The 57671-nt window shown below is 70.9% G+C and carries 22 protein-coding genes and 3 pseudogenes (1 of these 25 running past the window's edge); 19 read left to right on the top strand and 6 right to left on the bottom strand.

What is annotated here, in order from left to right; all coding sequences use genetic code 11:
- The 3 genes and pseudogenes from ACWCSU_RS10375 to ACWCSU_RS10365 all read left to right on the top strand — a co-directional run.
- On the top strand, positions 1–1850 hold the 3' portion of the coding sequence (locus tag ACWCSU_RS10375; protein WP_449934800.1) for a helix-turn-helix transcriptional regulator. The gene continues 850 nt to the left of window position 1, outside the view; the window shows 1850 of its 2700 coding nt (coding positions 851–2700); its start codon lies off the left edge, out of view; the stop codon is at positions 1848–1850.
- A gap of 66 nt (positions 1851–1916) precedes the next feature.
- Positions 1917–2357: pseudogene (locus ACWCSU_RS10370) on the top strand (ISAzo13 family transposase); the annotation flags it as partial.
- A gap of 10 nt (positions 2358–2367) precedes the next feature.
- Positions 2368–3259: pseudogene (locus tag ACWCSU_RS10365) on the top strand (IS3 family transposase); the annotation flags it as partial.
- A 32-nt stretch (positions 3260–3291) separates the two neighbouring features.
- On the opposite strand, the gene ACWCSU_RS10360 reads toward ACWCSU_RS10365, so the two are convergent.
- Positions 3292–3516: a hypothetical protein gene (locus tag ACWCSU_RS10360; RefSeq protein ID WP_449934799.1), complete on the bottom strand. Its 225-nt coding sequence runs from the start codon at positions 3514–3516 to the stop codon at positions 3292–3294.
- 134 nt (positions 3517–3650) lie between these two features.
- On the opposite strand from ACWCSU_RS10360, the gene ACWCSU_RS10355 reads away from it, so the two are divergent.
- The 4 genes and pseudogenes from ACWCSU_RS10355 to ACWCSU_RS10340 form a co-directional block, all read left to right on the top strand.
- Positions 3651–4052 (top strand): DoxX family protein, encoded by a 402-nt coding sequence (locus ACWCSU_RS10355; protein ID WP_449934798.1) that lies wholly within the window; start codon positions 3651–3653, stop codon positions 4050–4052.
- 116 nt (positions 4053–4168) lie between these two features.
- On the top strand, positions 4169–4474 hold the full coding sequence (locus tag ACWCSU_RS10350) for a hypothetical protein (RefSeq protein ID WP_449934797.1): 306 nt from the start codon (positions 4169–4171) through the stop codon (positions 4472–4474).
- 54 nt (positions 4475–4528) lie between these two features.
- A complete protein-coding gene (locus tag ACWCSU_RS10345; RefSeq protein ID WP_449934796.1) occupies positions 4529–5077 on the top strand; it encodes an NADPH-dependent F420 reductase in 549 nt (182 codons plus the stop codon).
- Positions 4977–5297: pseudogene (locus ACWCSU_RS10340) on the top strand (sigma factor-like helix-turn-helix DNA-binding protein); the annotation flags it as partial. The gene ACWCSU_RS10345 and the pseudogene ACWCSU_RS10340, both read left to right, overlap by 101 nt.
- Before the next feature lie 147 nt (positions 5298–5444).
- Here ACWCSU_RS10340 and ACWCSU_RS10335 read toward each other — a convergent pair.
- Positions 5445–6377, bottom strand: a complete 933-nt coding sequence (locus ACWCSU_RS10335; protein ID WP_449935097.1) for a prolyl oligopeptidase family serine peptidase — start codon at positions 6375–6377, stop codon at positions 5445–5447.
- 5 nt (positions 6378–6382) lie between these two features.
- Positions 6383–7582 carry a Bcr/CflA family efflux MFS transporter gene (locus ACWCSU_RS10330; RefSeq protein ID WP_449934795.1) on the bottom strand — a complete coding sequence of 400 codons (1200 nt, stop codon included), beginning with the start codon at positions 7580–7582 and terminating at the stop codon, positions 6383–6385.
- Between the two features lie 54 nt (positions 7583–7636).
- On the opposite strand from ACWCSU_RS10330, the gene ACWCSU_RS10325 reads away from it, so the two are divergent.
- The 11 genes from ACWCSU_RS10325 to ACWCSU_RS10275 all read left to right on the top strand — a co-directional run bounded on the left by ACWCSU_RS10325 (position 7637) and on the right by ACWCSU_RS10275 (position 49381).
- Positions 7637–8122: a MarR family winged helix-turn-helix transcriptional regulator gene (locus ACWCSU_RS10325; protein WP_449934794.1), complete on the top strand. Its 486-nt coding sequence runs from the start codon at positions 7637–7639 to the stop codon at positions 8120–8122.
- Between the two features lie 146 nt (positions 8123–8268).
- Complete coding sequence (locus ACWCSU_RS10320; RefSeq protein WP_449934793.1) at positions 8269–8532, top strand: hypothetical protein; 264 nt, start codon at positions 8269–8271, stop codon at positions 8530–8532.
- 128 nt (positions 8533–8660) lie between these two features.
- Complete coding sequence (locus ACWCSU_RS10315) at positions 8661–11315, top strand: BREX system ATP-binding domain-containing protein (protein ID WP_449934792.1); 2655 nt, start codon at positions 8661–8663, stop codon at positions 11313–11315.
- 176 nt (positions 11316–11491) lie between these two features.
- Positions 11492–12076 carry a DUF742 domain-containing protein gene (locus tag ACWCSU_RS10310; protein WP_449934791.1) on the top strand — a complete coding sequence of 195 codons (585 nt, stop codon included), beginning with the start codon at positions 11492–11494 and terminating at the stop codon, positions 12074–12076.
- A 234-nt stretch (positions 12077–12310) separates the two neighbouring features.
- Positions 12311–14956, top strand: a complete 2646-nt coding sequence (locus tag ACWCSU_RS10305; protein ID WP_449934790.1) for an AAA family ATPase — start codon at positions 12311–12313, stop codon at positions 14954–14956.
- 4 nt (positions 14957–14960) lie between these two features.
- A complete protein-coding gene (locus ACWCSU_RS10300; protein WP_449934789.1) occupies positions 14961–17741 on the top strand; it encodes a helix-turn-helix transcriptional regulator in 2781 nt (926 codons plus the stop codon).
- Positions 17742–18001: 260 nt separating this feature from the next.
- Complete coding sequence (locus tag ACWCSU_RS10295) at positions 18002–18694, top strand: LuxR C-terminal-related transcriptional regulator (protein WP_449934788.1); 693 nt, start codon at positions 18002–18004, stop codon at positions 18692–18694.
- A 35-nt stretch (positions 18695–18729) separates the two neighbouring features.
- Positions 18730–18939 carry a DUF5988 family protein gene (locus ACWCSU_RS10290; RefSeq protein ID WP_449934787.1) on the top strand — a complete coding sequence of 70 codons (210 nt, stop codon included), beginning with the start codon at positions 18730–18732 and terminating at the stop codon, positions 18937–18939.
- Positions 18940–19062: 123 nt separating this feature from the next.
- Positions 19063–20172, top strand: a complete 1110-nt coding sequence (locus ACWCSU_RS10285) for a GDP-mannose 4,6-dehydratase (RefSeq protein WP_449934786.1) — start codon at positions 19063–19065, stop codon at positions 20170–20172.
- An 86-nt stretch (positions 20173–20258) separates the two neighbouring features.
- Positions 20259–47966, top strand: a complete 27708-nt coding sequence (locus tag ACWCSU_RS10280) for a type I polyketide synthase (protein ID WP_449934785.1) — start codon at positions 20259–20261, stop codon at positions 47964–47966.
- A 38-nt stretch (positions 47967–48004) separates the two neighbouring features.
- On the top strand, positions 48005–49381 hold the full coding sequence (locus tag ACWCSU_RS10275) for a hypothetical protein (protein ID WP_449934784.1): 1377 nt from the start codon (positions 48005–48007) through the stop codon (positions 49379–49381).
- 34 nt (positions 49382–49415) lie between these two features.
- Here the strand turns inward: ACWCSU_RS10275 and ACWCSU_RS10270 are convergent, their stop codons facing one another.
- Genes ACWCSU_RS10270 through ACWCSU_RS10260 form a run of 3 tightly spaced genes read right to left on the bottom strand, consistent with a single transcriptional unit; the run spans position 49416 to position 52160 of the window.
- Positions 49416–49610, bottom strand: a complete 195-nt coding sequence (locus tag ACWCSU_RS10270) for a ferredoxin (RefSeq protein WP_449934783.1) — start codon at positions 49608–49610, stop codon at positions 49416–49418.
- Positions 49611–49618: 8 nt separating this feature from the next.
- Positions 49619–50779: a cytochrome P450 gene (locus tag ACWCSU_RS10265; protein WP_449934782.1), complete on the bottom strand. Its 1161-nt coding sequence runs from the start codon at positions 50777–50779 to the stop codon at positions 49619–49621.
- Between the two features lie 25 nt (positions 50780–50804).
- Entirely contained in the window at positions 50805–52160 is a 1356-nt protein-coding gene (locus ACWCSU_RS10260) for a glycosyltransferase (RefSeq protein WP_449934781.1), read from the bottom strand.
- A 169-nt stretch (positions 52161–52329) separates the two neighbouring features.
- On the opposite strand from ACWCSU_RS10260, the gene ACWCSU_RS10255 reads away from it, so the two are divergent.
- Positions 52330–57671: SDR family NAD(P)-dependent oxidoreductase (locus ACWCSU_RS10255; protein WP_449934780.1), on the top strand; the 5342-nt coding region annotated here is incomplete at its 3' end.

Genomic DNA, 57671 nt, shown 5'->3' with positions numbered 1-57671 from the left:
TGGCCGAAGCCCTGCGGGAGGCGCGCGAAGCCGGACTGATCGACCTGGATCGGGCGACGATGCGCCTGACTTTCCGCCATCCACTCATCCGCTCCGCCGTCCTGGACCTGTCCACGGCCGCAGAACAACGCAAAGTCCACGAGATGCTCGCCGCGCGGCCCGACGGAGACGAGGACCGCCGCATCCTTCATCTCGCGGAAGCGGCGATCGAGCCGGACGAGCATGTCGCCTACCTGCTGGAACGGCTGGCCCACCGGACACGAGAACGCGGCGACCTCGCCGGTGCCGTTGCCGCGCTCACCCGGGCCGCGACTCTCAGCCCGGACCGCCGCGACCGCAGCCGCAGAGCGGCCGAAGCCGCCTATCTCGGCACCGACGCCACGGGAAACCTCCGCGACGCGCCCCGCCTTCTGGAACACCTACCGGCCACCGGCACCGACGCGGCCTCGTTGATGACCGCGATCGCGACGGCGCAGCACCTCTTCTTCAGCGGCACAGGTGACGTCGACGGGGCACACCGGCCGCTGGCCAAGGCCGTCGACGCCGGGCTGATCCAGCCAGAAATACCGCGCGAGATCCTTCATGAGGGCCTGTACACGCTGACATGGATCAGCGGCTTCGGCGCCCGCCCGGACCTCTGGACGCCACTCCGGCTCGCCGTCACACAGCTGGCCCCGCCAGTACCGGATTCACTGTCACTACTCATCAGCTGCTTCGCCGATCCCGCGCCTCACGACCTCAGCCGACTCGATGACGCGATCACCCGGCTTGCCGCGGCTGGCCCCGTCGAAGTGATCCGGATCGGCATGGCCGCCCAGTACGTCGGCCGACTGGAGGAATGCAGGGCGGCATTGCTGCGCCTGCTGGAGGAGCGCCATGCGGACGACCATGTCACGTTGTCCATCCACGCCATGAACCTCCTCAGCCGGCACTGTTACGAATCCGGCGCGTGGGATCAGGCCGCCCACCTCAGCGAGGACGGGTTGCGGCTCAGCCGCCGACATGGTTACCACCTTCTGGCTCAGCTGTTCCTCCACCGCCAAGGCATGCTCGCCGCCGTGCACGGTGACACCGACCAGGCAGGAGAACTCGCTGACGAGATCACCCGCTTCGCCGCGCCCCGCCGTCTCCAGCTCCTCCGCGTCCTGGCAGCCGAGGTCAGAACGCGGGCCGCTCTCGTCAGAGGCGAGTACGAAGCAGCGTTCCTGCACGCGACCTCGATCGCCCCCGCAGGCGCCCTCCCGCGTCTCCAGGGTCCCGCTCTGTGCCTGGTCCCCGACCTCGTCGAAGCCGCTGTCCGCTCCGGCCACCCCACCGAGGCAAAAGCCCATGTCGCGGCGCTGCATCAGGCACACACCGCTGAGCTCTCCCCAAGGCTGGCCCTGGTAACCCACGGTGCGACGGCCATGATCTCCGCCGACGACCATTTCGAACAGGCTCTGACCCTCCCCGAAGCCGCAGCCTGGCCGTTCGACCTGGCGCGTATCAGACTCTTCTACGGCGAGCGCCTCCGACGCGCCAAAGCCACACAATCGGCCCGTGATCACCTCACCGCCGCCCTCGCGACGTTCACCCGGCTCAACGCCGCTCCATGGGCCGAACGAGCCCGCAGCGAACTCCGGGCCACAGGATTTCCCACCGCCTCGACCGGCGACACCCGCCTCTCACCCCAGCAACACGAGATCGCCACGCTCGCCGCCGCTGGCATGACCAACAAACAGATCGCCCAGCGCCTGAACCTGTCCCCGCGCACCGTCTCCACCCACCTTTACCAGGTCTTCCCGAAGCTCGGCATCACCTCCCGCGCCTCCCTACGCGACGCTCTCCAGCACCCCGAGAATCCGCGCTAACCGGCCTCACCGGTATCTGATCGCCTGGCGTGCCGGCCGATGCAGCGGACGGATCACCTCCGCTGCCAGCCGATCCCGGCCGAGGCCACTCACCTGCTCACCCACCCCGCCCTGACCGGCATCTCCCGCGAACAATTCGACCGGCTCGTGATCGAACTCGAGCCCTGGCGCCGGGTCCTGGCCGAGGCCGAACGCGAGAAGAGAAAGGGCATCAACCGGCGCGGATACAACCCCGGCTTCGGATTCCTGGACCACCGGCACCGCGTCCTGGCCGCTCCTGAACCGCCGCAACACCGTCACGCTCACGCTGGCTGCCCAGCTGCTCGGCCGGGACCGCAACACTCTCAGCTACCACGCTCACCGCACCATGCCCCTGCTGGGCTTCGCCACCCCCGACATCACCACGGCCCTCGATCAGCTCCGCAGGACCCATCCACCCCGCACGATCGACGCCCTCCAGAACGCGATCGCCGCTACGAAACCAACATCAATCCGAGCAGTAGTTAGTTGACGCGCCCTGAACCGCTTTCAGTTCGTTGAGGATCACAAAGCGCTCTACGGCGTGAAGCGGTTGTGCCGGGTGCTGCAGGTATCGCGCTCGGGCTTCTACCGATGGTTGCAGGGTACTGCGGCGCGGCTGGCCCGCCGCCAGGCCGATGAGCAGCTGGCCGAGCGGATGCGCCGGATCCATGCCGAGCACGACGGAACCTACGGATCACCCCGGATGACGGCTGAGCTGCGCGCCGCCGGAATGAAGGTCAACCACAAGCGGGTGGAACGGGTGATGCGCGAGCACGGCATCGCCGGGCTTGCGGCTGCGCAAGAAGATCCGCGCCACCATCGGCGAGCCGGACGCGGCCCCGGTTCCGGACTTGATCCAGCGCGACTTCACCGCCGAGCAGCCGAGCACCCGCTACGTCGGCGACATCACGTATCTACCCGTCGGCGGCGGCCGTTTCCTGTACTTGGCCACGGCCGTGGATCTGTACTCGCGTCGGCTGGCAGGCTGGTCGATCGCCGACCACATGCGCACCGAGCTCGTCATCGACGCGCTACAGGCAGCCGCGCATACCCGAGGCGGCCGTCTGGACGGCACGGTGTTTCACAGCGACAACGGGGCGCAGTACTGCTCGCGGGAGTTCGCGCGGGCCTGTCGCCGGCTCGGTGTCACGCGCTCGCGCGGCGCGGTCGGCACCAGCGCCGACAACGCGCTGGCCGAGTCCTTCAATGCCACCCTCAAACGCGAGACGTTGCAGGGTGCGCGCCACTGGCCCGACGCCTGGACCGCCCGCCTGGCCGTGTTCCGGTGGATCACCAGCTACAACACGGTCCGACGGCACTCCCGCCTCGGCCAACTCAGCCCGATCGCCTACGAGATGATGGCAGATAGTCTGAGGCCTGCCGCCTGAGATCGGTGTTCGCGTTCGTGGGGGAAGCCCCTCTACCAGTTCCCCCCTCGACCGGGATGGAGATCCAGTGATGTGATGCAGGTGGTGGGATAGACGGCGTCCAGGTCGGTGGCGGCCAGGGCGGCCAGGAGGTTCGCCGGGCCGGCGCGGATGTCTCCGAGCCGGCCCGGCGCGCCAGGCTGCTCGACGCGTTCATGCCCAAGATCGAAGAACTCGTCGAGCACTCGCACGGGAAGCCCGGCGCCGACCAGATGCACAGGCGCTCGGTCGCGCTCGGGTCCACCGGCACAGATCGGACCAGCGGTGCCCGTTGCGGGCCGGGCAGGGGGAATTCGGCGAAAAAGCTTGGGCCCGCATGTCGAAAACGTGGCGGCATGCTCGACGTGTGGTCATGAAGATACTGGTGTGGATCGTCTCGGGAATGGCCGCATTCATTTTCGTGTCAACGGGGCTGCCGAAGGTGAGCGCCTCCGCGGCCGAGCTGATCGCGATGTACAAAGGCATTCCTGTGGTGCTGCTGAAGATCGCCGGAGTGGCCGAGGTCCTCGGCGGGCTGGGGCTCATCGTCCCAGCGGCGACAAGGATCCTGCCGGTCCTGACTCCGGTCGCGGCCGGTGGCCTGGTTCTGACCATGGTCGGGGCGATCATCACCAACATCGCCATCGGCGAATACACCCCGATCCTCATCTCACTGCCGTATCTGATGGCGGCGGCAGGAATTCTGTGGGCTCGCTCGACCCGGTACGCGATCGCGCCACGAAAGGAGACCGCTGTACGGCCCTCCGTCTCATAGCTACAACTTCTCCGGGCACGGGGCCGCGTTGTTCGCCTTCTTCGCCGGAATGGCCGAGTGCGAGCGGCAGTACGTGCGGGAGACGTCGCTGGCGGGTCAGGGCACTGTTCGCGAGCGTGGCCGTGCCCGACATCGCCCGCAAGCTGGTCATCCCGGCGGGTAAGAACAAGGGCCAGCACTTCTCGGTGGCCAGCGTTCACTGGGTATTCGCCGACGACGAGACCACCGCGCCCTGGGAGACGTCTGCTCTGAGCGTCACCGCAGGTCGGGGCGGAGGCATACACGGGCGATCGGCTTCGATCTGCCACAGTAAATGGGTGTATATCGATCATAATCACCGGGCCGCTGTCGTAGTCGCTACGACTATGTCGGCGGGGATGGACAAGCTGCACCCGCTGATCACGGAGCAGATCGGTGTGTAAGGATCTGAACGTCGGCCTTAGGGGTCACGGTCAGGTAGCCAGACAGGAGCGCACATGAAGGTCGTCGCGGTGGGCCGGGGGCGCATCGGTGGCGGGCTGGCCGAGATCTGGTCCAAGGCCGGGCATGAAGTCATCACGTTGGGCCGTGGCGGCGGTGACGGATCGGCTGCCGACGTGGTCCTGGTCGCCGTGCCCGGACCGGCGATCGCGGCGGCGTTGGAGAACGTGACGGGCATCGCCGGCAAGGTGACCATCGATGCGACCAATGCCCACGGAGAACGCTCCGCCCAGTTCGCGTCGCAGGCGCACGAGATCAAGTCCATCATCGGCGGGCCGACCGCCAAGAGCTTCAACACCAATTGGGCGGTGATCTACGACCAGATCGGACAGCAGCGGGTCCGCCCAAGCAATCTGTTCGCGGCCGACCCGGACGCTCGGCAGGTCACCGAGCAACTGATCGTCGACGCCGGCTTCGACCCCGTCTACGTCGGGGATTTGGAGCATGCCCGCATGCTGGAAGACCACCTTCCGCTCGTCCAAGCTGTCGCCTCCGCAGGGCTCGGCCCCTTCTTCTACCGCATGGCTGATCCCGGACAACTCTGATCGTTATCCGGTGTGTCTCCTGCACCGCAACTCCAACGACGACGGCACCCCTTTGCATCACCTCTTCTCCTGGCTCGCGATCGCCGACTTCGCCGCTCCCGCTTCACTCGCCCGACTGACCGCGCAGCAACGCGAGATCGTGATCCTCGCCGTCCGCGGGCTGACCTACGCGGAGATCGTCGACCGCCTGTTCCTGCCGCCGCGCACGGTCACCTCACATCTCCACCGCTCCTATCCGGTGATCGCGTCCCGCCAGGCCGCGACCTGCTCGTCCACGGCCTCCAGCGACGCGAGCCCGTCGAAGCGGCGGTGTAGACCGCCTCGCCGACGCCCTGAGCGCCGCCGCGATCCAGCCGGACCCGCCGTCCTAGGCACGGCCGCCCAGCCGGGAGCGGAGGAAGTCGACGATGATCGTCATGACCTGGGTGCCGGTCCAGACGTTGGCGGTCGCCGACAGCGCGCCGTGGCCGGCGCCCTCCAGCACATAGCGCGTGCTGTCCGCGCCGGCGCGGCGCAGGGCCTGGTGCAGGCGGGCGGTCTGAGCGGGCGCCACGATGCGGTCGTCGTCGCCGTGCAACAGCAGGAACGGCGGAGCCGATTCGCTGACGTGGCTGACCGGGTCGGCGGCGGCCACCTCGGCGGGCTGATTGGCGAAGTCCCCGCCCGGTCCGAGCAGGTAGGCGGGCAAGGCGGTGCCCGGCCCGGTGAAGGCCGCCACCGTGGTCGCGTCGAAGCCCTCGGCCACGGTGGCCAGGTTCGAGGCGCCGAACGCGTCGACCACCGCGCCGACCCTGGCGTCGATCACCCCGGTCATGGCGGCCAGGTAGCCACCCGCTGACTCGCCCCACACCCCGATTCGGCTTGCGTCGATCCAGTACCGGCCGGCGTGCAGGAGCAGGAAGTCAAGCGCCGCGGCGACGTCGGCCACCCCGTCGCGGTAGGTCGCCCCGTCGCGGACAGTGCGATACTCCACGGCCGCGACCACGAATCCCGCCTCCGCGACATACCGGCGCTGGCGTCCGGCCATCTGCCGCCGGGCGGTGACGAAGCCGCCGCCGGGCACGTACAGCACCAGCGGGTGCGGACCCGGTGCTCGCGGCACGAGGATGTCCATGCGCAGCGCGCGACCTGGCTCGGCGTAAACGATGCCCCGATATGCGCGGGTTGCCCGCCCCGGCCTGATCTGGCCCGCCGGGCTCGCGGCGACCCTGACGCTGGCGGGGTCGGCGTCCGGGGCGGCGATGCCGGACAGGCGGATCGGGCGGCCGCTCAGCGCGGCCAGCAGCGTGATCAGGCGCATGGTGTTCACGCGAAACTCCCTTCGGAGACCGGTCGCCACGGGCGCGCGGCCAGCAGAGCCGGTACGGCGAGCGCCAGGGCGGCCAGCATGACCGGCGCCATGGCGGGCAGGGTGGTGCCGCTCAGCGGGGCGGCGAGGGCGCCGAACAGGTAGGCGGCGGCGCCGGACAGGGCGGACGCGGCGCCGGCGCGGGCCCGGCCGATCGTCTGGGTGATGGTGGTGACCGCGGGAAAGACGCCGCCGACGCCGAACAGCACGACGGCCAGGCACGCCCAGGTGCCCGCCAGGGTGGGCGCCACGACGGTCTGGATCGCCAGCGCGAGCGCCCCGAGCGCGCTGACGGCGAGGTATCCCGACAGCAGCAAGGGCGGCGCGACTCGCCGGGCGAACATCCCGAAAGAGGCACTGGCGACGAGCATGGCGGCCGCGTTGACGGCGAACACCATCCCAAACTGAATGGCGCTCATCCCGAACTCGTCTTGGAAGACGTAACTGGACGCCCCGATGTAGACGAACATCGCCCCGGCCGCCAATCCCAGGGTCAGCGTGTATCCGATGAAGTCACGACGCCCCAGCAGTGCGCCCATCGCGGCGAAAGCCGTACGGAGCCCGCCGGGGGAGCGCCGCTCGGGAGGCAAGGACTCCGGCACGCCCAGCCAGGTCGCCACCAGCAGCGCCAGCCCGAAGGCTGCCAGCGCCCAGAAGACCGCGCGCCAGCCTGAAGTGGTCACGATCACCCCGCCCAGCTGCGGCCCGAGGATCGGGGTCACCCCGAGGATCATGGCCAGCACGGAGAAGTAGACCGGCAGCCGAGGCCCGGCGAAGCGGTCGGTCAGCACGGCGCGAGCCAGCACCAGCCCGGCGGCCCCCGCGCAGCCCTGCAGGAACCGGCTGGTGACCAGCAGCGGCGCGGTCGGCATCAGCGCGCACCCGGCCGACAGCAGGGCGAAGGCCGCGGTGCCGCTTACCAGCAACCGGCGCCGTCCCAGCCGGTCGCTGAGTGGCCCGATCACGAGCTGGCCGGTGACCAGCCCGACGAGGAAGGCGCTCATCGACAGCTGCACCGACGCCTCGCTCGCGGCCAGTTCCCGGCCGAGGCTCGGGAAGCCGGGCACGTACATGTCGATCGCCAGCGGAGCCACCGCGGTGAGCAGGCCCAGCACAGTCAGTAGCAACGGACGGCGGGACGTCGTGGTGACGGTCATAATGACAAAGGTAAACTAGTAGTCAACCAGTTAACAATTACTTCTGAGGATGGCATGAGCCGCACCACCGATCGCGTCCGTGAGTTGTGGGCCGCGGCCCGCCCCGACCTCGACACCTCGCCCATGGAGGTGATCGGCCCGCTGAAGCGGGTCATCGCGCTGCTGGGCGAGGAGCTGGATCCGCTCTACGTCGACGCCACGCTCACCAGTGCTGAGCTCGACGTGTGCCTACGGTTGCGCCACGATCCCAGCCCGACGATCGCCCGCCAGCTTGCCGACCGGATGCGGCACTCGCGCGCGGCGATCAGCAAGACGCTGACCCGGCTGGAGAACCGCGGCCTGGTCGTGCGCGAACCCAGCTCGGCCGACCGCCGTGCCGCGCTGGTCCGGCTGACGCCAGAGGGGGAGGCGGCCGTGGACGCGATCTTCCCGCAGCAACTGGCCAGGGAGGCCGAGCTGCTGGCGGGGCTGGGTGAGGATCGTGAGCGGGTGATCGAGGCGCTCAATGTGCTGGCCGATGTCTTGGGCGGCCGCAGGTGAGCACCGCCCGTGAGCCTCCGGGCGATGAGCCCGGGCAGGGGCTCGATGGCCTCGTCGCCGTCGCCTCCCGGGCTCTCCGCGAGGCGGTGGTAGGTGGCTCGGTACGCCCGGACATGGCGGCGGATGTCGTCGGTCGTGGAGATCGCGTGCTCGTGGCCCAGCTGCTCGACGGCGTGGGAGCGCAGCGCTGTCTGGACACCCTCGGCCAGGGAGGCGAGCAGGGTGTCCTTGTCCTCGAAACACCGGTAGAACGCGCCCACCGCCTTGCCCGCTTCCGCGGTGATATCGGTGATCTTGATTTCGGCGTGGCTCTCGCGCGTCGGGAGCCGTCGCGCGGCAACCTTGAGCTCGACCGCGCGGCGCCGGAACTCGGGCGGGTGAGGTGCGGGCATGAAGGACATCCTTCCTGATGATCAAGGGTGACCTCAGGCCAAGTGTCCAGAGAACTGAGGGAAGCTCAACTCCTGGCTTGTCAGGTTGTGAAGCATGCCTGCGTGCCTGACTGACGCGAGGGTAACCCTGGATCAGGAGGGTGAACATGTCTGGACGAATCACCCATGGTGTGGCCGGGTTGGTGGGCAGGACGGCCGAGATCCATGCGCTTGTGTCCGAGTTGGATGAGGCTGCTCAAGGGCAGGCGCGCATGATCCTGATCCGCGGATCTGCGGGGTCCGGCAAGACCACCATGCTGGACGTCCTCGAAGGGCGTGCCCGGGCCGCCGGAGCGGTGGTTCTCCGTGGCGCCTGCTTGGCCGCCGATGCCCGACGATCATGGCATGCGGCGGAGGGCTTGTTGGGTGGGAGCCGAGCCGAACGCCCTGCCGTTCCACGGTCGCAGCGGCTGCTCCGGCGCGTCATCGAGGCGGCTGCCCCGGGGCCGGTGGTGATCATGCTCGACGACGCGCAATGGTGTGACGACGAGTCGCTGACGTGGCTGGAATTCCTCCTGAATCGCAGGCATCGGCTGCCATTGCTGGTCGTGCTCGCGCAGCACCGCGGTGCCGGCGGGCGTGGGTGCTCGACCATCGATCTCGCGCCGTTGCGCGATGAGGCGGCTGGGGAGCTGGCCCGGCGATGGCTGGGCGTCGAGCCTGACGCGCCGTTCGCGGGGGTCTGCAATCGCGTGTGCCGTGGGAATCCGTCGCTTCTGGTGCGGCTGTTCGAGCAGTTGAGTATGGGGAGTGACCGGGGCGAGGAGAGGGTCAGAGAACTCGGTGCCGAGCTCTTCGCCAGGCGTGTCTTGGTGGTCCTCGATCGGCAGCCCGCGTACATCCGCAAGGTCGTGGAGGCCGTCGCCGTCCTTGGAGGGGCCGACGCGGAACTGGTGGGCATGCTGGGCGCGGTCCCGGAGCCGCTGGTCACCGCCGCGACCGGCATCCTGCGTGACGAGGAGGTCATCGAAGCCGGCCTGGTGGACCTGGACGACGATCAGGTCCGTTCCAGGGTGCTGAGCACGATGCCCGCAGGCGAGCTGGAGCGCTCGCGGAGGCTGGCCGCCCGGTTGCTCAACGATGCCGGCCGGCCGGTCGAGGAGATCTGCGCGCAACTGGTGCGGCTGTCCGGGCTTCCGGAACCTTGGATGCTGGACGTGCTCCGTTCGGCGGCGCACGCCGCCGAACGGGACGGGTCGGTGGCGACGGCGGTGCGACATCTGCGTCGGCTGGTCGCGGCTGATCCCGCCGGCCTTGATGTGCGGGCCGACCTGGCGCGGCTGGTCGGGCTTGACGATCCGGTGGGGGCGTACGAGATGCTCCACGCCTGGATCGAAGGGGACGATGACCAGCGGGGGAGGGCCCGGCTCGCAGTCCAGTTGGCCGGGATCGCGCCGTCCGCCGGCAAGGAGGTGGAGGCGATCTCGACCCTGGGTGGCATCCTGACGGACCTCGGTGATGACCATGAGCTTCGCACCTCGGTCCGGTCGGCGCTGTCGCTGCTCGGGGAGCGGCACCGGTCCACCAGGATGCTCTCCAAGCACGTGACGACGATGGAGCTGCCGGAGTCGCTCGCCGTACGCTCGATGGTTGCCGCATTGTCCGGAACCTCAGCGCGAGCGTGTGTGGCGCTGGCCCGTCGGGCATTGAGCGGGGCGGATGTCACCTGGGCCGCAGGTCCCGCCGCGTATGTGCTCTCGCTGGCCGACGAGGTCGGGGAAGCGGTTCAGGCAGTGGACCGGATGATCATGTACGCCACGGAGCATGGAGACGACCGGGGCAGGACGATGGCTTTATCGACGCGCTCCCTGATCCTGGGCGAGGCGGGGGACCTCGGCCAGGCTCTGACGGACGCGACCCGCGCCGTCGGGCTCGCCGATGAGCGCTCATGGCCGAGGGGCGGTATGGCGGCGCGTACGGCGCTGGTTGTCGCGCTGGCCCAACGAGGCGATATCGGGCGGGCCGATTCCAACCTGGCCGAATTGTCTGCGTTCGATATGGAGAAGTCGCTCCTCGATTACTCGCGTGTGCTGATGACGAGGTCGCAGCTGGCGGCGTGGCGAGGTGACCCAGAAGACGCGCTGGCCGCACTGACCGCCTGCGGTGCCCTGCTGGCCGAAACGGGAGCCAGGAATCCGAGATTCGTCCCCTGGTGGCTGGACGCGGCGTGCCTGCTCGCTGATCTTGATCGCAGGAACGAGGCGTCGGAGTTCGTCGAGCAGGGGGAGCAACTCGCCGCGGTCTGGGGCACGACGTCCGCGCGGGGACTCGCTCTGCTGGCGAGGGGGGCGATCACCGAAGGGAGCGCCGGAGTGGAGGTGCTCGCGGAGTCGGTGAAGACGCTGGCGGGCACCTCCGCCCGCTGGTATCTCGTCCGAGCCGAAATCCTGCTCGGCGAGGCGCTGCTGCGTGCAGACGACCGCGAAGGCGCCCGTGAGCATTTCCGCCAGGCTGTGCGTGTGTCGGTGCGGTGCGGGTTCCGCGAGCCGGCCGCGAAGGCGCGGGATCGGCTCGTCGCCGCGGGCGGCCGAATGTTCCCGAGCGCGGACCTCCTGACCGCGGCGGAGCGGCGCGTCGCGGAACTCGCGGCGTCCGGCGCCACCAATCGGGAGCTCGCCCAGGCGCTGAGCATCGCGGTGCGCACGGTGGAGATCCACCTGACCAGCATCTTCCGTAAGCTGGATGTTAGCGGGCGTGCGGATCTGGAGTGGGTGCTGGACGCGCTTCGTGAAACGGGCCCAGATCAGGCCGGGACCGGGTGACATCGCCGTTCATCGCAGAACACTGCGCAAACACCTAGGTGATGATGGGGACAATCGACGGACTTTCGTAGCGGCCACGACCGCGCGACGAAGCCGGGGGGTAGATGGAGGTGGCCAGGTCGCCCTTCCGCCGTCGCGTGAGCTCGATCTTCTGAGAGTCAGGTGAGGTTCCCGCGATGTCCGCGCACAGGAGGCAACGACAGCGATACGGTGACGGACCGCGGTTCCACCCCCTTGCCTTCGGCGGCTGGGGCGACTACAAGACCTGGGCCGAGCACCAGTTCCTGCCCAAGCCCATGGAAGACGCGCCCGCGGAGGATGGTGCCGTCGCGATCGAAGAAGCTCCGCCTGAAGACGCGCGGGAGCAGCTCGACGATGGCGATCAGCGGGACATCGGGACTTCCGCGCCGGGGTCGCTCGCCATGGAGCAGCCGGTCGGGCAGCGGCCGTACATCCTGGCCCTCGACGAGGATCCGCTACGCATCGACTCGCTGATCTCGGTGACGCCCGAGGGCATCCAGACGGTCCGGAGTCCCACCCTGTCCGATGAGTACCGGCTGGTCTTCGACATGTGCCGGCAGCCCACGCCCGTGATCGAGATCGCGGCCCGGCTCCGGATGCCGATCGGGGCGGCGCTCGCGCTCGTCAGCAAGGCCATGGGCTGGAACCTGGTCAAGGTGCTGCCACCTGCCACGGCGGAGGTGCAACCGTCGCTTGAGGTGATCATCCGTGTGCACGAGGGGCTGCGCCGGCTCGACTGACACTTCTGCGTGCTGTTCTGCATGGCCCAGTGCCCGTGGCTGGCCTTGGATCGAGGTGAGGCCAGTGTTGCGCCTGTCTGATCTTCGTTGGACGATCGCAGGCAAACAAAGGCGACCAAATGCAAATCAACGCCCGATTGCTTGCAAATCCCAACAGAAGATGACTAAAGTTCTCTCACCAGGCGATTGGGGTGCTTGAACTCAGGCGCATGCATCGTCGATTCGAGGTGCCGGATGCCCAGCGGAAGTGGACTGAGACTCGAAGAGGTAGCCGTATCGGAGTTCCTGGCCGAGCGCGAGGAGCAGACGGACTGGCTGCGCAGGCGGGTGGCCGAGCTCCAGCACGGACGGTCCGGCATGGTGACCGTGGCCGGAGAGCCGGGCACCGGAAGGAGCGCCCTGCTCAGGACAGTCGTGGCGCACGCCAGGGAAGCGGGACTGCCGGCCGTGCTCGCACGGTGCTCGTTCGCCGAGGTCGATCTCCGCTATGGCGTGGTCACGCAGATCCTCTCAGGGTTGGGCGACGCTGGGGGCCCGGCGCCTAACCGCAGGTTATGGGCGGCGGATCCGACGAGCTTGATCCCGGTGCTGTGCGGGGAGATCGCGGCGCTGGCCAGGAAGCGGCCGCTGCTGATCGCCCTGGACGACGCCCAATGGGCGGACGAGGAGTCGAAGGAGTGGCTGGCGGCCATGACGCCGCGGCTGCGCCATGTTCCGATCCTTCTGGTTCAGGTCGGCGGCCAGGAAAGCGCCAGTGTTGTCCGGGTGGCGCCGCTGACCGAGCGGGGGGTCCGGCAGGTGATCGTCTCTCGGTATCCCGGGCCGGTCGACGGGGCGTTCGTGACCGCCGCCGCAGAAGTCACGGGAGGCAATCCGGCCGCTCTTTCGGCTGTACTCGACCAGTTCGAGCTGCCGCCGGCCGCGCCGTGCATCCCGGATCTGCGGGAGCGGGCCGTACAGGTGAGTCGTGACCGGCTTGCAGGCTCCCTCGCCCACCTGCCGGCCGACGCTCTCGCATTGCTCCAGGCGATGGCGATCGGGGCGGGTGGCCTCGGACTCGGCCTGCTCACGGCTTTGGCGCCGCCGCAGACGAGCTCACCGGAGCAGGCGCTGTCCGTGCTCGTACGAGCGGGTCTGGCGACCGACGGCGAGTATCCGAGCCCGGTAAGCCCGCTCGCCGCCGAACTGGCGCTGGCTGGGATGAGTGTGGGGGAGCGGCAGGCACTGGTGACGCGCGCGGTCGACCTCGGGCACCGCGCCGTGCTTCCCGAGGACCGGCTCGCCCGTTTGCTCCTCAATGCTCCGCCGGTCGGTTCTGGATGGGTGGTGAAGTTGCCGGGCATCGACGCCGGGTGGGTGGTGAATCTGCTGCGCCGAGTGGCCAGGAGGCGTCAGGCCGCCGGTGACCACGAGAGTGCCGCGGCCCTGCTCGGCCGGGGCCTGCGGGAGCCTGTCGGCGGCGAGCAGCGGCAGCGCCTGCTCATCGAGCTCGCGACGGCCGAGGTGGGGCACAGCCCGGCGGCAAGCGACCGGCGCCTCCAGGAGGTGCTGGTGAACAGCGGTCCGGAGGTTCCGGTCCCGGTGCTCGTCCAGGCAGCCGATCTGCTCATTGCCAGGGGCGACGCGCCTGCCACCTTGCGCGCCGTCGCTACGGCGTGCGCGCGACAGGAGCGCGCCAGAGCGGACGTCGCGGCACTGGCGTCCATCGGCTGGCTGGCCGGTGACGAGTGCACGACCGAGGCTGTGCTGCCCATGCGGTCGTTCCCGAACCCGTCCGACCGGTCGGTGGATCCGGTGGTGGCAGGAATCGCTGCCTGGAGGCTGGCCGCCCGCGGGCGGCTCATGCCCCGGTCACGGGACCTGGCCAGAGCGGCCCTGGAGCTCAAGGGTGCGGACCAGCCGTTCAGCCCGAGGATTCTCGCCGCCAGGGCGCTGCGCATGGCCGACGAGGTGGCCGAGGCGGTGATAGGGCTGGACGAGGTTCTGGCGGACGCCCGGCGCTGTGGCGCGCGAGCACCGGCCGCGATGGCGCTGCTCCAGCGCAGCCGATGCGAGATGCAGCGGGGCAACCTCGATCTGGCGGTGCGTGATTTCGAGGCGGCCAGGTTGGAACTGCCTTTCAGCTCGTGGCATCCCCATACGGCGCCGTTCTTTCTCGCGCTGGAGGCATACCTGCATCTTGCAGGTGAGGCCGTTGAGGAGGCCGTGCGAGTGCTGGCGCAACACCTGCCGTCGGGGGCGGAGCACGGCGCAGCCTGGGCGATGCTGCTGTTCGCGCGGGCCAAGGTGCACCTGGAACTGGCCGATCCAGCGGCCGCGCTGCGCGAGATCGACGAGTGCGGGCGTGTCCTGCTGGCCAAGGGCTGGTCGAATCCCGCGCTGCTGCCCTGGCGATCGGTGGCCGCCGCGGCGCATGCCGCCCTCGGGAACGGCGAAGTCGCCAGACGGCTGACGAAGGACGCCGTCGAGCGGGCGCGCGTGTGGGGAGCCCCGAGCGCGTTGGGAGTGGCGCACCTGGGTGCGGCCCACGTGCTGCGCGGCGCCGAGGCGATCGTCGAACTCGAAAGCGCCGTGCGGATCCTGCGGGACTCGGTGTCGCGCGGCTCCTACACGAGAGCGCGGAACCTGCTGGAGGCGACCAAGCCTCCCCAAGGAACCGTGACCCCGGTCGAAGCCGCCCTGAGCGCTCAGGAGGAACGCATCGCCGCGTTGGCTGCCACAGGTCGCTCCAACGCCGCCATCGCGAAGGTCATGTCGGTGAGCGTCAGAACCGTGGAACTGCGGCTGACCGGGATCTACCGCAAACTCGGCATCACCCGCCGTCACGAACTCGCCTCCCGCCGGAACCCGATCCCGGCGGCGCAGAACGTGGGTGCTTGATTCCATGCTGCTGGAACGTGGAAAGGAACTGGCACAGGCGGAGCAGGCGCTCCGCGGGGCCGAGACAGGTGACGGATCCACCATGGTCGTCGTGGGCCCGCCCGGCGTCGGCAAGTCGGCTCTGCTGCGCTCCATCGCCGATGCCGCCGCCTCGAACGCGCGGGTCCTGTGGGCCGGGGGCACGCCGGTCGAACAGGGCTTCACCTTCGGCCTCGCCCAGCAACTGTTCGAACCGCTCGTGGCGGAAGTGCCCGATGCCCGCTGGAAGGCCTGCTTCGGCGGCGCGGCCGGCATGGTGCGGGAGATGTTCTTCGACGGGTCGTGGTCCACAGGCTCATACCGGTCGCTCGCGCTGGAGTCGATCCTGCCGGGCCTGAACTCGCTCGTCGTCAATCTCAGCAGGGACGAGACGCTGCTGATCGTGGTCGACGACCTTCAGTGGGCGGACGCGGCGTCCCTGCGCTGGCTGGCGTACCTGGCCAAGCGTCTGGGCCGCGCGCGCGTCGTGGTCGTCGGAGCCTTCACACAGGAATGCGCGGCCCCCGATCACCTGCTGCTCAGGGAGATCACCGCGTCGGCGGCCCGCACCCTGTACCCGATGCCGCTGTCCGTCGACGGCGTACGCCGGTTCGTCGGCGAGGATCTCGGGCAGCCGTGCGACCTCGGCTTCGCTGTGGCCTGTCACGAGGTGAGCGGCGGTAACCCCGCCCTGCTCGCCGCGATGCTCCGTGGATTGCGTACGGCGGGTGTCCAGCCGTTCGCGTCCGAGATCGGTGACCTTCGCACGATGAGCCAGCCCTATTTGCTCGACCGGCGCATGTTCTGCCTCGGCCTGCAACCTCCGACGGTCAGGGACTTGGCGCAGGCGATGGTCGTGTTCGGAGACCTGGCTGAGACGGAGCTGGTCAGCGAGCTCGCGGGTCTGGACAGCATCGACTACAAATCCGCGATGCAGACGCTCGATCGCCTCGGTCTGCTCGCGCCCGGCCAGCACCCGCGCTTCGTTCACTCGAGCGTACGGCATGGCATCGAATCGGCGATGAGCGTCAGCACCAGGTCCGTGATGCATCGCCGGGCGGCGACGTTGCTGCACGCCGCCGGGCACCCGGCCGAGCACGTCGCGGACCAGCTCCTGCTAGTCACCTCCGGCTACGAGCCGTGGGAGATCGACGCCCTGCGCGCGGCGGCCGGCACCGCGCTCGAACACGGTTCCGCGAGGAAGGCGGTTCGCTACCTTCGGCACACGCTGCTACACAGCCCACCCGACAGCGAGGTCCGCGGCAGAGGCCTGGTCGATCTGGCCGCCGCAGAGCGGGAACTGGACCTTGCGTCCTCGGTCACGCACATCGCGCAGGCCGTACCGATGCTCACCTCGGCTGCGGAGCGCGCGGTCGCGGCCCTGTGGATCCCGCCCGCGCTCAGCGCGGCCAACCCGTCGCTGGGCGCGCTCGTCCAGGAGACCGCAGGCTGGTTCCACGATCGTGGACCGGCCTACGACCAGGGGGACCTCGGCCTGCGATTGGAAGCCCGCATCCGCTATCTCCGCGTCCAGGATGCCGCGGGGCTGGGGGCGGCTTTCGACCGGCTGGCAGGGTTCGGCTCGGATGCGCCGATGTCCACGGGGGCGGGGCGGGAACTGCTGGCCGTACTGGTGTACGCGGCGTCCATCAGCGGAGGCATCACGGCCGCTGAGTCCTCCGCCCTGGCCGCCCGGATCCTGGAGCGAGAGCCGAGGAACACCGGATACGCCTACACCGCCCTTCCGCTGCTGATCCCGGCTCTGGTGCTCGCCGACGCGGCGGCGCCCGCGGCCGGCTGGCTGGACGGGGTGCGGGACCGGGCCCGGCACCAGTCGCTCGACGGGGTCACCGCGCTGGTCGACGCGCAACGCAGCGTGATCCTGCGAGCGTCAGGCCAACCGGCCCAGGCGAAGAGCGCCGCGCTGGGCGTGGTCGACACCGCCGACCCGGCCTGGCCGGAGGCGACGACGCTGGCGATCTGGACGCTAGCCCTGGTCGCACTCGAAACGCGGGATGTCGAGCTGGGCAAGCGGGTGATCAAGCTGTGCCCGGAGAGCTGCGATCTCCGCGTCGTCGTCGCGCACCGCATGGTGCGAGGGATGCTGGACGTGGCGCGCGGCGATCTGGGCGCCGCCCTGGACAGATTCCTCGACAGCGGCAAGCAGCTGTCGCGCTGCGCATGGACGAACCCGGCTTTGTACCCCTGGCGAGTGTGGGCGGCCGCGGTCAGTCACCGGCTCGGGCGCGCGCAGGCCGTCGAGCTGGTCGATGAGGAGTTCGCCTGCGCGCGGGCCTGGGGCGCCCCCGCGGTGTACGGCCGTGCGCTGCGGCTGCGTGGCGCGCTTACCCCGGGTGAGGCGGGTGTCGATCTCCTCCGGCAGGCCGTCGACACGCTTCGCCGTTCCGAGGACCGGATCGAGCTGGCCAGGGCGCTCATGGCGCTCGGCGCGAGACTGAGTTCCGCAGAGGCGGAGGAGTGCGATTCCGAGAGCCGCGGAATCACTGAGGAATGCGGCGTTTCATGGGCCGGCGGTTCGGAATTGCATGGACCTGCGCTGCGCCTCGTCGTGCCGGAACGCGATGGACTGTCCAAGTCCGAGGAAACGGTCGTGGCCTTCGTGCTGAAGGGCTGGAAGAACCAGCAGATCGCCGATTCTCTCGGAGTGACGAGACGTGCCGTGGAAAAGAGCCTGACGAGCGCGTATCGCAAGCTCGGAGTGAGCGGCAGGGCAGCGCTGGTCGAGGTGCTGAGCGCGGGCCGATAAATTCGGCACGCCCAGGAGTGTGATTAATTATTTTCGCATGTCAGGCGCTCCGCGTTGCCCTGAGTTCGGTACCGAACATGGCGGGTGAACCGCACCGCAAGCTCCGAACCTGCCGCCCCCGCATACCACAGTCTTTCGCCGGTCGTCCCCGGTTTCGTTGACGGGTTTCAGGGGGGTTAATACGATGCTAACAGGTGCTTTCGATCGTTGCTTCGAAGTAAACAGAGCATCGACTGTCGCCGGAGGAGAGTGGTCGTCAGATGAGCATTGATGTCGGAGCCGCCCTCATCGATGGGGAACTGGAATTTCTCCCCGGAGAGCGAGATGTCCACGACGGTATCGAGCACTACCGGTCTTTTCTCGACCGGTCGGGGATATGCGTGGCGAGTCTCGATCACGGGACCAGGGTGATCGAGGCGAATCTCGAATTCACCCGGCAGTTCGGGCGGTCGCTGGCGGACATCCGCGGGCGGGCGTTCTGTGAGCTGCTGCATCCGAGCGTCCGCGACAAGCTGAGCCAGCAGTTCGCCCATCTGATGGATCATCACCGCGCCAGGTTCGAGGGCCGCGTGATCGCCGTGCGGCCGGACGAAACCGTGCTCGGCGGCGAGCTCACCGGCCTCGCGCTGCACGGGGAAGCCGGCTATGTCGAGAGCGTCATGGTGCTGGTGCGGCCGGACAGCGAGCACAGGGACGACCTGCTGATCGGCAGGAAGAAGCTGCTGAGCACCATGGAGGCGCGCGTCATCGAAGGGGTCGCGTCGGGCGTGTCGACCGTGCAACTCGCCTCGATGCTCTATCTGAGCCGCGGCGGGGTCGAATACCACGTGTCGACGTTGCTGCGAAAGATGAAGGCCAGCAACCGCCCTGCCCTGATCTCCAAAGCGTATTCCATGGGTATTTTCCGGATCGGCTCCTGGCCGCCCCGGGTGCTGCCCGAGTTCGTGAAATAGGTCCTGGGAACTGCCATTGTGATGGAGGTGTCATCGTGACCAGTGCTCGAATCGTGCTCGACGGTGGACCGCAGTGCTCGTTCAAATACGGCCACTCCCCGTTGTCCGGCGACGGGCAGGAGAAAGTGAAGATCATCCTAGGCTCCGGCTACGAGCATTTCGTGCACACCGGTGAATATGTGATGATCGACGGCGAGAATCTCCCGGTGTTCCAATGGTTCGAGCGGACGAAGATGGCCGAATAGGCGAATTTCGCTGGTCTGGGCGCAGCTCTTTCTTGTCACCCGTGATCCGTTCACGGCCGAGCCGTGAACGGATCACGGGTGGCTGCCGTGGTTCGGCTTCGACGAATTTCGATCCCATCACCTGTGACGATCACGGCGACGGCAGCGAAACGGATTCTGCGCGTCCGCGAGTTTTCCGTCCGCGGTGCTGAAAGGAAACACATGTCCAGGCGCGCGCTGATCACCGGTATCACCGGTCAAGACGGCTCCTATATGGCTGAGCATCTGCTGTCCCTCGGTTATCAGGTCTGGGGGCTGATCAGAGGGCAGGCCAACCCACGCAAATCCCGGATCAGCCGCCTTGTCAGCGACCTGTGCTTCGTCAACGGCGACCTGCTCGACCAGGGCAGCCTGGTCGCGGCGGTGGACAAGGTGCAGCCCGACGAGGTCTACAACCTCGCGGCCATCTCGTTCGTCCCCATGTCATGGGAGCAGGCCGAACTCACGACCGACGTCAACGGCATGGGTGTGCTCCGCACGCTGGAGGCGATCCGCCTGGTATGCGGGCTCGACAAGTCCCGCAACGGCGGCAGCGGCCAGATCCGCTTCTACCAGGCATCGTCCTCCGAGATGTTCGGCAAGGTCGTCGAGAGCCCGCAACACGAGATGACGAACTTCCACCCGCGCAGCCCTTATGGGGTGGCGAAGACCTACGGGCATTTCATCACCCGGAACTATCGCGAGTCGTTCGGCATGTACGGCGTCTCCGGGATTCTGTTCAACCACGAATCGCCCCGCAGGGGCGCGGAATTCGTGACGCGGAAGATCTCGCTCGCCGTCGCCCAGATCAAACTCGGGTTGCGGGACAAGCTGTACCTCGGAAACCTCGACGCGGTCCGCGACTGGGGATTTGCCGGCGACTATGTCCGCGCCATGCATCTCATGCTGCAGCAGGACGAGCCCACGGACTATGTCGTGGGCACCGGCCGAACGCACTCGGTGCACGATGCCGTCCGCATGGCTTTCGAATACGTCGGGCTGAACTGGCAGGACCACGTGATCATCGACCCGGGGCTCGTGCGCCCCGCCGAGGTGGAGACCTTGTGCGCCGACGCCACCCGGGCCAAGGAAGAGCTCGGCTGGGCGCCGAGCGTGACGTTCGAGCAGCTCATGCACATGATGGTCGAATCCGATCTCCACAACGTCTCGCGCGAGCTTGAGCTGGGAGACCTCATCCTCACGTCGAGATGGTGACGGGTACTAGGGATTTTCAGGCCGCCGGACGCTGAGACTGGCTGCGCTGCCAACGGGTTGAAGGCGTCGAAAAGGGTTGAGCTGACATGGACAACGAGGCGAAACTCCGCGAGTACCTGAAGCGGGCGACGGCGGATTTGCGGCGTACCCGGCAACGCGTCCACGACCTCGAAGAACAGAACCAGCAGCCGCTGGCGATCGTCGGCATGAGCTGCCGCTACCCCGGAGGTGTGTCGTCCCCGGAGGACCTGTGGCGTCTGCTCACCACGGGCGGCGACCCCATCTCCGGGCCTCCCGCCGACCGCGGCTGGGATCTGGCCAGGCTCAGGGACCTGTACGGCGGCGCCGTACCGCAGTCGTTGACCGGTGGCTTTCTTCCTGAAGCGGCGGAGTTCGACGCCGGTTTCTTCGGCATCTCGCCGCGCGAGGCACTGGGTATGGACCCGCAGCAGCGACTGCTGCTCGAAGCGTCGTGGGAGGCGGTCGAGCGGGCGGGAATCGATCCGATCGCACTGCGCGGCAGCCTGACCGGGGTGTTCGTCGGGGCGATGTCGTCCGATTACCGCGAGAGCCTGCCGCGTGACATCGACGCCTTCGGGATCACGGGCACGGCCAACAGCGTGCTCTCCGGCCGGGTCTCCTACACGCTTGGCCTGGTAGGCCCGGCGGTGACGGTGGACACGGCCTGCTCGTCGTCCCTGGTGGCGATGCACTGGGCCGTCCAGTCGCTGCGGACGGGGGAGTGCACGCTGGCGCTCGTCGGCGGGGTCACCGTCATGACGAACCCCAGCACGTTCATCGAGTTCAACCGCCAGGGCGGCCTTTCCCCGGACGGGCGGTGCAAGTCGTTCGCCGAGGGCGCCGACGGGACGGGCTGGTCGGAAGGCGTGGGTGTCCTCGCGATTGAGCGGCTGGAGGACGCCCAGCGCAACGGGCACGAGGTGCTGGCGGTCGTGCGGGGGACGGCGGTCAACCAGGACGGGGCGTCCAACGGCCTCACCGCGCCGAACGGGCCTTCGCAGCAACGGGTCATCCGCGACGCCCTGGCCAACGCGCGGCTGTCGGCGGCGGACATCGACGTGGTGGAGGCGCACGGGACCGGTACGACCTTGGGCGACCCGATCGAGGCCGAGGCGCTGATCTCCACGTTCGGCCAGGACCGGGAGCGCCCGTTGCTGCTGGGGTCGATCAAGTCGAACATCGGTCACACCCAGGCCGCCGCGGGTGTCGCGGGTGTGATCAAGATGGTCATGGCCATGCGGCACCGGACGCTGCCCAGGACCTTGCACGTGGACGAACCGTCGTCGCGGGTGGACTGGGACTCGGGTGTGCTGGAACTGCTGACCGAGCAGCGGGCCTGGCCGGAGACCGGCCGTCCGTGCCGGGCGGGTGTGTCCTCGTTCGGGGTCAGCGGCACGAACGCTCATGTGGTGATGGAGGAGGCGCCGCCCGTCGAAGGGCGGGGAGAGACACCGGCGGATCCCGGCGCGGTCCCTGTGCTGGTGTACGGACGGACAGGGGAATCACTGCACGCCCAGGCGGCGCGGCTGCTCGCGTACGTGGATGCCGAGCCTGGGACGGCTGTGGCCGACCTGGCGTTCTCACTGGCGACGACGCGGCCGGCCTTCGAGCATCGGGCCGCTGTGGTGACCGCCGACCGTGACGAGTTGCGTGCCGGGCTGGCGGCGCTGGCGGGCGGCGGCTCCGGCGCAGGGGTGATCAAGGGCCATGGCAGGCAGGCCAGGCTCGCGATGTTGTTCACCGGCCAGGGAAGCCAGCGCGCGGGCATGGGACGGGACCTGGACGAGCGATATCCGGTGTTCGCGCAGGCGATGGACGAGGTGATCGCGAAGCTGGATCCGTTGCTCGACGGGTCGTTGTGGGAGGTCCTGTTCGCCGGGCAGGTTGGGCTGCTCGATCAGACGGGGTGGGCGCAGCCGGCGTTGTTCGCGGTGGAGACCGCCCTGTTCCGGCTGGTCGAGTCCTGGGGCGTCAAGGCCGACGCGCTGGCCGGTCACTCGGTCGGTGAGATCACCGCGGCGCATGTGGCCGGGGTGTTGTCGCTGGAGGACGCGTGCAGGCTGGTTGCGGCGCGGGCGCGGTTGATGCAGGCGCTTCCCGCCGGTGGCGCGATGGTGGCGGTGCAGGCGTCGGAGGCGGAGGTATCCGGGTTCGCGGGGGTGTCGATCGCCGCGGTGAACGGTCCGTCGTCGACGGTGATCTCGGGTCCCGAGCGGGCCGTCTTGGAGGCGGCCGCCGCACTGCAGGAGCGAGGGGTCCGGACGAAGCGGCTGCGGGTGTCGCACGCGTTCCATTCGTCGTTGATGGATCCCATGCTGGAGGACTTCCGCGCGGTCGCCGAGACGCTGACCTACCACTCGCCGCAGATCCCGATCGTCTCCACATCGACCGGTGACGTCTGCTCGCCGGGCTACTGGGTCGACCAGGTCCGCAACGCCGTGCGGTTCGAGGACGCGGTCCGCGCACTGGACGGCCGAGGTGTGCGCGCCTATCTGGAGCTGGGCCCCGATGGGGTTCTCACGGCGATGGCCAGGGAAACCCTCGGCGATCACGAAGCGGTGCTGGTGCCTGTGCTGCGTAGTGACCGCGATGAGCAGCGCACCGCGCTTTCGGCGCTGGCCGAACTGCATGTGCACGGCGTGCCGGTGGACTGGAAGACGGTGATTCCCGGTGCCCGCCGGGTGGATCTGCCCACCTACGCCTTCCGGCATCAGCGGTATTGGCCACATCCCGCATCGGCGGGGGACGCCCGGGGCCTGGGCCTGACCGCCGCGCGGCATCCGCTGCTGGGCGCCACGGTGCGGATGGCGGACTCCGATGAGGCGCTGCTCACCGGTCGGCTGTCGCTTGCCTCCCATCCGTGGCTGGCTGATCACGTGGTGGGCGGGTCGGTGGTGTTTCCCGGCACCGGCTTCCTTGAGCTGGCCATCCGGGCAGGTGACCAGGTCGGTTGTGACCTGGTAGAGGAGCTGACCCTGGTCGCGCCATTGGTGCTGGGCGAGCGGGACGCGGTGCAGGTGCAGGTGCGGGTGGGGCCCGCCGATGGGCAGGGGCGCCGTGGGCTGAGCATTCACGCCCGGCCGGACGACGGCGACGACCACGAGGGCTGGGTACGGCACGCGGTCGGCCTGCTGGCACGTGGCGCTCCCCCCGGAATCGAGGCACCGGCAATGTGGCCACCCCACGGAGCGACGGAGATCGACGTCGAGGGGGTGTACGAGCAGTTGGCCGAGGGCGGGCTGCACTACGGACCGGCGTTCCAGGGATTGCGGGCGGCCTGGCGGGGGGCTGACGGTGAGGTGTTCGCCGAAGTCGCCCCGAACGCGCAGGGCATGAGCTCGTTCGGGATGCATCCGGCGTTGCTGGACTCGGCCTTGCACGCGCTGGTGTTCGCCGGGGTCGAGGGCCGCGGGCGGTTGCCGTTCTCGTGGGGTGGCGTGCGCCTGCACGCCTCAGGCGCGTCGGAGCTGCGGGTACGGCTGGTCAGGACAGGCGACGACGCGGTTTCCTTGACCGCGGTGGATGCCGCGGGGGAACCGGTGTTGTCGGCGCGGTCGCTGATGCTGCGGCCGTTCTCGTCTGCCGGCCCTCCCCGCAGTCGCGACGTGTTGTTCGCCGTGGACTGGACCGTGCTGCAGCCCTCCTCCCCGGTGGAGGCGGCTCCGGATGTCGAGCTGGCGGAGATAGTCTCGGACCCGGCGGCCGGGGTGGTGGAGTCGGCGCACGAGCTGAGCGCGCGGGTCCTGAACCTGGTGCAGGAACGGCTGGTCGGCGCATCCGGCGGCGACGGCCGCCTGGTGGTGATCACCCGGGGCGCGGTGGTGGCGCGTGAGGGTGACCCGCTGACCGATCTCGCGGCCGCGGCGGTGTGGGGTCTGGTCCGCAGCGCCCAGTCGGAGAACCCCGGCCGGTTCGTGCTGGTGGACCTGGACGAGGACTCACCAGAGGCGCTGGCCGCCGTGCTCGCCTCCGGGGAACCGCAGGCGGTGATCCGTCAGGGCGAGATCCTGGTGCCCCGCCTGGTACGAGTCGGTGATGGCCCGGACAGCGAGCCCGGGGAGGGCCGGGCGTGGGACCCCGAAGGGACCGTGCTGATCACGGGCGGCACCGGCGGCCTGGGAGCGTTGCTGGTCAGGCACATGGTGACCGAGCGAGGCGTACGGCATCTGCTGCTGGCCGGTCGCCGGGGCATGGACGCGCCAGGCGCGGCGGAGCTGCGAGCCGACCTGGCCGCAGAGGGGGTCGAGGTCACGATCGCCGCCTGCGACGTGGCCGAACCCCACGAGCTGGCGGAACTGCTCGCTCTCGTCGACCCCGAACACCCGCTCACCGCGATCATCCATGCCGCCGGAGTGCTGGACGACGGGACCATGCCGTCGTTGTCCGCCGAGCGATTGGCCACGGTGCTGCGGCCGAAGGTGGATGCGGCCTGGCACCTCCATGAGCTGACCCGCGATCTGGACCTGGCCGCCTTCGTACTGTTCTCGTCGGTGGCGGGCACGGTGGGTGCCGCAGGTCAGGGCAACTACGCGGCTGCCAACGCGTTCCTCGACATGCTGGCCGAGCACCGGAGGGCGGAAGGCTTGCCCGCGGTGTCGCTCGCGTGGGGCCCGTGGGCGCAGGACATCGGGATGGCCGGAGCGCTGGACGACGCCCAAGCCCGGCGGATGAGCCGCGCCGGGATGTCGGCGTTCACCGCGGACGAGGGCCTCAATCTGTTCGGCGTCGCCGTACAGGCAGGGCGGCCGATCGTGGTGCCGGTCAGACTCGACCTCGCCGCGGTGCGTGCGCGCGGCGAGGTGCCGCACCTGCTCCGAGGACTGGTCAGGACGGCGCGCCGGTCGGCGGCCGCCGGTCCTGCGGCCGGCGAGGCGCTGGCTGGACGGCTGGCCGGAATGGAGCGCGCCGACGGACTCCGGGCGGTGCTCGACATCGTGCGGACCCAGGTGGCGCTGGTGCTGGGACACGCCTCGCCGGATCTCGTCGACGCCCGCCGGGAGTTTCGCGGGCTGGGGTTCGACAGCCTCACGGCGCTCGAACTGCGCGACGGGCTGAGCCGGGCGACGGGATTGCGCCTGCCCGCGACGCAGGTGTTCGACTACCCCACACCGCTCGTGCTGGCGGAGTTCCTCCTCGACGAGGTGCTGGGTGCCCAGCACGACGTGGCCGTTCCCGCTGTGGTCACCCCGGTCGCCGACGACCCGGTCGTGATCGTCGGGATGAGCTGCCGCTATCCGGGTGGCGTCGCCTCACCGGAGGATCTCTGGCGGGTGGTGGCCGAGGGCCGTGACGTGATCAGCGGCTTCCCCGTCAACCGCGGCTGGGACCTGGGCTCGATCTACCATCCGGACGCCGACCACGCGGGAAGCTCGTACACCAGGCAAGGCGGGTTCCTGCACGACGCGGCGGAGTTCGACGCGGACTTCTTCGGAATCAGCCCGAGGGAGGCCATGGCGACGGACCCGCAGCAGCGGCTGCTTCTGGAGGCGTCCTGGGAGGCGGTCGAGCGGGCCGGGATCGACCCGGTGTCCCTTCGAGGTAGCACGACGGGTGTGTTCGCCGGGGTGATGTACGCCGACTACGGCGGGATGCTCGGCGCGAGCGAGTTCGAGGGCTACCGGGGCACGGGGACCGCCGCGAGTGTCGTCTCGGGACGGGTCTCCTACACCCTGGGCCTGCGGGGACCGGCAGTGACGATCGACACGGCCTGCTCGTCCTCGCTGGTGGCCGTGCATCTGGCGACACAAGCGCTGCTCGGAGGTGAGTGCGAGCTCGCGCTGGCCGGTGGCGTGACCGTGATGGCGACGCCTGGGGCGTTCGTCGAGTTCTCCCGCCAGCGCGGCCTGTCGCCGGACGGGCGGTGCAAGTCGTTCGCCGACACGGCCGACGGGGTGAGCTGGGCCGAAGGCGTCGGAGTGCTGGTGCTGGAGCGCCTGTCCGACGCCAGGCGCAATGGGCACGAGGTGCTCGCCGTCGTCCGCGGATCGGCGATCAACCAGGACGGCGCGTCGAACGGGCTGACCGCGCCGAACGGCCCCGCCCAGCGGCGGGTGATCCGCCAGGCTCTGGCCGGAGCGCGCCTGTCCCCGGCCGAGGTGGACGTGGTCGAGGGACACGGCACCGGGACCACCCTGGGCGATCCGATCGAGGCGCAGGCATTGCTGGCGACCTACGGCAGGGAGCGGCCGGAGGACCGGCCCCTGCTGCTCGGGTCGATCAAGTCGAACATCGGGCACACGCAAGCTGCGGCGGGCGTGGCGGGCGTGATCAAAATGATCATGGCCATGCGGTACGGACTCGTGCCCAAGACCCTGCATGTGGACGCGCCGTCCTCGCACGTGGACTGGGCGGCCGGAGCGGTGGAACTGCTGACCGAGGCGCGCGCGTGGCCGGAGACGGGCCGCCCGCGCCGGGCCGCCGTGTCGTCGTTCGGCTTCAGCGGCACCAACGCCCACCTCGTCATCGAGCAGAAATACGGGGCCGAGACTCTCTCCGCGGTCCCGCCCGTGCCGTCGCCGGTGCCACTGACGGTTTCCGGGCGGACGGAGCCTGCTGTGCGAGAGCAGGCCGCGCGGCTGGCGTCCCATCTGGAAGAGCGTCCCGACCTGGACCTGGCCGACGTGGCGTTCTCGCTGGTGACCACGCGTTCCGCCTTCGAGCACCGCGCCGCCGTACTGGCCGAGGACCGTGACGTGGCGCTGGCCGGGCTGCGAGCGCTGGCCACGGGGCGGCCGGGAGCGGTACGCGGACGGGCCGTCGACGATCGGAAGGCGGCGTTCCTGTTCACCGGGCAGGGCGCGCAGCGGGTGGGGACGGGGCTGGAGCTCTACGCGCGGTTCCCGGTGTTCGCCCAGGCCCTCGACGAGGTGCTGTCCCACCTGGACTTCTCGCTGCGTGAGGCGCTCTTTTCCGACGCCCGGCTCCTCGACCGTACGGAGTACACGCAGCCCGCGCTGTTCGCCCTCGAAGTCGCGCTCTACCGGCTGGTCGAGTCGTACGGGGTCCGCCCCGACGCGCTGGCCGGGCATTCGATCGGGGAGCTCGTCGCGGCGCACGTCGCCGGGGTGCTGACGCTGGAGGACGCCTGCGCTCTGGTCACCGCGCGGGGCCGGTTGATGCAGGCGCTTCCGGCGGGCGGGGCGATGGTGGCGATCCAGGCCGGCGCGGAGGAGGTCCTCGCGTCGCTGGCCGGACGGGAGGCCGAGGTGTCCGTCGCGGCGGTCAACGGGCCGGCATCGGTGGTGATCGCCGGCGTCGAGGCCGCCGTCCTGGACGCCGCGGCCGAATGGGCGGCGCGGGAGCGCAGGACCAAGCGGCTGCGGGTGTCGCACGCGTTCCACTCTCCGCTGATGGAGCCGATGCTCGCGGAGTTCCAGGCGGTCGCCGAGTCGGTGGCCTACCACCCGCCGGGGATTCCCGTCATCTCCAACGTGACCGGCACGTTCGCCACGGACGAGCTGCGCACGCCGGGCTATTGGGTACGGCACGTGCGGCAGGCTGTTCGGTTCCACGACGGGCTGCTGGCGCTGCACCGGGCCGGCATGCGCGCGTTCCTGGAGATCGGGCCCGACGGCGTGCTGACGGCCATGGCCGCCGGCGCGCTCGACTCGGATGCGCTGCTGGTTCCCCTGCTGCGCGGTGACCGGGGTGAGAGCGTGGCCTTCATGAGCGCGCTGGCCGAGCTGCAGGTGAATGGCGTCGGGGTCGAATGGCAGGCGGTGCTACAGGGGCGGCGCCGGGTGGAGCTGCCGACGTACCCGTTCCAGCATGAGTCGTACTGGCCCGAAGTCACCACGAGGGACACCGGGGATCCGGCGGACACACGGTTGTGGGAGGCGGTCGAACGCGGCGACGCCGGGGACGTGGCCGCGATCCTCGGCCTGAACCACGAGCACACATCCTCGCTGGACACCGTGCTTCCCGCCCTGACGTCGTGGCGGCGGAGCCGGGGTGAGGCCGCGACGCTCGACTCCTGGCGCTATCGCGTGGAGTGGAAGCCGCGCCGCACACCGCTGCTCGACGTGCTGGCGGGGACCTGGCTGGTCGTGACCGCGGACGGGATCACGGGCGACGACGTGGCCGGCGCGCTGGAGGGGCACGGGGCGCGGGTGACGCGGTTCCCCGTGGACGGGCAGGCCGACCGGGAGTCGCTCGCCGGACGGCTGCGTGAGCTGGGCGAGATCGCCGGGGTGGTGTCGGAGGGCGGTCTCGCGCACACGCTCGCGCTCCTGCAGGCGCTGGGGGACGCGGAGATGGACGCGCCGCTGTGGTGCCTTACCCGTGGCGCGGTGTCCGCCATGGCAGGGGACCGGGTGACGAGCCCGCTCCAGGCGCAGATCTGGGGCCTGGGCAGGGTGGCCGCCCTGGAACATCCGAAGCGGTGGGGCGGGCTGATCGACCTGCCCGACGTGGTGACCGGGCAGGCCGCGCTCGGCCTGGCGGGAGTGCTGGCAGGGCTGGACGGCGAGGATCAGGTGGCGGTCCGTACGACGGGGGTGTACTGCCGCAGGCTGCGACGGCACCCGATCACCTCCGGCCGGGCGGGGTCCGGCACACCGATGGGTTCCGGTGGGACGGTGCTGGTCACCGGTGGGACCGGCGCGCTCGGAGCGGCGACAGCGCGGTGGCTGGCGAGCGCCGGCGCCGCACACCTGATGCTGACCAGCCGCCGGGGTCTGGACGCCCCCGGGGCAACGGAGCTGCGTGACGAGCTGGCCGCGCTGGGCGCCGAGGTGAGCGTCATCGCCTGCGATGTGACGGACCGGGCGGCGCTGGCAGCCGTGCTGGAGGAGATACCGGCCGACCGGCCGCTCACCGGAGTCGTCCACGCGGCCGGCGTGAGCCAGGCCGTCGCGCCGCTCGATCAGACGGACGCCGCCGAGCTCGCCGCCGTGATGACCGCGAAAGTGGCGGGCGCCGCCAACCTGGCCGACCTGACCGATGATCGCGAGCTCGACTTCTTCGTCCTGTTCTCCTCGGTCGCGGGCGTCTGGGGTGGTGCGGGCCAGGGCGCCTACGCGGCGGCCAACGCCTACCTCGACGCGCTGGCCGAGCACCTGCGGGCGCGCGGCGTCGCCGCCACGTCGGTGGCCTGGGGCGCGTGGGCGGAAGCCGGGATGGCCATGGAGAGCACCATGGCCGACCACCTGCTCAGGCGCGGGCTGGCCTTCCTGCCGCCGGTGCTCGCGATCAGGGAGCTGAGCCGGGCGGTCAGTGGCGAGGATGCCGTGGTGGCGGTCGCCGATGTCGAATGGGACCGGTTCTATCCGGTGTTCACCTCGGCGAGACCAAGCCGTCTGTTCAGCGAACTGGCCGAGGTCAGCGCGCTCTCCCGGCACGTGGCGGGCGATCCGGCGTTCGTCGCGACGCTGCGCGACCTGAGCGAGAAGGACCAGCGTCGCACGCTGCTGGAGCTGGTGCGCACCGAAGTGGCGGCCGTGCTGCGGCACGAGTCGGCCCAGGCGGTCGCGGAGCGGCGCGCCTTCCGCGAACTGGGATTCGACTCCCTGACCGCGGTGGAACTGCGCCAGCGCCTGGTCATGGTCACCGGCCTGGCGTTGCCGAGCACACTGGTGTTCGATCATCCGAACCCGGCCGCGCTGGTGGACTTCCTGCTGTCGCAGGTCGTGCGGGAGATGGACGCGGACGCCGGGCGGACCGTAACCGCCGCCCCCGCCGACGAGCCGATCGCGATCATCGGGATGGCCTGCCGGTTCCCCGGCGGCGTCGCCTCACCCGAACAGCTCTGGGACCTGGTGACCGACGAGGTCGACGCCGTCTCCGGGCTCCCCGCCGACCGCGGCTGGGACACGACAGGGCTCTACGATCCGGACCCTGATCACCCGGGTACGACGTACTCCCTCGACGGTGGCTTCCTCCACGACGCCGGTGACTTCGACCCGGGATTCTTCGGGATCTCGCCGCGTGAGGCGCTGACCATGGACCCGCAGCAGCGGCTGCTGCTGCAGACCGCGTGGGAGGCCATCGAGCGGTCCGGGATCGAGCCCTCAGGGCTGCGCGGCAGCCCGACCGGCACGTTCATCGGCTCCAGCTACCAGGAGTACGGCACCGACGCCCCCGACGCCGAGGGACACCAGGTCACCGGCACCATTCCGAGCGTGCTGTCCGGCCGGGTGTCGTACGTGCTCGGCCTGGAAGGACCCGCGGTCACCGTCGACACGGCGTGCTCGTCGTCGCTGGTGGCTCTGCACCTGGCCTGCCAGTCGCTGCGCAACGGCGAGAGCTCGCTCGCCCTGGCGGGCGGGGTGACCGTGATGACCACGCCGGTCTCCTTCGTGGCGTTCAGCCGCCAGCGGGCCCTGGCCGCCGACGGCCGGTGCAAGGCGTTCTCCGACGCGGCCGACGGGATGAGCCTGGCGGAAGGCGCGGGACTGCTCGTGCTGGAGCGGCTGTCCGACGCGCGGCGCAACGGGCATCCGATCCTCGCGGTGGTACGTGGTTCCGCGGTGAACCAGGACGGCGCGTCCAACGGGCTGACCGCGCCCAACGGTCCTTCGCAGCAGCGCGTGATCCGGCAGGCGCTGGCGAGCGCGCGGCTGTCCCCGGCCGAGGTGGACGCGATCGACGCGCACGGCACCGGCACGGCTCTGGGCGATCCGATCGAGGCGCAAGCCCTGCTCGCGACGTACGGCCAGGGCCGTGAGACACCCTTCCTGGTCGGGTCCGTGAAGTCGAACATCGGCCACACGCAGTCGGCGGCGGGTGTGGCGAGCGTGATCAAGATGGTCATGGCGATGCGGCACGGGCGGCTGCCGAAGACCTTGCACGTCGGCACACCGTCGTCGCACGTGGACTGGGCCTCCGGCGCGGTCGAGCCGCTGACCGACGCCGTGCCGTGGCCGGAGACCGGGCGTCCCCGCCGGGCCGCCGTGTCGTCGTTCGGGATCAGCGGCACGAACGCCCATGCGATCCTCGAACAGGCCGCGGAGACGCCGGCCGAGACCCGCGACAGCGACGACCGCGACGGCCCGGTTCCGTGGGTGGTGTCGGGCAGGACGGCGGAGGCGCTGCGGGCGCAGGCGGGACGGCTGGCCGCGCACGCTGACGAGCACGATCCGTTCGACATGGGCTTCTCGCTGGTGACGTCGCGGTCGATGTTCGAGCATCGCGCCGTCGTGGTGAGCGGCGATCGCGAGGCGCTCGTCGCCGGTGTCCTGGCGGTGGCCGCGGACGAACCTTCGCCCGGTGTCGTCCAGGGCCTGGCCGACGTCGAGGGCAGGACGGTCTTCGTGTTCCCCGGCCAGGGCGCGCAGTGGGCGGGCATGGGCGCGAAGCTGCTGGAGGAGTCCCCGGTGTTCGCCGAGCGCATCGCCGAATGCGCGCTGGCGTTGAGCAGGCACGTCGACTGGTCGCTGATTGACGTGCTGCGCCAGGCGGAGGGCGCGCCGCCGCTGGAGCGCGTGGACGTCGTGCAGCCCGTGTCGTTCGCCGTGATGGTCTCGCTTGCGGCGATGTGGCGTGCTCACGGAGTGGAGCCTGACGCGGTGATCGGGCACTCCCAGGGCGAGATCGCCGCCGCCTGCGTGGCCGGCGCGCTGTCGCTGGAGGACGCCGCGCTGGTGGTGTCGGTGCGCAGCCAGGCCATCGCCCGGCGGCTGGCGGGCGCCGGGGCGATGATGTCCGTCTCCCTCTCGGAGCGAGACGCCGAGGAGCGGTTGAGTCCCTGGAAGGAACGGATCTCGATCGCGGCGGTGAACGGGCCGCGCTCCGTCGTGGTGTGCGGCGCCCCCGACGCTCTCGACGAGCTGGCACGGCGACTGACCGGGGAGGGAGTGCGAGCCCGCCGTGTCGCGGTCGACTACGCCTCGCACTCGGCCCATGTCGAGCGGCTGCGGGAGGAACTCCCGCGGGCACTGGCGGCGATCACGCCCGAGCGGGTCGCGGTCCCGTTCCTGTCCACGGTGACCGGGGAGTGGCTGGACGGCACGGAGCTGGACGCCGGCTACTGGTATCGCAACCTGAGGCAGGCCGTCAGGTTCGAACCTGCCGTACGCCTGCTGCTGGACGCGGGACACCGGGCTTTCGTCGAGGTCAGTCCGCACCCCGTGCTGACAGGCGCGACCCAGGAGACTGCGGAGGGGACGAACGACAGCACGGTCGTCGCCGGGACGCTGCGGCGCGACCAGGGCGGCACGGAGCGATTCCTGACCTCGCTGGCCGAGGTGTTCGTCCGCGGTGTGCCCGTCGACTGGCGGACGGCCTTCGACGGAACCGGCGCTCGCAGGGTGGACCTGCCGACGTACGCCTTCCAGCAGGAGCGATTCTGGATCCAACGGCCTCCCCGGACGAGCACGTCCGGTTCGGTGGACGAGCGGTTCTGGACGGCGGTGGAGCAGCAGGACCTCGGCACGCTGGCCTCCAGGTTGGACGTCGGCCAGGAGACACTCGCCGCGGTCGTGCCCGCGCTGTCGTCGTGGCGTCGCAGGCAACGGGCCAGGTCCACGCTGGACTCCTGGCGATACCGGGTGGAGTGGCGACCGGTGACCGGACTCGCCTCCCCCTCGTTGCCCGGCACGTGGCTGCTCGTCACGACCGAGGGCGTGGCGGACGAGGACGTGGCCGCGGCGCTGATCACGCACGGCGCCCAGGTCCGCCGGATGGTGCTGGACGAGTCGCACGCCGACCGTGAGGTGCTGGCGCGAGCGCTCACCGGGCCCGTCTCCGGTGTGGTGTCCTTGCTGGCTCTGGCGGAGCAGCCCGCGGAACGCCATCCGGAGCTGGCCACGGGCCTCGCGCTGACCGTCGCGCTCGTCCAGGCGCTGGGTGATGCGGACTTCGACGCACCACTGTGGTGCCTCACCCGGGGCGCGGTATCCACCGGCCGGGCGGACTCGGTCACCAACCCCGTCCAGGCGCAGGTCCACGGCGTGGGCTGGACGGCCGCGCTGGAGCATCCGCGCCGGTGGGGCGGCCTGATCGACCTGCCCGCGGGGACGCTCGACCAGCGCGCGGCGCGGCGCCTGGCGAGCGCGCTCGCGGGCGGGGACGAGGACCAGCTCGCCATCAGGTCCTCCGGCCTGTTCGCCCGTCGTGTGGTTCCCGCGGCGGACCGGGAGCCTGAGCGCAGGTGGACCCCGCGCGGGACCACGTTGATCACCGGCGGCACGGGAACGCTCGCCCCGCACGTGGCCCGCTGGGTCACGGGCAAGGGCGCCGAGCGCGTGGTGCTGGTCAGCCGTAGCGGCCTGGACGCCCCCGGGGCCCCCGAACTGGTGGCCGAGCTGGGCGCGGGCGTGACGGTGGAGAAGTGCGACGTCTCGGATCGCCACGCCCTCGCCGGCCTGCTGACCAAGCTGCGGGCGGAAGGCCACGTCATCCGCACGGTCGTGCACGCCGCGGCCGCCATCGAACTGCACTCACTGGACGAGACCACCCTGGAGACGTTCGCCGGGGTCGTGCGGGCCAAGGTGCTCGGCGCCCGGCACCTCGACGAACTGCTGGACGACGACGAGCTCGACGCCTTCGTGCTGTTCTCCTCGATGGCGGGCATGTGGGGCAGCGGCCGGCACGCGGCGTACGTGGCGGGCAACGCCTACCTCGGCGCGCTTGCGCAGAATCGGCGTGCTCGCGGGCTGCCCGCCACCTCGATCTCCTGGGGTATCTGGGCGGACGACCGCGATCTGGGCAGGGTGGATCCCGAGCAGATCATGCGCAGCGGGCTCGTGTTCATGGAGCCCGCCTTGGCTCTCGAAGGGCTGGAGCACGCGCTGGCAGGGCAGGAGCCCGTGCTGGCGATCACCGACATCGATTGGGGGCGCTACTTCCCCGTCTTCACCTCGGTACGGCGGAGCCGCTTGTTCGATGAGCTGCCTGCCGTACGGAATCTGGCTCGGAAGCCGGCCCCGGCCGCAGGGGCGGGGGAGTTCGTCACCCGCGTGCGTGCTCTGCCGAAGGCCGAGCGGAAGCGCCTCGTGACGGAGATGGCGCGGGCGCAGGCGGCGACCGCGCTGGGGCACGCCTCCGCCGACGCGGTCCCCGACCGGCGGGCCTTCCGCGACCTGGGCTTCGATTCCGTGACGGCGGTCGACCTGCGCAACCGGCTGGCCGTCGCGACGGGCTTGACGCTGCCCAGCACGGTCGTGTTCGATCATCCGAACCTGGTGTCGCTGGCAGCCTTCCTGTGCGCCGAGATCGCCGGGGCCGAGGCGGGACCGGCGGCTGTGGCGAGCAGGACGCAGGCAGGGCCGGGCGAGCCGATCGCGATCATCGGCATGGCCTGCCGCTACCCGGGCGGGGTCCGCTCGCCCGAGCACCTGTGGCAGGTCGTGCTCAACGGCGTCGACGCGATCTCGGGCTTCCCCACCGACCGTGGCTGGGACGCCGAAGGGCTCTACGACCCCGACCCGGGCCGGTCGGGCAGGACGTACTCCACGCAAGGCGGGTTCCTCCACGACTCGGCGGAGTTCGACGCGGACTTCTTCGGGATCTCGCCCCGCGAGGCGCTGGCGATGGACCCGCAGCACCGGATCGTGCTGGAGACGGCGTGGGAGGCCGTCGAGCGGGCCGGGATCGCCCCCACCTCCCTGCGCGGGAGCCTGACCGGTGCCTTCATCGGCGCCAGCTACGCGGACTACGGCACGGCGATGGTCGGCCAGGGCGAGGGTCTGGAGGGCCATCTGGTCACGGGCACCGTGCCCAGCATCCTGTCCGGCAGGGTGTCGTACCTGCTCGGCCTGGAAGGCCCGGCTGTCACGCTCGACACGGCGTGCTCCTCGTCACTGGTGGCGCTGCACATGGCCTGCCAGTCCCTGCGCGACGGCGAGAGTTCGCTGGCCCTGGCCGGTGGCGTGACCGTGATGTCCACGCCCGACGCCTTCATCGGGTTCAGCCGCCAGCGGGCGATGGCTCCCGACGGCCGCTGCAAGGCCTACGCCGACGGCGCCGACGGGATGAGTCTGGCGGAAGGCGTCGGGCTGCTGCTGGTCGAGCGGCTGTCCGACGCCGAGCGCAACGGGCACCCGGTCCTCGCGGTGATCCGCGGTTCCGCGATCAACCAGGACGGCGCCTCGAACGGGCTGACCGCGCCGAACGGGCTGGCGCAGCAACGCGTCATCAGGCAGGCGCTGGCCAACGCGGGAGTCTCGCCGGCGGAGGTCGACGCCGTCGAGGGACACGGGACCGGCACGGCGCTGGGCGACCCGATCGAGACGCGGGCCCTGCTCGCGACCTACGGCCAGGACCGGGAGCACCCGCTGCTACTGGGCTCGGTCAAGTCCAATATTGGCCACACCCAGATGGCGTCGGGCGTCGCCGGCGTGATCAAGCTGGTCATGGCGATGCGGCACGACCTGCTCCCCAGAACGCTGCACGTGGACGCGCCCTCGTCGCACGTGGACTGGTCGAGCGGCGCGATCGAGCTGCTCACGGAGCAGCGGGAATGGGTGCGCGCCGGGCGTCCGCGCCGGGCGGCGGTGTCGTCGTTCGGGCTAAGCGGCACCAACGCGCACGCGATCTTGGAGGAGGCGCCTCAGTCGGCTGCCCGGGTACGAAAGGCCGAGCCGGTCGTGGTCCCCGTGCTCGTCTCCGGCATCGACGGCCAGGCACTGCGTCACCAGGCGGGGCGGCTGCTGTCCCTGCTGGAGGAGACGCCGGAGCACCACCTCACCGACGTGGCGTTCTCCCTGGCGACCTCACGCTCCCACCTCGACCACCGAGCGGTGCTGGTCGGGCAGGACAGGGAGGCGATCGCCGGCGGCCTGCGGTCACTGGCCGAAGGCGGGCTCACCGGCGCCGCCGTCGTCCGCGGCTCCCTGGCCTTCATGTTCACCGGGCAGGGCGGCCAGCGGGCCGGGATGGGCCGCGAGCTGTACGACCGGTTCCCCACGTTCGCCGAGGCGCTCGACGAGGTGCTGTCCCACCTGGACATGCATCTCGATCGCCCGCTGCGGGAGGTGCTGTTCGCCCCGGCCGGTACGGCGGAGGCCGCGTTGCTGGACGAGACCGGTTACACGCAGCCGGCGCTCTTCGCCTTCCAGGTGGCCGGGTTCCGCCTGCTGGAGTCCTGGGGGATCCACCCCGATCACCTCATGGGACATTCGGTCGGGGAGATCGCCGCGGCGCACGTGGCGGGTGTGCTCTCCCTGCCGGACGCGTGCGTCCTGGTGACCGCCCGCGCCCGCCTGATGCAGGCACTGCCCCCGGGCGGGGCGATGCTCGCCGTCCAGGCCAGGGCGGAGGAGGTGCTCCCGCTGCTGGCCGGGCGTGCCGAGCGGGTCTCGATCGCGGCGGTCAACAGCCCGGTGTCGCTGGTCGTGTCGGGCGAAGAGGACGACGTCCTGGAGATCGCCGCACACTTCACGGCGCAAGGGAGGCAGACCAAGCGGCTCCCGGTGTCACACGCCTTCCACTCGCCGCGGATGGACGCCATGCTCGACGACTTCCGCAGGGTCGCCGGCGGCCTGTCGTACGCGCCTGCGCAGATCCCGATCGTGTCGAACCTGACCGGCGAGCAGGCGGACGCCGACCTGCTCCGCTCAGCGGAGTACTGGGCCGAGCACATCAGGCGGCCCGTCCGCTTCGGCGACGGCGTGCGCGCCCTGGCCGAGCAGGACGTCGTCACCTTCCTCGAGATCGGCCCCGACGCAGTGCTCACGGCCGTCGCCGCCGAGAGCCTCGCCGGCCGTCCCGAGGCACGGACCATCCCGCTGGCGCGCAGGGACAGGGCCGAGGAGCACGCCGTCACGGACGCGGTGGCCAGGCTGCATGCCCGCGGTGTCGTCGTGAACTGGAGGGAATTCTTCGAAGGCACGGGCGCCGAGGCGGTCGAGCTGCCGACGTACGCCTTCCAGCGGCGGCGCTTCTGGCCGGACGCCGGGGCTGTGCCCGTCTCCTCCGGCGCCGCGGACGCAGACTTCTGGGACGCCGTCGAGCGCGCGGACGTGACGGCGTTGTCGGCGGACCTGGGGGTGGGTGACGAGGCCCTGGAGGCCGTGCTTCCCGCGCTGTCCTCATGGCGCCGCCACCGCAAGGAGCGCTCCACCGTGGACGGCTGGCGCTACCGGTCCGTCTGGAAGCCGCTGCCGCCGAGCTCATCGGGTACGCGTGGCCGGTTGCTCCTGGTGGTGCCAGAGGGCGAGGAGCATGCGGCGTCTCTGGCGGAGGCGCTGGGCGGTGACCGGATCGAGGTCGGCGAGCTCGACCGGGTGGACCTGGCCGCACGGATCCAGGAGCTGTACTCGGTGGGACCGCAGCCTGCCGGGATCGTGTCGCTGCTGGCCCTGGACGAGAGGGAGCGGGCCGACCGTCCCGGGGTGCCCGCCGGACTGGCGGCGACGGTCGTGCTGGCTCAGGCGCTCGGCGACGCCTCGATCCAGGCGCCCCTGTGGTGCGCGACCCGAGGCGCGGTTTCCGTGGGACGCTCCGAGGCGGTGACCAGACCGCTGCAGGCCGCCGTTTGGGGGCTGGGCCGTACCCTGGCGCTGGAGCAGCCGCAGCTGTGGGGCGGGCTCGTCGACCTGCCGGAGGATCCGGACCAGGTCACGACCGCACGCCTGATCGATGCGCTGGCCGCTGGTGAGGATCAACTCGCCGTACGCGCCTCCGGAGTCTTCTGCCGCCGCCTGGTGCGCGCACCGCTCCGCGCGGACGTCGCCCAGGCCGGGCCGTTCGGTGACGGCACCGTCCTGATCACGGGAGGCGCCGGCGGCATCGGATCGCAGATCGCCCGCTGGGCGGCGCGCGGCGGCGCCGCGCACGTGCTGCTGGTCGGCCGCCGTGGGCCTGACACGCCCGGTGCGGCCGAGCTGCGCGACGAACTCACCGCACTCGGCACCCGGGTCAGCGTCGCGGCCTGCGACGTCGCCGACCGCGATGCTCTGAGCGCGTTGCTCGCCGGGATCCCGCCGGACCTGCCCCTGACGGCTGTCTTCCACGCCGCGGGCGTGCTCGACGACGGGGTGCTGGACGGCATCACACCCGAGCGGCTCGCCACGGTCCTGCGGCCGAAGGCGGTCGGAGCGGTCAACCTGCACAAGCTCACCGAGCACATGGACCTGTCGGCGTTCGTGCTGTTCTCCTCCACGTCCGCGACCTTCGGCTCGCCCGGCCAGGCGGGCTACGCCGCCGCGAACGCCCTGCTCGACGCGCTCGCGGAGTACCGTCGCGGCCGTGGACTCAGGGCGACGTCGATCGGCTGGGGCCCGTGGTCCGGAGCGGGCATGGCGGCGGACCACGGCGTGGCGAACCGCCTGCGCCGGGCGGGTCTGGAGCCGCTGCCTCCCGATCTGGCGCTCGTGGCGCTGAGCCAGGCACTGGAGCACGGCGACACGACACTGACCGTCGCCGATGTCGACTGGTCCCGCTTCGCGCAGGTCTTCGGCGCGATCCGGCTGGTCGGCGACCTTCCCGAACTGGCCGGCGCGGCAGACCGAGCAGGTACGGCGGAGCCCGCGTTCCGGCGACGCCTCGCCGGTCTGCCCGCGTCGGAGCGGAGCAGGGCCGTGATCGACCTGCTGCGCGTCATGGTCGCCGCGGTCCTCGGGCACGACGGCGCCGAAGGCGTCCCGCCCGACCGCCCGTTCAGGGATCTGGGCTTCGACTCGCTGACCACCGTCGAACTGCGCAACACGCTCGCCGCCGCCACCGGTCTGGCCCTGCCGGCGACGCTGCTCTTCGACCAGCCCAACGCGGGCGCGCTGGCGGACTTCCTCCTGGGCGAGCTGTTCGGCGAGGGGGAGACCCTGACGCCTGCCGTACGGACTGCTGCCGAGGACGGCGATCCCGTCGTGATCGTCGGCATGAGCTGCCGGTTCCCCGGTGGCGTGAGCTCGCCCGAGGAACTGTGGCGGATGCTGGCCGACGGTGGGGAAGGCATCTCCGCCTTCCCCGGCGACCGGGGCTGGGACCTGGAGGCTCTCGCCACCGGGATGTCGGCGACCGCCGTGGGCGGGTTCCTCGGCGAGGCGACCGAGTTCGACGCCGAGTTCTTCGGGATCTCGCCGCGCGAGGCGCTGGCCATGGACCCGCAGCAGCGCCTGGTGCTGGAAGCGTCATGGGAGGCGCTGGAGCGGGCCGGCATCGATCCCATGGGCCTGCGCGGCAGCGACGCCGGCGTGTTCGTGGGCACCAACGGGCAGGACTACGTCGGCCTGCTCAAGTCCTCGACCGACGACGTACGCGGACACATCGCCACCGGAACCACCGCGAGCGTCATGTCCGGTCGGCTCTCCTACACGCTGGGACTGGAGGGCCCCGCCGTCACCGTCGACACCGCGTGCTCGTCCTCTCTCGTTGCCCTCCACTGGGCGGCCAGGGCCCTGCGCGGCGGCGAATGCTCGCTGGCCCTCGCGGGCGGCGTGTCGGTGATGTCCAGCCCCGACTCCTTCGTCGAGTTCAGCGTCCAGGGCGGCCTGGCACCTGACGGGCGGTGCAAGGCATTCTCCGACGCCGCCGACGGCACCGGGTGGTCGGAAGGCGTCGGGATGCTCGTCCTCGAACGCCTGTCGGACGCCCGGCGCAACGGCCACCCGATCCTAGCCGTCGTCCGAGGATCGGCGATCAACCAGGACGGCGCGTCCAACGGGCTCACCGCCCCGAACGGACCCTCGCAGCAGCGGGTCATCCGCCAGGCGCTGGCCGCCGCTGGGTTGTCACCGGCCGAGGTGGACGCGGTCGAGGCCCATGGCACCGGCACGGTGCTCGGCGACCCGATCGAGGCGCAGGCCCTGCTCGCGACCTACGGCCAGGACCGCGACCACCCGCTGTGGCTGGGGTCGATCAAGTCCAACCTCGGCCACACGCAGGCGGCTGCGGGCGTAGCCGGTGTGATCAAGATGGTCCTCGCCATGAGGCACGGCCTGCTGCCCAAGACACTGCACGCAGAGGTGCCGTCCTCGCACGTGGACTGGACCTCGGGCGCGGTCGAGCCGCTGTGCGAGGCCAGGGAGTGGGAGCGGTACGGCAGGCCGCTGCGGGCCGGCGTCTCCGCCTTCGGGATCAGCGGCACCAACGCCCACGTGATCCTCGAAGAGGCGCTTTCGGCGGAGGACCCGGATGAGCCGCGCGAGCCGGCGGCCGTCGTGCCGTGGGTGATCTCCGGGCGCACCCCCGAGGCGCTGCGAGCCCAGATCGAGCGGGTCATGACCGCCACGCGCGACCTCGACCCGGCGGACGTCGCCTACTCGCTGGCAGGCAGGTCGATGTTCCGGCATCGCGCGGTGCTGCTGGCCGGCGCCGATGGCGTGACGGAGGTCGCGCGGGGCATGGCAGCGCCGGGCGGCGGCCTGTTGGCGATGGTGTTCGCCGGGCAGGGCTCCCAGCGCACCGGCATGGGCCGGGAGCTGTACGACAGGTTCCCCGCGTTCGCCCGCGCGCTGGACGCGGTGCTCGCCCAGTTCGACGTCGAGCTTGACCGGCCGCTCCGGACCATCCTGTTCGCCGGGACCGGATCACCCGAAGCGGAGCTGATCGACCAGACGCAGTGGACGCAGCCCGCGCTGTTCGCCGTCGAGGTGGCCCTGTTCCGCCTGGCGGAGTCGTGGGGGCTGCAACCCGACCTGGTGGCGGGGCACTCGATCGGCGAGATCGCCGCGGCGCACGTCGCCGGAGTGCTGACGCTGGCCGACGCGTGCGCGCTGGTCGCGGCCCGGGGCCGCCTGATGCAGGCGCTGCCGGCCGGGGGCGCGATGGTGTCCGTGCAGGCCACCGAGGACGAGGTGCTCCGGCTGCTCGACGGCCGCCAGGTCTCGATCGCGGCGGTCAACGGGCCTGCCGCGGTGGTGATCGCCGGAGCGGATGAGCCGGTCGCCGAGCTCGCCGCCCGGTTCGTGGCGGAGGGCCGCAAGGCCACCCGGCTGGCCGTCAGCCATGCCTTCCATTCGTCCCTGATGGATCCCATGGTGGAGGAGTTCCGCCGGGCCATCCGCGGGCTCAGGTTCTCGCCGCCCGCGATTCCGTTCGTGTCCAGCTTGACCGGCGAGCTCGCTGACGCCGAGCGGCTCTGCTCGCCCGACTACTGGGTCGAGCACGCCCGGAAGACGGTTCGTTTCGCCGACAGCGTGCGGATCCTGCGGGATGCCGGGGTGAGTACGTTCGTGGAGATCGGCCCTGACGGCGTGCTGGCCGCGATGACCCAGCACTGCCTGGCGGGCGACGGCACCGAGGCGGGAACCTTGGTCGTCCCCCTGCTGCGCAAGGACCGCGGTGAGGAGGCGTCGGCCGTCGACGCCCTGGCCAGACTGCAGGTGCACGGGCTCGCGGTGGACTGGCGCGCTCTCCTCGCCGGAAGCGGCGCGCGTCACGTCGACCTGCCGACCTATGCCTTCCAGCGGCAGCGGTTCTGGCCGGAGATCGCGGCCGGTGGGCCGGCGGCGGATCCGGTGGACGCCGAGTTCTGGGCCGCGATCGAGCGGGCCGACGTGGAATCGGTGGCGGCGACGCTGGAGGTGGAGGCGAACGCCCTGTCCGCGGTGATCCCCGCGCTGTCGTCCTGGCGTCGCGCCCGCCGCGAGCACGCGCTCGTGGACGCGTGGCGCTATCGAGTGGTGTGGAAACCCCTGGCCGGCCTGCCGGCCGGCGGCCCGTCCGGACGCTGGCTGGTGGCCGTTCCGGCCGGGCCAGGGGCGGAACTGTTCGACACCGTGAGCGCCGCGCTCGCGGGCACCCTCACGCTGGAGCGGCTGGACGTCACACACGCCGACCGCGCGGCGCTGTCCGTACGGCTGGCGGAACTTGGGACGGACTCGGCGTTCAGCGGAGTGATCTCCCTGCTGGCACTCGCCGGGCCGCCCGGGGTCGCGTTGACGGCGGCCCTCATCCAGGCGCTGGGCGACGCGGGCGTCACCGCGCCGCTGTGGTGCGTCACCCAGGGTGCCGTGTCCGTGGGCAGGTCCGACGCACCACCGGCCCCGGAACAGGCGGCGGTCTGGGGCCTCGGCCGGGTGGCCGCGCTGGAGCATCCCGGACGCTGGGGCGGCCTGATCGACCTGCCTGAGACGCTCGACGGGCGGACCGTCACCCGGTTCGGCGGCCTGCTGGCCGGAGGCGAGAGTGAGGCCGCGCTGCGCGCCTCCGGTGCCTACGGCCGGCGGCTCGTACCGGTGGCGAGCGGCGACGGCTCGTGGAAACCGCGCGGCACCGTCCTGATCGCCGGGGACACCGGAGCTTCCGGAGAGCGCATCGCCCGATGGGTGGCCGACGCGGGTGCGGAGCGGGCGGTGCTCGCCGGGCGGCCCCGTTCCGCCGAAGGGGCCGGCTCGGCCGATCTTGCCGATCCGCGCGTGACGGTCAGGTACTGCGATCCGGCGGACCGGGAGTCACTGGCGGCCGTTCTGGCGGAGTTCCCGCCGGATGCGGTGATCTACGCCGACGAACCGGCCGCCCCCGCCACCCTGGACGGCACCGAGCCGGCGGACCTGAGCGCGGCGGTCGCGGACCATGTCGCCGGAGCGGCCAACCTCGACGCCTTGCTGCACGACCGGGAACTGGACGCGTTCGTCCTGTTCTGCTCGGTGGCCGGGGTTTGGGGTGTCGCCGGTCGCGCCGTGTCCGCCGCGGCGGAGGAGGTCAGGCACGCCCTGATCGAAGCGCGTCGCTCCAGGGGACTGACCGGGGTCGCCGTGTCGTGGTCGGCTTGGGCGGATGGCGGCGTGGCCGGCGACGAGGGCATGGACAGGCACCTGAGGTTGAACGGCCTGCCCGCGCTGGCGCCCGAGCTCGCCCTGGGCGCGCTGGGCCGGGTCGTCGCCGGTGGCGAGAGTGCGGTGACGGTCGCCGACGTGGCCTGGGAGCGGTTCGCCCCCGTCTTCCTCGCGCTGCGCCCGACACCGCTGCTGGACGGGATCCCCCAGGCCAAGGTGGTCGACGACGTTCCCGAGGGCGAGCCGGTGCTCCGCGTACGCCTGCTGGAACTGCCCGCTGCCGAGCGGGACCAGTACGTCCTTGACCTGGTGACGGCCAAGGCCGCCGCTGTCCTCGGGCACGCGGACGCCGCCGCCGTCGAGCCCGGCCGGGCCTTCCGCGAGTTCGGCTTCGACTCGCTCACCGCGGTCGACCTCCGCAACCAGCTCATGGCCGCGACCGGGCTCGCCCTCCCCGTCACGCTCGTGTTCGATCACCCGACACCCCAGACCCTCGCCGGACACCTGGTCGGGCAGGTGCTCGGCGAGGAGGAACCGCGCGAGGACATCGGCCCGCGCCCGGCCGCACCTTCCGACGACCCCATCGTGATCGTCGGTATGAGCTGCCGGTTCCCCGGCGGGGTGCGCTCGCCGGAGGACCTGTGGCGGCTCGTCGGGGACGAGGTGGACGCGGTCGGCCCGTTCCCTGCGGACCGGGGCTGGGATCTCGCCGCCTTGGCCGGGGGCGGCCCCGACGGACGTGGACGCAGCGCGGCGGCCGAGGGCGGTTTCCTCTACGACGTCGCCGACTTCGACCCGGGCTTCTTCGGCATCTCGCCGCGCGAGGCGATGGTGATGGATCCCCAGCAACGGCTGGTCCTGGAGGCGGTCTGGGAGGCGCTGGAACGCGCCGGGGTCGACCCAGCCGGCCTGCGGGGCGATGAGGTCGGTGTCTACGTCGGCGCCACCGGCGGCGACTACCAGCCGCCTCGCGACCATCTCGGCCACGCGCAGACAGCCCAGGCGGCGAGCGTGATCTCCGGCCGTGTGTCGTACGCCTTCGGCCTGGTGGGGCCCGCGGTGACCGTGGACACCGCCTGCTCGTCCTCCCTGGTGGCGCTGCATCTGGCGGCCCAGGCGCTGCGCTCGGGCGAGTGCTCGCTGGCTTTGGCGGGCGGTGTGACCGTGATGTCCACCCCGGTGGGCTTCATCGAGTTCGGGGAGCTGGGAGCGCTGTCCGCCGACGGCCGGTGCAAGGCGTTCTCCGACGCCGCCGACGGCACCGGCTGGTCGGAAGGCGTCGGCATACTCGTGGTCGAACGGCTCTCCGACGCCAGGCGCAACGGCCATCGCGTGCTCGCGATCCTGCGAGGCTCCGCCGTCAACCAGGATGGCGCCTCCAACGGCTTCACCGCGCCGAGCGGTCCGTCCCAGCGGCGGGTGATCCGCCGGGCACTCGCCGACGCAGGGCTCGCCGCCGCCGACGTGGACGTGGTGGAGGCCCACGGCACGGGCACGCGACTGGGTGACCCGATCGAGGCCCAGGCCCTGCTGGAGACGTACGGCCAGCACCGCGAGCGGCCGGTGCTGCTCGGATCGGTCAAGTCCAACATCGGCCACACCCAGGCGGCGGCGGGAGTCGCCGGAGTGATCAAGATGATCCTGGCGATGAGGCACGGCATCGCGCCGAAGACGCTGTACGTGGATGCGCCCTCGTCGCACGTGGACTGGTCGGAGGGCGCGGTGGAGCTGCTGACCGAGGCCAGGCCGTGGCCCGACGCCGGGCGGCCACGCCGCGCCGCGATCTCGTCCTTCGGCGCCACCGGGACGAACTCCCATGTGATCATCGAGGAGCCGCCTCCCATCGAGGAGAGCGACGATCCTGCTGTCGTGCGCTCTGGCCTGCTTCCTGTGCCGCTGTCGGGCAAGACCCAGGCGGCGGTGCGGTCGCAGGCGCGGCGCCTGCTGGACCACCTTGCCGACCACCCCGAGATCGGCCTGGCCGAACTCGCGTTCTCCCTGGCCACGACCCGGTCCAGCTTCCGGCGGCGCGTCGCCGTCCTGGCCGGTAGCCGTGCGGAGCTGGTGGACGGCCTGACAGCGGCAGCGGACGGCAGCCAGGCGCCATGTGTGATCGAGGGCCGGGTGACAGGGCCGGGCAAGACGGCGTTCCTGTTCACCGGCCAGGGCGCCCAGCGGGCGGGAATGGGCCGCGAGCTGTACGAGCGCTTCCCCGTCTTCGCCGACGCGCTCGACGCCGTGCTGGCGCACCTGGACGTCCGGCTGGACCGGCCGCTGCGGGAGATTCTCTTCGCCGAGGAGGACACGCAGGAGGCCGTGCTGCTCGACCAGACAGGCTGGACGCAGCCGGCGCTGTTCGCGGTCGAGGTCGCGCTGTTCCGGCTGCTCGAATCATGGCGGCTCACCCCTGACGTGCTGGCGGGGCACTCGGTCGGAGAGCTGGCCGCGGCGCACGTGGCGGGTGTGCTGTCGCTGGAGGACGCGTGCGCCCTGGTGGCGGCCAGGGCCACGCTCATGCAGCGGCTCCCCGTCGGTGGTGCGATGGTCGCCGTCCAGGCCACCGAGGAGGAGGTCCTGCCGCTCCTCGACATGCACGAGGTCTCCCTGGCCGCGGTCAACGGGCCCGAGGCGGTGGTGATCGCGGGAGCCGAGCGCGCCGTGCTCGACGTGGCGCGCGAGCTGGAGGAGCGCGGGCGCAAGACCCGGCGGCTGCGCGTCTCGCACGCGTTCCATTCGTCGCTGATGGAGCCGATGCTGGCGGACTTCCGTGCGGTCGCCCGCACGCTGACCTACCACCCGCCGCGCATTCCGATCGTGTCCGCGCTGACCGGTGGCCCGGCCCAGCAGGTGTGCTCACCGGCCTACTGGGTGGAGCACGTGCGAGGGACGGTCCGCTTCGCCGACGCGATCGGGGCACTGCACGAGGCTGGGGCGACCAGATACGTGGAGGTCGGCCCCGGCGGCACGCTGGCGGCGATGGCGGGCGCCGCGCTCCCGGCGGAGGCCGAGACCGAGACCGAGCTGGTGTCCCTGCTGCGCGGGGACCGCGACGAGCACGAGGCCGTCGTCACCGCACTCGCCCGCCTGCACGTGGGGGGCATGAGCCCCGACTGGACCGCGGTGTTCTCCGGGATCGGGGGCAGGTTCGTGGACCTGCCGACCTACGCCTTCCAGCACGAGCGCTTCTGGCCGTCGAGTACGGCGGAGCCGAAGGGATCCGCCGGCGACGCCTGGCGCTACCGGATCACCTGGCAGCCGATCGCAGGGGAGCCTTCCAGCCCGCGCACGAGCGGCCCTTGGCTGATGGTGCTTTCCGCCCGCGCGGCCGCAGGCGCCTGGGCCGATGCGGTGCCGGAAGCGCTCGGGCTGCTGGGAGCCGAGGTAGTGCGCCTGGAGGTGCCCGGCCTCACCGCCACGCCCGAGGACCGGGCCGCGCTGGCCGAGCGACTTCGCGCGCAGGCCGGGCCGTACACCGGGGTCGTGTCGTTGTTGTCCCTGCGAGAGCCCTCCGAAACCACAGATGCGCCCGAGGGGCTGGCCATGACCACGCTGCTCCTCCAGGCACTGGGAGACGCCGGTGTGGACGCGCCGCTGTGGTGCCTCACCAGCGGCGGCGTCGCGGCCGGTCCTGGCGACGTGGTGCGAAGCCCGGAACAGGCGGCCGTGTGGGGGCTCGGCCTGGTCGCCGCGCTGGAGCAGCCACAGCGGTGGGGCGGCCTGATCGACCTGCCCGACAGCGTCGACGCCGGATCGGTGCGGCGGCTGGCGAGCCTGCTGTCAGGTACGACGGGCGAGGACCAGGCCGCCGTCCGGGCCACCGGCGCCTACGTCAGGCGGCTGGTGCGGGCCCAGGCTGGATCGCCGGGTGAATGGAAGCCGTACGGAACCGTGCTGATCACCGGTGGCACGGGCGCGCTCGGCGGGCACGTGGCCCGATGGCTGGCCGGACTCGGCGCCGAGCACCTGTTGCTGGCCAGCAGGCGCGGCCCGGACGCTCCCGGCGCCGCCGAACTGCGTGCCGAGCTGGAAGGACTGGGCACCCGGGTGACCGTCGCCGCCTGCGACACGGCCGACCGGGAGGCGCTGGCCGCCCTGCTGGCCGGCATCCCGGTGGAACACCCGCTCACCGCCGTGGTGCACGCCGCCGGGGTGGTCGACGACGGAGTGCTGGACGGGCTGACACAGGACAGGTTGGAGAGCGTGTTCCGGGCCAAGGTGACCTCGGCGCTCCTGCTGGACGAGCTGACCCGGCCGCTGGATCTGTCGGCGTTCGTCCTGTTCTCGTCCGCCACGGGCACGCTCGGCAGCCTCGGCCAGGGCAACTACGCCGCGGCCAACGCGGTGCTCGACGCGCTGGCCGTACGGCGCCGCGATCACGGGCTCCCGGCCACCTCGGTGGCCTGGGGGCCGTGGGCCGGGGGCGGCATGGCGGACGCGGCCGCGGCGCAGGAGGCGTCCCGCCGCATGGGCGTGCGCCCGATGAACCCCGGGCTCGCCGTCGCCGCCCTGGGCGCTCTCATCGCGGGCGGCGAACCGGCCGCCGTGGTCGCCGACATCGACCATGAACGGTTCGTCCGTTCGTACACCATCGGCCGCCCCAGCCGGCTGCTGCGCGAGCTGCCCCGCTACCGGGAACTGACCGAGCAGGACGGTACGGTCGCGGACGGCACGGACTCGGCGGCAACGCTGAGGGGCCGGCTGGCCGCCCTCTCCGGCACGGAACGCCGTGGCGTGATGACCGACCTCCTGCTCGGCCAGATCGTGATGGTCCTCGGGCACGCGGACCGCGAATCGATCGATGCCGACCAGCCGTTCCGTGACCTCGGCTTCGACTCGCTCGGCGCCATCGAGCTGCGCAACCGGCTCACGGCCGCGACGGGGCTGAAACTGCCGGCCACGCTGATCTTCGACTACCCGACCCCTGACGCCCTCGCCGCGCACGTGGTCGCGCGGCTCCTCCCGGACACGGAAGGGGCCCCCGTCGACGAGGAGGAGGCGCGGGTCCGGGCGGTGTTCGCATCGCTGTCCATGGCCAGGCTCAGGGAGCTCGGCGTGCTCGACGCGCTGCTGCACCTGTCCGGCGATGAGGCCGCCATCACGGACGACGCCGAGGACGCCATCGACGCGATGGGGCTCGACGACCTCGTGCGGGCCGCCCTCGGCGACGGAGCTTCATGAAACGCATCGCCGCTCATCAGAGATGGGAACAAACGATCATGGGCGAAGACATCCGTCAGCTCAGGCGCGACTCCAGACGCGCCCACAAACTCGGCGCGGCGGCCATTCAGGAGCGGCAGCGCGCCAACCTGGCCGAGATGGTGGCCTTCGCACGCGCCACCTCTCCGTACTTCCGCGAGCTCTACCGGGACCTGCCGGACGGGGCCGACGATCCGGCGATGCTTCCGGTCACCACCAAGCAGGCGCTGATGGACCGCTTCGACGACTGGGTCACCGATCGTGAGGTGACGTTCGAGCAGGTCCAGACCTTCGTGGACGACCCGGGGCTCGTGGGGGACCGGTTCCTCGGCAAGTACATGGTCGCCCACACGTCCGGCACCACGGGCGTGCTCGGGTACTTCCTGCTGGACGACCGCAACATGGCGGTGAACGTCGCCCTCGGCTCGCTCACCAGTTCGGGGATGAAGCTCGGCGTCCTCCTGCGGATCCTGGCCAGGCGCGGGAGGATGGCAGTGATCTGCGCGCCCAACGGCCACGGACTCAGCCTGGCCCTGGCGTTGCGCTTCCAGAAGCGGAAGCTGAGCGGCCGGTTGTTGCGGATCATCTCGATCTACCGGCCGGTGCCTGAGCTGGTCGCCGAGCTCAACGACTACGGCCCGGCGATGATAATGAGCGCGCCGAGCGTGCTCTCGTTGCTGGCGAGCCAGCAGGAACAGGGCCGGCTGCGGATCAGGCCGGCGGTGGTCTTCGCGGCCGGCGAGACCGTGACGACAGACGACGTCAGCCGGTTCGGCCACGCCTTCGACGCCGGGATCGCCGTCACCTACTCAACGACGGAGTGTGGCTTCCTCTCCTACGGCTGCGGCCACGGCTGGTACCACGTCAACAGCGACTGGGCCGTGCTGGAGCCCGTCGACGCCGACTACCGGCCCACCCCGCCAGGCGAGCCGTCGCACACCGTGCTGTTGAGCAACCTCGCCAACCGGGTCCAGCCGATCCTCCGCTACGACCTGGGCGACAGCGTCGTGGTCAGCCCCGATCCCTGTCCGTGCGGTGACCCGCGACCGGCGGTCCGCGTGCAGGGCCGTACCGCTGACGTGCTCACCTTCCCCGGCGGCCGGGGCGAGCCGGTCAGCGTCGCGCCGATGGCCATCGGCGCTCTGGTGGACCACGTGCCCGGCGGCGGGATCGAGCAGTTCCAGATCGTCCAGACCACGCCCACGAACCTGCGGGTGCGCCTGACGGCGGCGGCCGACGCCGACGCAGACCATGTGTGGAGGGCGGTGCGGGCCGAACTCACCCAGTTGCTCACAGAGCACGAGGCCGGCGAGATCACCGTCGAACGGGCGGAGGAACCGCCGCAGATGTCGGCAGGCGGCAAGTTCCGTGAGGTCATCCCGCTGCAGCGACTCTGAAACCGCCGCGCTCGCTCGCCGCGGCACCCGCCCTTCAGCCGTCGGCGAGCGAGATGGACCTCGACGGGCACGAACGGACGGCTTGCCACACGGCCGCCCTGGCCGCGTCGCCCGGCGCTTCCGCCAGGACCGTCACCGTGCCCTCGTCGCTCTGGTCGAAGACCTCGGGCGCGATGAGCACGCACTGGCCCGCGCCGATGCAGCGCTCGGCGTTCACCTGGACTCGCATGACACCCCTCACCACCGGACCGGAAGCGCGTGCAGACCGAACAGCACGCCGTCGTACTTGAACGGCAGATCCTCCACCGCCTGGTCGAGTTCGAGGCCGGGAATCCGCCGGAACAGGGACGCGAAAACGGTCTCCATCTCGATCCTGACGAGGTTCTGCCCGAGGCACTGGTGCACGCCGTACCCGAACGCGACGTGATGGCGGGCGGAACGGGCCGGATCGAACTCGTCGGCGCGCTCGAACGCGGCCCGGTCGTGGTTGGCGGAGGCGCCGAGCGGGACGATGCCCTCGCCCGCCCTGATGAGCTGGCCGCCGATCTCGACGTCCTCCACGGCCACCCGCAGCGCCACCCGGTCGGCCACGGACAGGTAGCGCAGCACCTCCTCGACCACGCCCGGCGTGTGGATCCACTGCGGGTTCAGCAGCAGCACGAGGACGCCGAGCGCGATGTTGTTCGCCGTCGTCTCGTGTCCGGCGATCAGCAGCAGCATCGTGACGCCCGAGATCTCCTTGGGGGTCAGCGTCCCGGCCGACAGCAGCCGGCTGAGCAGATCCCTGCCGGGGAACCGCTGCTTCATCGCGATCAGCTTGGCGATGTAGAGCAGCAGGTCCTGGGTGGCCGCGTCGCGCTCGTCCTCGGTCGAGGTGAGCGTCACCAGGACGCGCGTCCTCGACTCGAACAGTTCGCGGTCAGAGCGCGGGACGCCCAGCAGTTCGCAGATGACCAGGGACGGTACCGGCAGTGCGTACGCCGACACCAGGTCGGCGGAGGTGCCGCCGGCGAGCATGGCGTCGATCTGAGCGTCGACGATCCGCTGGACGGTCGGGCGCAGTTCGCCGACCCGCCGGACGGTGAACTCGGGGATCAGCGCCTTGCGGAACCTCGTGTGCTCGGGCGGGTCGTAGGCGACGAACCAACCGGGAATCTGGTCGGGCGCCGGAACGGTCCCGTTGCGCCCGATCGAGGGAAACCCTGGATGCAGCGGGCTGGCACTGATCCGGGGGTCGGTCAGTACGGCACGCACATCCTCGTGGCGGGCGACCAGCCACACCGAGCTGCCGCCGGGGAGCGCCGATCTGACCAGGCCCGGCTGCGCCCGGAGCGCGGCGTACTCGTCAGGGGGCGACAGTTGCCCGTGGCGCCGGGTGGGGAACTCGATGCTCGACATGCCGTGCCCTTCGGGTGGTGAGCGGTCATTTCAGCGCAGGGTGGCTCAGGACCAGATCGGCGGCCGTCGGGGCCCCGCCCGCAGCTCGCAGCTCGCTGGAGAAGTGCTCGGCGCGCTCACGGAAGGATGGGGTGCCGAGCACGTGGGTGATCTTGCCGAACACGTCATCGGCGTCGATGATCTGCGGGTCGTCCACGGTGAGGCTGACCCCGCTGTCCACGCCGCGGACCGCCTGGTCGTAGCAGTCGACCCAGAGCGGCCTGATGACCTGCGGCTTGCCGAAGTACAGGCCCTCGTGGAAGGCGTTGCCGCCGCCGTGGTTGACGAAGAGCCGGACGCTCGGATGGGCCAGCACGTCCAGTTGCGAGGGCAGCCAGCTCTCGATCCTGAGGTTCGCCGGCAGTCGGTCCGCGGGCGGCAGGTGGCGCTGCTGCTCGTCCGGCAGCTTCCAGAGGACCGCGTGCTCGCCGTCCAGCCTCCGTGCGACCTCCACCATCGCGTGCACGTCGTCGCGGGTCAGCCGGGTGATGGTGCCGAGCCCGACGTAGACCACGGAAGGGTGGTCGTCGAGCCAGCGCGACAGGTCGCGGTCGTCCGGCGCCTCCGGCAGCGGCGGGATCATGGCGCCGACCAGGTGGAACTTCTCCGGGATCGACAGCGGATACTCCAGGCCCGCGACCGTGTAACACAGGACGAGGTCGGCGTTCTCCACCTTGGCCCGCACGTTGAGCGCCTCCGGAGGGAGCAGGCCCTTGCGCACCCGCGAGACGGTGTCGAGGACATGCCGCAGCATCGACGGATGCAGGAGCATCAGCCCGGCCCTGAGCCTGAACACCCGGTTGCGGATCCGCTGGGCGAACGACATGCGATAGGGCAACCCCGTGTGCAGCATGGGGAATCCGCGCGGCATGAGCAGGTTGCTCGGCATGAACGGCGAGCTGAGGACGAACGGGATCTTCCGCTTGAGCGCCACCACGAGAGCGGGCAGGTTCACGCTGTCGAAGATCATGAGAGCCGGGTCGAGCTCGTCGACCACGGCCTCGATGGCCGCCGACTTCTCGCGCGTCCCCAGGGCGCCGAACCCGCGTCGCACCACCGCGCGGTGCGCCTTCCACCGGGAGCGCTGGGTCATCTGCCGGTACGTCGCCTCGTCCCAGTCGACGGGGGAGTAGTAGGGGTTGATCTCACCCAGCGAGGCGAAGCGGATGCCGCCGCCCCCGTCGATCTTCTCGACGTCGGCCCTGCGGGGCTCGTCGGACGCGAACCAGAGGTTCTCGGTGCCACGTCTGGCCAGTTCGGCGGCCAGAACTCGCAGCGGATTGAAGACGCCGACGCCCGCGTTGCTCACGATCAGCAGTGGCCTGCGGCCTTCGTCCACCATGTGTACCTCCATCGCGGGAGCCGGGCTACCGCTCCGAACGCTAAGGCGGAGGCGTTTAGGGGGATCACTAGTCTTTCCCGCGCCTGGCGGGCTGGGCGAAGACTAGGCGTTTGCCGAGTCGCCCCCGGCCTACCTTCACCGGTGGATCGCCGGACGCATGGAGGCTTGGATGGCTACCCCCAGCGAGCAGGTCGTACAGGCGCTGCGGACTTCCATGAAGGAGGCGGAACGGCTGCGGCGTCAGTACCAGAAGCTGGTCGCGGTCACCACCGAGCCGATCGCCATCGTGGCGATGAGCTGCCGTTTCCCCGGCGGCGTGACCTCTCCTGAGGAACTGTGGCAACTGCTGGCGGAAGGCCGGGACGCCACCTCGGGGTTCCCGTCCGACCGCGATTGGGATCTGAGCCTGCTGCGGGATCAGGGCGTCAGGAGCGACACCGATCAGGGCGCCTTCATCCGCGGCGCCGCGGACTTCGATCCCGGCTTCTTCGGCATCTCGCCGCGTGAGGCGCTGGCGATGGATCCGCAGCAGCGGCTACTGCTGGAAGTCGCGTGGGAGGCGGTCGAGCGGGCCGGGATCGACGCCGGACGGTTGCGCGGCAGCCGTACCGGAGTCTTCGTCGGACTGAGCGGCCAGGACTACTCCTACCTGCTGGTCAACTCGCTGGCCGACCTTCAGGGCAGCATCGGCACCGGCGTCGGCGCAGGTGCGGCCTCCGGCCGGCTCGCCTACACGCTGGGGCTTGAGGGACCGGCGGTGACCGTGGACACGGCGTGCTCGTCGTCGCTGGTGGCGTTGCATCTGGCGGCGCAGGCACTGCGGGGCGGCGAGTGCTCGCTGGCGCTGGCGGGCGGTGTGACGGTGATGGCCACGCCCGGGGCTTTCGTGGAGTTCTCCCGCCAGGGCGGGCTGGCCGCCGATGGGCGGTGCAAGGCGTTCGCCGACGGAGCCGACGGCACCGGCTGGTCCGAGGGTGTGGGCATGCTGGTGCTGGAGCGGCTGTCCGATGCTCAGCGCAACGGGCACCGGGTCCTCGCGGTGCTGCGGGGTTCCGCGGTGAACCAGGACGGCGCGTCCAACGGCTTCACCGCGCCGAACGGTCCGTCGCAGCAGCGGGTGATCCGGCAGGCGCTGGGCAGCGCGGGACTGACCCCGGCTGACGTGGATGTGGTGGAGGGGCACGGGACCGGGACGACGCTGGGTGATCCGATCGAGGCGCAGGCGTTGCTGGCGACCTATGGTCAGGATCGGGAGCGTCCTCTGCTGCTGGGGTCGGTCAAGTCGAACATCGGGCACACCCAGGCTGCTGCCGGTGTCGCTGGTGTGATCAAGATGGTCCTGGCGATGCGGCACGAGCTGCTGCCCAAGACGTTGCATGTGGACGCGCCGTCGACGCATGTGGACTGGTCGGAGGGGGCGGTCGAGCTGCTGACCGAAGCCAGGCCCTGGCCTCTGGTCGACCGGCCGTGGCGGGCGGGGGTGTCGTCGTTCGGGCTCACCGGCACGAACGCGCACGTGATCATCGAACAGGGGCCGGTTCAGCCTGCGGCGGCTCCGGCGGGCGGCGCGGCGCTTGTTCCCGTGCTGCTTTCCGGTCGTACTGCGGAGGCGTTGCGGGCGCAGGCCGAGCGGTTGGCGTCCTGGGTCGAGAGTGAGCCCGGGCTGGACCTGGGCGATCTGGCCTCCTCCCTTGTCACGGCCAGGGCCACGTTCGAGCATCGGGCCGTCGTGCTCGGCAAGGACCACGCGGAGGTCCTGGCCGGGCTACGGGCCCTGGTCACCGGACAGCACGACGGCGGCGTCGGGCAGCGGCGCAAGCTCGCGTTTCTGTTCACGGGACAGGGCAGCCAGCGGGCGGGCATGGGCCGCGAGCTGTATGACCGGTTCCCGGTGTTTGCTCGGGCGTTTGATGAGGTGGCGGCCCGGTTTGGTCCTTTTGTTGGGGAGGATCTGGATCGGACGGGGGTGGCGCAGCCTGCGCTGTTCGCGTTGGAGACGGCGTTGTTCCGGTTGGTGGAGTCGTGGGGCCTCAGGCCGGATGTGCTGGTGGGGCATTCGATCGGTGAGCTTGTGGCTGCGCATGTGGCCGGGGTGTTGTCGCTTGAGGATGCGTGCACGCTGGTTTCGGCCAGGGCTCGGTTGATGCAGGCGCTTCCCGCCGGTGGAGCGATGGTGGCGGTGCAGGCTGGCGAGGCGGAAATATCCAGCTTTACCGGGGTATCGGTCGCGGCGGTGAACGGCCCGTCGTCCACGGTGATCGCTGGTGCCGAGCAGGCGGTGCTGGAGGCGGCTGCGGTTCTGGAGGGGCGCGGGTTCAGGACGAGGCGGTTGCGGGTGTCGCACGCTTTCCACTCGTCGTTGATGGATCCGATGCTGGAGGACTTCCGTGCGGTCGCTCGCACGTTGACGTACAACTCGCCGCGGATCCCGATCGTCACCTTAGGGGATGTGTGCTCGCCGGATTACTGGGTGGACCAGGTTCGGGACACGGTCCGGTTCGCCGATGCCGTGAGAGAAGCCGATGCGCAGGCGTTCCTGGAACTGGGCCCGGACGGCGTGCTGACCGCCATGGCAGCCGAGACGTTAGGCCCGGACGTGGTACTGATCCCCGCCCTGCGCAAGGATCGCGATGAGGAGTACGCGCTCCTGTCGGCGCTGGGCGAGCTGCATGTCCACGGGGTGCCGATCGACTGGCCGGCCGTGATTCCCGCCGGGCGCCAGATCGACCTGCCGACCTACGCCTTCCAACGACAGCGGTACTGGCCCGACGGTGCGGGATCGCGGGTGGGGAACGTGACGGCGGCGGGCTTGACCGCGGCCGGGCATCCGCTGCTGGGGGCGGCGGTCGGGCTGGCCGGTACCGATGGTGTGCTGCTGACCGGGCGGTTGTCGCTGCGGTCGCATCCGTGGCTGGCCGATCACACGGTGGCGGGCACCGCCGTAGTGCCTGGCTCGGCGCTGGTCGAACTGGCCGTCAGGGCGGCCGACCAGGTCGGGTTCGACGTGGTCGAGGAGTTGACGCTCGTAGCCCCCTTGGTGCTGCACGAGGATGACGCGGTCGCGGTGCAGGTGTGGGTCGGCGCGGCGGGGGAGTCCGGCGGCAGGGAGGTGCGGATCTATGCCCGGCCGGCCGAGGCGGACGACGAGGAACCATGGGTCGAGCACGCCAGCGGTGCGCTGGCAGCCGGAGGCCCGCCGGCTGCGCCGTTCGAGACCGCGGTGTGGCCGCCTCGGGGCGCTACCGTGATGCCGCTCGACGGGCTGTACGAGCAGCTCGCGGCAGGTGGGCTCAGCCATGGCCCGGCGTTCCAAGGGTTGCGGGCCGCGTGGCGTGGCGCCGAGGGTGAGGTGTTCGCCGAAATCACCCTGCCGGAGGAACTGGAGCTGAGCGCGAGTTCCTTCGGGGTGCATCCGGTGCTGCTGGATGCCGCCCTGCATGCGCTGCACGGCTCAGAGGACGTGCTGGTGCCGTACTCGTGGCGGGGGGTGTGCCTGCACGCGAGCGGCGCGTCCGCGGTGCGGGTGCGGCTGACGAGAACGGGCGACGATGCGTTCTCCGTGATCGCGGTGGATGCCGGGGGCGAGCTGGTGCTGACGGCGCGCTCCGTCGCGCTGCGGCCGGTGTCCGCCGATCGGCCTGCGGCCCGGCTTCGGGACGCGCTCTTCGGAGTGGAGTGGGTCACCCTCGCCGACGTTCCCGCTGCACCCGCCGAGGAGCCCGGCTGGGTGCACCGGAGCCTGTCGGAGCTGGCTGAGCCGGTGCCGGGCGTGGTGCTGGTCGAGGCGGTCTCGGATCCGGCCGGGGGAGTGGTGGAATCGGCGCACGCGCTGACCGCCCGGATCCTGGGGCTGCTTCAGGAGTGGCTGGCTGATGAGCGGTTCGCCGAGTCGCGTCTGGTGGTGGTGGTGCGGGGTGCCGGGGATCTTTCGGTGGCGGCGGTGCGGGGTTTGGTGCGTAGTGCTCAGTCGGAGAATCCTGGCCGGTTCGTTCTGGTGGATGCCGATGAGGTTTCGGTGCCGGTGCTGCTTGGTGTGGTGGGGTCCGGTGAGCCGCAGGCGTTGATCCGTGATGGTGGCGTGTGGGTGCCGAGGTTGGTGCGGGTGGCCGGTTCTGTGGGCGGGCGCCGGTGGGATCGGGATGGGACGGTTCTGATCACTGGGGGCACGGGTGGTCTGGGTGCTGAGGTCGCCCGGCATGTGGTGGCCGTGTACGGGGTGCGCCGGTTGCTGTTGGCCAGCCGTCGGGGGCTCGGCGCGCCGGGTGCGGCGGAGCTTCAGGCTGAGCTGGTCGCGCAGGGTGTTGACGTCGAGATCGCGGCTTGTGATGTGTCGGATCGGGGGCAGGTGGCGGGGCTGGTGTCGGGGCGGGCTCTGACGGCGGTGGTTCACGCTGCGGGTGTGTTGGAGGACGGGACGATCGCGTCGCTGACGTCTGAGGCGTTGGAGACGGTGTTGCGGCCGAAGGTGGATGCGGCGTGGCATTTGCATGAGCTGACTCAGGAGTTGGATCTGGCGGCGTTTGTCTTGTTCTCGTCGGTGGCGGGGACGTTCGGTGGTGCGGGGCAGGGTAACTACGCGGCGGCGAACGCGTTCTTGGACGCGCTGGCGGAGCATCGGCGTGGGCTGGGCCTGGCGGGAGTGTCGATCGCGTGGGGGCCCTGGGCCCAGGACGCCGGAATGACCGGAGGGCTCGATGAGGTAGATCTGCGCCGTATGACCCGGGCGGGCATTCTGCCTCTGACCGTCGAGCATGGGCTGGCGTTGTTCGACGCTGCCGCCGCGGCCGACCGGGCATTCGTGGTGGCGGCGCGGTTCGATGCGGCGGCGGTGCGGGCACAGGGCCGGGTGCCGCATCTGTTGCGGGGGTTGGTGCGGGGTGTACGCCGGTCGGCGGCATCGGCGGGTGGGGACGCCGAGTTGGTGCGCCGGTTGGCCGGGCTGGGGCAGGCCGATCAGGTCCGGTGCATGGTCGACCTGGTGTGCGCGCAGGTCGCGGTCGTGCTCGGGCACGCTTCGGCGCAGATGGTGGAGGCGCGGCGTGAGTTCCGCGAGCTGGGCTTCGACTCGCTCACCGCGGTCGAGTTCCGTAACCGGCTGAGCACGACGACGGGGCTGCGGCTTCCGGCGACTCTGGTGTTCGACTATCCGACCCCGGTCGTGCTGGCCGAGTTCCTGCTGGCCGAACTGCTCGGCCGGCATGCTGATGTGATCGGCCCGACGGCTCTCGTCCCGGTCACGGGTGATCCGATCGCGATCGTGTCGATGGCGTGCCGCTACCCGGGTGGGGTGCGATCGGCCGATGATCTGTGGCGGCTGGTGGTCGAGGGCGGCGACGGGATCGGTGGGTTCCCGACGAACAGGGGCTGGGACCTCGGTGCTCTGTATGACCCTGATCGGGAGAACCGTGGGACCTCCTACGTGCGCGAGGGCGGGTTCCTGCATGAAGCTGACGAGTTCGATGCGGGGTTCTTCGGGATCTCGCCGCGTGAGGCGCTGGCGATGGACCCGCA

The organism is Nonomuraea sp. NPDC001699 (assembly GCF_053596455.1).
Note: the sequence above shows the minus strand (reverse complement) of the source record. Positions and strands in the feature narration are given on the sequence as shown.

Excerpts from the sequence above, each read along its gene's own strand:
- ACWCSU_RS10355 (WP_449934798.1), top strand. The coding sequence starts at position 3,651 with ATGAAGATACTGGTGTGGATCGTCTCGGGAATGGCCGCATTCATTTTC.
- ACWCSU_RS10345 (WP_449934796.1), top strand. The coding sequence starts at position 4,529 with ATGAAGGTCGTCGCGGTGGGCCGGGGGCGCATCGGTGGCGGGCTGGCC.
- ACWCSU_RS10335 (WP_449935097.1), bottom strand. The coding sequence starts at position 6,377 with ATGCGCCTGATCACGCTGCTGGCCGCGCTGAGCGGCCGCCCGATCCGC.
- ACWCSU_RS10330 (WP_449934795.1), bottom strand. The coding sequence starts at position 7,582 with ATGACCGTCACCACGACGTCCCGCCGTCCGTTGCTACTGACTGTGCTG.
- ACWCSU_RS10325 (WP_449934794.1), top strand. The coding sequence starts at position 7,637 with ATGAGCCGCACCACCGATCGCGTCCGTGAGTTGTGGGCCGCGGCCCGC.
- ACWCSU_RS10315 (WP_449934792.1), top strand. The coding sequence starts at position 8,661 with ATGTCTGGACGAATCACCCATGGTGTGGCCGGGTTGGTGGGCAGGACG.
- ACWCSU_RS10310 (WP_449934791.1), top strand. The coding sequence starts at position 11,492 with ATGTCCGCGCACAGGAGGCAACGACAGCGATACGGTGACGGACCGCGG.
- ACWCSU_RS10305 (WP_449934790.1), top strand. The coding sequence starts at position 12,311 with ATGCCCAGCGGAAGTGGACTGAGACTCGAAGAGGTAGCCGTATCGGAG.
- ACWCSU_RS10300 (WP_449934789.1), top strand. The coding sequence starts at position 14,961 with ATGCTGCTGGAACGTGGAAAGGAACTGGCACAGGCGGAGCAGGCGCTC.
- ACWCSU_RS10295 (WP_449934788.1), top strand. The coding sequence starts at position 18,002 with ATGAGCATTGATGTCGGAGCCGCCCTCATCGATGGGGAACTGGAATTT.
- ACWCSU_RS10280 (WP_449934785.1), top strand. The coding sequence starts at position 20,259 with ATGGACAACGAGGCGAAACTCCGCGAGTACCTGAAGCGGGCGACGGCG.
- ACWCSU_RS10275 (WP_449934784.1), top strand. The coding sequence starts at position 48,005 with ATGGGCGAAGACATCCGTCAGCTCAGGCGCGACTCCAGACGCGCCCAC.
- ACWCSU_RS10270 (WP_449934783.1), bottom strand. The coding sequence starts at position 49,610 with ATGCGAGTCCAGGTGAACGCCGAGCGCTGCATCGGCGCGGGCCAGTGC.
- ACWCSU_RS10265 (WP_449934782.1), bottom strand. The coding sequence starts at position 50,779 with ATGTCGAGCATCGAGTTCCCCACCCGGCGCCACGGGCAACTGTCGCCC.
- ACWCSU_RS10260 (WP_449934781.1), bottom strand. The coding sequence starts at position 52,160 with ATGGTGGACGAAGGCCGCAGGCCACTGCTGATCGTGAGCAACGCGGGC.